General features: G+C 65.2%; 33 protein-coding genes (1 of these 33 only partly in view). 22 read left to right on the plus strand and 11 right to left on the minus strand.

The annotated features are described in order from the left end of the window. From dnaJ to HZB53_11540, 4 genes are all read left to right on the plus strand, one after another. Positions 1-1,106: the 3' portion of a molecular chaperone DnaJ gene (gene dnaJ / locus HZB53_11525; protein MBI5878270.1), read on the plus strand. It extends 16 nt beyond the left edge of the window; 1,106 of the gene's 1,122 nt are visible here — the last part of the coding sequence; its start codon lies beyond the left edge, outside the window; its stop codon occupies positions 1,104-1,106. A 126-nt stretch (positions 1,107-1,232) separates the two neighbouring features. Further along, positions 1,233-2,120 (plus strand): 50S ribosomal protein L11 methyltransferase, encoded by an 888-nt coding sequence (locus HZB53_11530; protein ID MBI5878271.1) that lies wholly within the window; start codon positions 1,233-1,235, stop codon positions 2,118-2,120. 50 nt (positions 2,121-2,170) lie between these two features. Further along, positions 2,171-2,902, plus strand: coding sequence for a 16S rRNA (uracil(1498)-N(3))-methyltransferase (locus HZB53_11535; GenBank protein MBI5878272.1), 732 nt, complete (start codon positions 2,171-2,173; stop codon positions 2,900-2,902). Between the two features lie 35 nt (positions 2,903-2,937). Beyond that, entirely contained in the window at positions 2,938-3,078 is a 141-nt protein-coding gene (locus HZB53_11540) for a hypothetical protein (GenBank protein MBI5878273.1), read from the plus strand. A gap of 526 nt (positions 3,079-3,604) precedes the next feature. Here HZB53_11540 and HZB53_11545 read toward each other — a convergent pair. Genes HZB53_11545 through HZB53_11555 form a run of 3 tightly spaced genes read right to left on the minus strand, consistent with a single transcriptional unit; the run spans position 3,605 to position 7,962 of the window. Beyond that, positions 3,605-4,513: a hypothetical protein gene (locus HZB53_11545; protein ID MBI5878274.1), complete on the minus strand. Its 909-nt coding sequence runs from the start codon at positions 4,511-4,513 to the stop codon at positions 3,605-3,607. Positions 4,514-4,537: 24 nt separating this feature from the next. Next, entirely contained in the window at positions 4,538-5,491 is a 954-nt protein-coding gene (locus tag HZB53_11550; protein ID MBI5878275.1) for a hypothetical protein, read from the minus strand. Further along, positions 5,488-7,962 carry an ATP-dependent Clp protease ATP-binding subunit gene (locus HZB53_11555; GenBank protein ID MBI5878276.1) on the minus strand — a complete coding sequence of 825 codons (2,475 nt, stop codon included), beginning with the start codon at positions 7,960-7,962 and terminating at the stop codon, positions 5,488-5,490. The genes HZB53_11550 and HZB53_11555 overlap by 4 nt, the downstream gene beginning before the upstream one ends. 413 nt (positions 7,963-8,375) lie before the next feature. On the opposite strand from HZB53_11555, the gene HZB53_11560 reads away from it, so the two are divergent. After that, positions 8,376-10,181: an ATP-binding cassette domain-containing protein gene (locus HZB53_11560; protein MBI5878277.1), complete on the plus strand. Its 1,806-nt coding sequence runs from the start codon at positions 8,376-8,378 to the stop codon at positions 10,179-10,181. A gap of 284 nt (positions 10,182-10,465) precedes the next feature. Next, on the plus strand, positions 10,466-11,302 hold the full coding sequence (locus HZB53_11565; GenBank protein ID MBI5878278.1) for an alpha/beta hydrolase: 837 nt from the start codon (positions 10,466-10,468) through the stop codon (positions 11,300-11,302). A gap of 77 nt (positions 11,303-11,379) precedes the next feature. On the opposite strand, the gene HZB53_11570 is transcribed toward HZB53_11565, so the two are convergent. Further along, positions 11,380-12,714, minus strand: coding sequence for an MFS transporter (locus HZB53_11570; protein ID MBI5878279.1), 1,335 nt, complete (start codon positions 12,712-12,714; stop codon positions 11,380-11,382). A gap of 511 nt (positions 12,715-13,225) precedes the next feature. On the opposite strand from HZB53_11570, the gene HZB53_11575 reads away from it, so the two are divergent. Then, positions 13,226-14,821: a hypothetical protein gene (locus HZB53_11575; protein MBI5878280.1), complete on the plus strand. Its 1,596-nt coding sequence runs from the start codon at positions 13,226-13,228 to the stop codon at positions 14,819-14,821. Positions 14,822-14,929: 108 nt separating this feature from the next. Here HZB53_11575 and HZB53_11580 read toward each other — a convergent pair whose 3' ends face one another. Both HZB53_11580 and HZB53_11585 read right to left on the minus strand, forming a co-directional pair. Next, positions 14,930-15,442, minus strand: coding sequence for a chromate transporter (locus HZB53_11580; protein ID MBI5878281.1), 513 nt, complete (start codon positions 15,440-15,442; stop codon positions 14,930-14,932). A gap of 3 nt (positions 15,443-15,445) precedes the next feature. Beyond that, complete coding sequence (locus tag HZB53_11585) at positions 15,446-16,060, minus strand: chromate transporter (GenBank protein MBI5878282.1); 615 nt, start codon at positions 16,058-16,060, stop codon at positions 15,446-15,448. 310 nt (positions 16,061-16,370) lie between these two features. Between HZB53_11585 and HZB53_11590 the strand changes: the two genes are divergently transcribed. The 4 genes from HZB53_11590 (at position 16,371) to HZB53_11605 (ending at position 20,547) form a co-directional block, all read left to right on the plus strand. Further along, the gene (locus HZB53_11590; GenBank protein MBI5878283.1) at positions 16,371-17,135 is read left to right on the plus strand and encodes a hypothetical protein; all 765 of its coding nucleotides are present in this window, start codon (positions 16,371-16,373) and stop codon (positions 17,133-17,135) included. A gap of 13 nt (positions 17,136-17,148) precedes the next feature. Then, on the plus strand, positions 17,149-19,383 hold the full coding sequence (locus HZB53_11595; GenBank protein ID MBI5878284.1) for a CHAT domain-containing protein: 2,235 nt from the start codon (positions 17,149-17,151) through the stop codon (positions 19,381-19,383). 197 nt (positions 19,384-19,580) lie between these two features. Then, entirely contained in the window at positions 19,581-20,042 is a 462-nt protein-coding gene (locus HZB53_11600) for a hypothetical protein (protein ID MBI5878285.1), read from the plus strand. Between the two features lie 10 nt (positions 20,043-20,052). Then, positions 20,053-20,547, plus strand: a complete 495-nt coding sequence (locus tag HZB53_11605; GenBank protein MBI5878286.1) for a hypothetical protein — start codon at positions 20,053-20,055, stop codon at positions 20,545-20,547. A 62-nt stretch (positions 20,548-20,609) separates the two neighbouring features. Here HZB53_11605 and HZB53_11610 read toward each other — a convergent pair whose 3' ends face one another. The 5 genes from HZB53_11610 to HZB53_11630 all read right to left on the minus strand — a co-directional run bounded on the left by HZB53_11610 (position 20,610) and on the right by HZB53_11630 (position 32,222). Beyond that, positions 20,610-21,209 carry a hypothetical protein gene (locus HZB53_11610; GenBank protein MBI5878287.1) on the minus strand — a complete coding sequence of 200 codons (600 nt, stop codon included), beginning with the start codon at positions 21,207-21,209 and terminating at the stop codon, positions 20,610-20,612. 24 nt (positions 21,210-21,233) lie between these two features. Further along, complete coding sequence (locus tag HZB53_11615) at positions 21,234-22,628, minus strand: hypothetical protein (protein ID MBI5878288.1); 1,395 nt, start codon at positions 22,626-22,628, stop codon at positions 21,234-21,236. Between the two features lie 20 nt (positions 22,629-22,648). Beyond that, positions 22,649-26,509, minus strand: coding sequence for a hypothetical protein (locus HZB53_11620; protein ID MBI5878289.1), 3,861 nt, complete (start codon positions 26,507-26,509; stop codon positions 22,649-22,651). Continuing rightward, entirely contained in the window at positions 26,506-28,713 is a 2,208-nt protein-coding gene (locus tag HZB53_11625; GenBank protein ID MBI5878290.1) for a CHAT domain-containing protein, read from the minus strand. The genes HZB53_11620 and HZB53_11625 overlap by 4 nt, the downstream gene beginning before the upstream one ends. A gap of 380 nt (positions 28,714-29,093) precedes the next feature. Continuing rightward, complete coding sequence (locus HZB53_11630; GenBank protein ID MBI5878291.1) at positions 29,094-32,222, minus strand: hypothetical protein; 3,129 nt, start codon at positions 32,220-32,222, stop codon at positions 29,094-29,096. 135 nt (positions 32,223-32,357) lie between these two features. Between HZB53_11630 and HZB53_11635 the strand changes: the two genes are divergently transcribed. The 11 genes from HZB53_11635 to HZB53_11685 all read left to right on the plus strand — a co-directional run bounded on the left by HZB53_11635 (position 32,358) and on the right by HZB53_11685 (position 41,312). After that, on the plus strand, positions 32,358-32,525 hold the full coding sequence (locus tag HZB53_11635; protein ID MBI5878292.1) for a hypothetical protein: 168 nt from the start codon (positions 32,358-32,360) through the stop codon (positions 32,523-32,525). A gap of 190 nt (positions 32,526-32,715) precedes the next feature. Next, complete coding sequence (locus HZB53_11640) at positions 32,716-32,967, plus strand: carboxymuconolactone decarboxylase family protein (protein ID MBI5878293.1); 252 nt, start codon at positions 32,716-32,718, stop codon at positions 32,965-32,967. Positions 32,968-32,973: 6 nt separating this feature from the next. Then, on the plus strand, positions 32,974-33,117 hold the full coding sequence (locus HZB53_11645) for a hypothetical protein (protein ID MBI5878294.1): 144 nt from the start codon (positions 32,974-32,976) through the stop codon (positions 33,115-33,117). 775 nt (positions 33,118-33,892) lie between these two features. Then, positions 33,893-34,729 carry a CPBP family intramembrane metalloprotease gene (locus HZB53_11650; GenBank protein ID MBI5878295.1) on the plus strand — a complete coding sequence of 279 codons (837 nt, stop codon included), beginning with the start codon at positions 33,893-33,895 and terminating at the stop codon, positions 34,727-34,729. Between the two features lie 43 nt (positions 34,730-34,772). Then, positions 34,773-35,291: a flavodoxin domain-containing protein gene (locus HZB53_11655; GenBank protein MBI5878296.1), complete on the plus strand. Its 519-nt coding sequence runs from the start codon at positions 34,773-34,775 to the stop codon at positions 35,289-35,291. Between the two features lie 80 nt (positions 35,292-35,371). Then, positions 35,372-36,202, plus strand: a complete 831-nt coding sequence (locus HZB53_11660) for a c-type cytochrome (GenBank protein MBI5878297.1) — start codon at positions 35,372-35,374, stop codon at positions 36,200-36,202. Positions 36,203-36,407: 205 nt separating this feature from the next. After that, complete coding sequence (locus HZB53_11665; protein MBI5878298.1) at positions 36,408-37,262, plus strand: CPBP family intramembrane metalloprotease; 855 nt, start codon at positions 36,408-36,410, stop codon at positions 37,260-37,262. A 55-nt stretch (positions 37,263-37,317) separates the two neighbouring features. After that, positions 37,318-38,250 carry a hypothetical protein gene (locus HZB53_11670; protein ID MBI5878299.1) on the plus strand — a complete coding sequence of 311 codons (933 nt, stop codon included), beginning with the start codon at positions 37,318-37,320 and terminating at the stop codon, positions 38,248-38,250. 232 nt (positions 38,251-38,482) lie between these two features. After that, positions 38,483-39,943 carry an FAD-dependent oxidoreductase gene (locus HZB53_11675; protein MBI5878300.1) on the plus strand — a complete coding sequence of 487 codons (1,461 nt, stop codon included), beginning with the start codon at positions 38,483-38,485 and terminating at the stop codon, positions 39,941-39,943. Between the two features lie 240 nt (positions 39,944-40,183). Continuing rightward, entirely contained in the window at positions 40,184-40,699 is a 516-nt protein-coding gene (locus HZB53_11680) for a nitroreductase family deazaflavin-dependent oxidoreductase (GenBank protein MBI5878301.1), read from the plus strand. Positions 40,700-40,757: 58 nt separating this feature from the next. Beyond that, positions 40,758-41,312, plus strand: coding sequence for a nitroreductase family protein (locus HZB53_11685; protein MBI5878302.1), 555 nt, complete (start codon positions 40,758-40,760; stop codon positions 41,310-41,312). Positions 41,313-41,582: the final 270 nt, after the last annotated feature.

The raw sequence follows: 41,582 nt of genomic DNA on the forward strand, positions 1-41,582 counted from the left end.
ACTACTACGATGTGCTCGGGGTGCCGCGCAACGCCAGCAGTGAGGAGATCAAGCGCGCCTACCGCAAGCTGGCGATGCAGTATCACCCCGACCGCAACCGCGAAGACGACGCCACGACCAGGTTCAAGGAAATCAACGAGGCGTACGAGGTCCTGCATGACGGCGAGAAGCGGCAGGTCTATGACCGCTACGGCCACGCCGGCGTGCGCGGGAGCGGCGGCCCGCAGGACTTCTCGGGCTTCACCGGCTTCAGTGACATCTTCGAGGAGTTCTTCGGCTTCGGGCGCACAAATGCGTCCAACCGCCGCGCGCCGCGCCGCGGCGCCGATCTGCGCTACGCGCTGGCACTGAACTTCGAGGAAGCGATCTTCGGCTGCGACAAGGAGATCGAAGTCACGCACTCGGACGCCTGTCCGGTCTGCCAGGGCAGCGGCGCCGAGCCGGGCACCTCGCCCAAACGGTGTCCGCAGTGCAACGGCACCGGCGAAGTGCGCCGTATGCAGCAGACGATCCTCGGCTCGCTCGTCAACGTCAGCACCTGCGACCGCTGCAACGGCGAAGGCGAGATCGTCGCGACGCCGTGCCACGAATGCCGCGGCTACAAGCGCGTGCAGCGCGAACACAAGCTGACCGTGCAGATCCCGGCCGGTGTGGACGACGGCACGCAGATCCGGCTGGCGGGACAGGGCGAGCCGGGCGTGTACGGCGGCCCGGCCGGCAACCTGTACGTACAGTTGAAGGTCAAGGAGCACAGGTTCTTCCGGCGGCAGGATAATGACATTCTGCTCGACGTGCGTATCAACATCGCGCAAGCCGCGCTCGGCGACGAGATCACCGTGCCGACGCTCGACGGCGACGTGACGCTCAAGATCCCGGCCGGCACGCAGACCGGCCGCACCTTCTCGCTGGCCGACAAGGGCGTGCCGTTCCTGCGGCGCCAGGGGCGCGGCGACGAACTAGTGACCGTGCGCATCATGACGCCGGAGAGCCTGACCGAGGAGCAGCGCAAGCTGTTCAAGCAGTTGTCCAAGACGCTCGGCAAGGAAGTGATCGAGCAGCCGGGCAAGGGCATTTTCGACAAGGTGAAGGACGCGTTCGGCATGTAACGCGCGTCCCGCGTGCGGAAATGATGATCAACGGGTGACACGGCTCACCCGTTCTTTGTGTGCCCCCGTCTTCTGCTCCCGTTGTCGGGGTTTTGGGAGTTGGCGTTTGGGAGTTGGGAGTTCGGTTTGGATCTACTTGAGATTTCCGTCCGCACGGACGGCGAAGCCGCCGAGGCGATCAGCGAGTTGTTCAACCGGCTGGGGCAGGGCGGCGCGGTGATCGAGGAAGCGCCGTCGCAGGCCTCGCGCGCGGTGCTCGTGCGCACCTACCTGCATGATGACGAGCACCTGGCGGACAAGCGCCGCGAGATCGAGGAGGGGCTCTGGCACCTCTCGCTGCTCTACCCGTTTCCGCCGGCTGAGTTTCGCATCCTGCAGGAAGACGACTGGGCGAACGCGTGGAAGGCGTTCCATCCGGTCCAGCATGTCGGCGGGCGGATCGTGCTGAAGCCGACCTGGCGCGAGCACACGCCGCAGCCCGGCGAGTTGATCATCGAACTCGACCCCGGCATGGCGTTCGGCACCGGCCAGCACCCCTCGACGCGCCTCTGCCTGCTCGCCATCGAGCGATACCTGCGCCCGGGCATGCGCATGATCGACGTCGGCACCGGATCGGGCATTCTGACGATCCTGGCGGCGCGGCTGGGCGCGGCCGAGATGTTCGCGTGCGACATTGACGGCCTGTCGGTCAAGGTCGCCCGCGAGAACTGCGCGCTGAACGGCGTGAGTGCGCATCTGCGCCTGGAAACCGGCTCGCTCGGCGATCTCGACTTCGGGCCTGAACCGTGGGACATGCTCCTGATGAACATTCTCGCGCCGGTCATCATCGAGTTGCTGCCGCTGGCGCGCCCGCGCCTGCGCGATGGCGGTCTGATCGTTCTTGCCGGGCTGATCGAACCGCAGGTGGACGGCGTCAAAGAGCAGATGGACGCAGTCGGCATCACGGAGATTGACCGCATGCAGGACGGCGACTGGGTGATGCTGGTCGGCCGGACGGGCGGCGGTGAACAGTGAACCGTGAACGGTCAACTGTGAGCAGCAGGCGCTGGCCGGTCTGAGCAACCGTGACACTGCATCGTTTCTTTGTGCCGGAGGAGACGCTGGTCGGCGATACGGTTGCGCTGCCGGCAGATTCCGCGCACCAGATCGCGCAGGTGCTGCGCCTGCGGCCCGGCGAACGCATCATTCTGCTGGGCGGCGGCGGGTTGGAGCACGAGGCGCAACTGGAAGCCGTCGCGCGCGCGGCGGTGATCGCCCGCATCGTCGCGACGCGCCCGGCGGTGGGCGAGCCGGCCCTGCGGCTGACGCTCTGCCCCGCGCTGTTGAAAGCCGACAAGTTCGAGGGGGTTATACAGAAGTGCACCGAGTTGGGCGTCGCGGCGTTTCAGCCGGTGATCAGCGCGCGCTGTGTCAGCGAGGCGGCGAGCGCGCAGAAGCTGGCGCGCTGGCGGCATATCGCGCAGGAAGCGGCCGAGCAGAGTGGGCGCGGCTGCGTGCCGCCGGTCGAACCGCCGCGGCCCTTGCCGGATGCGCTGAAGCAAGCGGGCGGCCTCATGTTGATGGCGCACGAAGTGGAGCGCGTGACAAGCCTGCATGCCGCGTTGGCCGGCCAGTCGCTGGCCGAAGGCGTGTGCCTCTTTATCGGTCCCGAGGGCGGCTTCGACGAGCGCGAGGTGGCGCTGGCGCGCGAGGCAGGCGCGTTGCCGGTCTCGCTGGGGCTGCGCATCCTGCGCGCGGAAACGGCCAGCGTGGCGGCGGTGGCCGCCATTATGCACGAGCGCGGCGAGATGGGGTAGCGGGTGTACGACCGCTGAACGCGGCGGGAGAATAGTTGCGGCGCTTCTCGGCCTGGCGCATCATCACGCCTAATATCGCGCACGACCCCGAGGCGCGCGACGCCGACCGGCACAGCACGCTCAACCGCTCGCAGCGCCGCGACGATCTGGACGTCGTGACGAACAACGCGTACTAACAAGCCTTATACTGTTTTGTGATGAGTATGTCCTAATCCACTGTCATTTTGAGATGGTCCATACCGCGTGCGGTATGCGATGCGGCAGAAACTTGGGCGCGGAATTTCCAAGTCGTCATTCCGGCGAAAGCCGGAAGCCAGGCAGACGTAACACAGGCCGCTACGCGCGCCAGATGCCGGCATGACTACCTCGGGCGTCGCAGCCCGTGAACCAGTTGAAGTTTCTGAGCAGCGCGGCGGCCAGACCGATGGAGTGCAACACGCTTCGCGCGCGAAGAATCTGGGATGGTGCATTTCAGATGTTTCGCGCGCGTAACGAGCCAAAGGACATAAGCCCTGCCTTCGCGCTTCATCCTGTGCCCGCCGCGCAGCGGCGGACGGCGGCGCAGCCGCCGTGCACAGGACATACATGACAAACAAGGATATCTATAAATCGAAACAGTATTAACACAGCGACACAGAGGCACAGAGAAAACCTGAAAGGGTTTCACTCTGTGCCTCTGTGTCTTTGCGTTGATCTGTTTTCTTATCTTTTGTCGAAGCGGAAACTGCGCCGTGCGCTCGCGAGCCGCTCGAAGTAGGCGCGCGCGGCATCGCGCATCGCCGTCGCCAGCGCAAACAATTGATCGATCGCCAGATCGCCGAGTGTGTCGGCGTCTTCCGAACTGCCCGGCTCAGACTGCTTGTACATCAGGCGCTTGAGCCGTTCCCATTTCTCGCGCGCCGCCTCTTCTTTGAACACCATGCGCAGCAGGAACGGCACCGGCCGTTTGGGGTCGCCGAGGTACGGCTGCACGGCGGCATAGTAGCCTTTGCGCCCGGCCGGCGGATCCTTGCGGTCGTTCTGCCAGAGGAAGCGCAGCACCGACACCACGAAGTAGTGGAACGACGCCTCCTGCGGCGCGCCGTCCACCAGCGGCTTGAACAGCAGGATGAGCGCCTGGCGCTTGTCGTCGAGCTCGAAGCACGGCGCGACGACGGCGTAGATCGCTTCCGACGGCACAATCTTTTGCCCCATGGCGCCGCCGGTTGAGGTGTCCTGAAAGAAGCCGCGCGCGTTGACGATGCTTTCCAGCAGCGCCACTTCGCCGATGCGGAACTGCGCCGCGCCGCCGCGCGAGTCGCGCGTGTTGACGAGGAAGTGGTCTTCGGCGGCCTCGGCCAGATCCCGCAACTTGAGATAGCTGAACTCGACCGGCTCCAGATCGAGATACGGCACCACGGGCACCAGCAGGTTGCGCGCGCGCTCGTACACGCGCAGGATATCCTGCCCAGCTGGCGAGACCTCGCGCCGGTCTTTTGTCGCCGCGGCGTTGCCGTCGGGTCCCCAGCCGATGAAAATCGGGTCGCCGGCCTTGTTGCGCACGACCGTCGTCAGCTTGTCGACGACGATCTCCGGCGCGGAGCGCGCACTGTTCGGTTCCGGGGATGGCATGGCGTGGTTGACCGTGGCGCGCGGTTAGCGCGTCCGCCCGCGTGCGGGGCCGGGCCTCGGCGGCGGGACGACCGGCGCGGGCGCCGGCGGCGCGTAGAACGTGTTGACGACCGAGACTGCGTGGCCCAGTTGCGCGGCGGCCTTGACGACCGGCTCGATGTGCTGTTCGTAGTCGGACCGGATGAACGCCAGTATCTGGTCGCACTGGGCGATCTGCGCCTGCGCGATCTTGCGCACGCCGTCAATCGCCAGCACGATACGCCGCCGGTCGTAGCCGCGATCTTCGAGCTTCTTCCACGCCTGCTCGCCGGCCAGCTTCCGCGTGCCCACGATCTCCATGATGTCGTGGTCGAAGATCGTGACATTCTCGTCGCGCGGATTGATCAGCGGCGGCGTCAGCCAGCCGGGGGCGGCCTTCGCCGCGGCGCCGGGCGGCGGCGCAGCCGGCTTGTAGATCAGGTTGTGGAAGAACCGGCCGACATCGATGCGCGGCGCTTTCGGCGCGGGGGGCGGCTCGCTGTGCGGGAACTCCTTGTCATCAATGGTGAGCACGCCGATCGCAGTCTGGGCGTTGCTGAGGTACTGCGTTGCGGACTGCCGGTTGCGCTCCTGCTCTTGCTCCTCGGCCTCTTTGCGGCGCGCCACCACGCCGGGGTCGACATACGGCGGCTTGTCGCTGCCCTCCCACGTCGCCGCCACGAACGAGTTCCAGAACGCGGCCATCGCCGCGCCCAGTTGCTGGGTGACCTGCTGGACGGCGGCCAGCAGCATCTCCAGCGTGACCTTGCGCGCGCGCAGGAGGATGCCCGCCGCCGCTTCCGGCGTGTAGCCGTCCTCGCTCTCGGCCAGCAGCGCGGCCGCGAAGACGATCAGCGTCGCTTGCGGATCCAGCGCGGCCAGCCCGGGCGCGCCGAGCGTCTGGTCGCGCAGCGCCTCGGCTTTGAGCGGCGGTAGTTTCGGCTCGGATGCGGCGCTCATTTCGTCAGCACGACCTCGCCATCTTTCAGCGTGGCGCTGAGTTTGTCGCCGGCCTGGAACTCGCGGCGCAGGAACTTCTGCGCGATCGGGAAGCCGAGCTTGCGCTTGATCAGGCGCACGAGCGGGCGTGCGCCGTACTGCGCCGAGTAGCCCTCTTGCGCCAACTGCGCCTTCAACTCGTCGGAAACCGTGACCGACAGGCCGTTTTCGGCGAGCAGCTTGTTCAGCTTCGCCAGCTCGATCTCCGCGATCGGCGGCATGTCGGCCGGCTTGAGCATGTTGAAGACGACGACGTTGCTCTCGCCGTCGTCGGCGTTCTCGTCGCCGATGCGGTTCAGGAACTCCGGCCGGAACGTCTGCCGGATCAGCCCGCGCACCACCTGCTTGACCTGCGCCTCGCTGATCGGCAGGCCGTCGTCGCCGGTCTGCCCGATCAACTGGTACGCCTGCGCGCCGACGTTGCCGGTGAAGATGACGATCGTGTTGCTGAAATCGGCCACCTGCCCCTTGCCGTCGGTCAGCTTGCCTTCCTCCAGCAGTTGCAGCGTCGCGTTCATCACGTCGGGGTGCGACTTCTCGAACTCGTCGAACAGCACCACGCTGTACGGCTTGCGGCGCACCGCCTCGGTCAGCTGCCCGCCTTCCTCGTAGCCGATGTAGCCCGGCGGCGCGCCGATCAGCCGCGCGACCTCGTGTTTCTCCATATATTCCGACATGTCGAAGCGCAGCACGCCGTTGACATCGTTGAACAGGAAGCGCGCCAGCGCGCGCGCCAACTCCGACTTGCCGACGCCGGACGGGCCCATGAAGATGAATGCGCCAATTGGCCGCTTGGGATCCTTGAGCCCGCCCATCGCCGTGATGATCGCCTCGGAGACGACGTGGATTGCCTCGTCCTGCCCGACGATCGCCTTCTTGAGCTCCGCCTCCATGCGCAGGTAGCGGTCGGGATCATCGGGGGTGACGACGATCCCGGTCAGCTTTTCGAGCGCTAGGTCGATGTCGGCCGGATCCACCTGCCGGTCCGGCGTGAACGGCTTCGGCTGCAGTTTGCGCAGCGCCTCCGACTGGCTCATGCGGATGCCGACGACCGCCGTGTTCAGCAGTTCTAGCGGGTCGGCCGGGTACTTCGCGGCCAGCTTGGCCAGTTCGCCGATGGCGGCATCGCTGATGCCGAGCGCCAGGTTGGGCCGGCTGACCTGCTTTTCCAGGTCGGCTTTGCGCTGCAAGAAGATCTGCTTGATCTCGTCGGCCTTCAACGGCGGCGGCACGATGGCGCGCGCGCGCCGGTAGAGCGGCTTGACCTGCTCGGTCTTCCAGTCGGCCTCCGAGAGCCATGCGACGATCTTCGCGCCGTTGCCGGCGGCCGCGCGCTGCACGAGCGCGGCGGCGTTGCTGTCGGCCAGGCACTCCGCCAGGTTCGGGATGAAGACGATGCCGGCCTGCGCCTGGTTGAACGCCGCCATCAGTGTGTTGGCTGGGCTGGCGCTGAGGTCGTTGCGGTCGGGATCGATCAGGCTGCGGTAGTGCAGTATGCCGTCGCCATCGGCGGCCAGCAGCGTGGCGAGGTCGGCCAGCGCGGCATCGCCGTCGTATGCGCGCGGTGTTATCAGCACGACGAACGGGAAATGCTCCAGCGCGGTCACGATCTCTCCGGCCAGCGCGGCGCGTACGAGCGGGCGCGGCTCGGCCAGCGCCTTCGCCTCGGCCAGCCGGTCGCGCAGCATCTGGTGGCTGCCGGCGGGCGCAACAGGTGCGGTAGTCACCGGCGCGCCGATATTGCCTGCGGCGGAGGGCACAGCCAGATCCGGCGCGCGCTGGAAGGTCAGCACCACCGTGCCGGGTTCGAAATCGTCCTGCCGCCGCGTGAAGTCGGAGCCGGCGTAGCCTGGCAGCACGTCACTTGCGATTTCCGCGCCCCACTCGCTCAGAGTCGGCACCAGGATGGAACCCGGCTGGCTGGCGTCGGCGGCGATGGCGTCGCCGGTGTCAATCGGATGCGCCGTGGCGTACTGGCGGCTGACGGCGAGCAGGTCGCGCAGCGGCGCGCTGATCAGCAGTGGCGTTGGCCCGACCGTCAGCGTGCCGCCGACCGGCTCGGTTGCGGGCGCATCGAGCTGCGCTTCGCGCAGTCGCGCCACCAGATCAGCCAGGCTGCGCGGGCTATAGATGCTGCCGTCCGCGCCGCGCGTCATCGTGAGCGCATAGCGCAGGAAGCTGGCGCCGGAGCCTTTGCCCTGTGCGATCGCCAGCAGCAGGTCGGCCTTCGTCAGCAGCGAGCGGTGCGGCGGCAGGCTGCTCGCGGCGGCCGCCAGCGCTTCCTGCATGCGCGTGGAGACGCTGAACATGCCGGGCAGTTCCGGCACGGTCGCCGTGAGACGGCTATTGAAATTTTCGGTGCCTGTTGAGTACATGCCTGCGTCCTTGATGCCGCGCGACGGGCCATCCGTCGCCGTCGCCTGCGCGGCCATCTGACATTCTACCCGCAGTCCCGTATTTTGCAATCGCCGGGAGAGCGCGTTAGAACTCGGGGCGACGGTGCTCTGCCCCGTAGATGCATTATATGGTTGATGGCCGAACAAATCCAACACCAGATCACAAAGGGGGTGTATTTCAGATGGGGGCCGGTCCCATACGGCCCAACAAGACGTCACTCCCGCGAAAGCGGGAGTCCAGGGGCAACACCGCTGGATGCCTACTTTCGCGGGCATGACATAACGCGGCCGTAGCACACGCACGTCTCCATGACGCCGGTGAAATGCAGTCGCGCAACGGAGCGTATGGAGCTATGTTCTGTGCCTCCGTGTCTCTGTGGTTCGCTTGCCTTCTACCGCCAGCTGGCGAGTGCGCTTGACGACCGGGCAGGCCGTGCTACACTACCGAAATGGCTCTGATCTCTCTACGTGAAGTCACCCTCTCATTCGGCGGGCCGCCCCTGCTGGACAACATCAATCTGCAGATCGAGCGCGGCGAGCGCGTCTGCCTGCTCGGCCGCAACGGTACCGGCAAGTCGTCGCTGCTGCGCGTCGTCAACGGCGATCTGCCGCCCGATCGCGGCGCTGTCTGGCGCGCGCAGGACGTGCGCACGGCGTACATGTCCCAGGCTGTCCCGTTCGACCTGCACGGCACGGTGCACGATGTCATCGCGCAGGGACTCTCCGCCGACGACGCCGGTGATGCGTGGCAGCGCGAGCATCAGATCGCTAAAGTCATCTCGCAGACCGGGTTGACGGCAATGGCTGAAAGTGCCACGCTCTCGGCCGGGCTGAAGCGGCGCGTTCTGCTGGCGCAGGGCCTCGTGCGCCAGCCCGACCTGCTGCTGCTCGACGAACCGACCAACCACCTCGATATCGAGTCGATCGCCTGGCTGGAAGACTTCCTGCGCCGCTACGGCGGCACCATGCTCTTCGTCACGCACGACCGCATGTTCCTGCGCCGCCTCGCCACGCGCATCATCGAGCTTGATCGCGGCCAGTTGTCGGACTGGGACTGCGACTACGACACGTTCCTCGTGCGCAAGCAGGCCGCGCTGGAAAACGAAGCGGTCGAGCGCGCGCTGTTCGACAAGAAGCTGGCCAAAGAAGAGGTCTGGATTCGCCAGGGCATCAAGGCCCGGCGTACCCGCAACGAGGGGCGCGTGCGCGAATTGGAGCAGATGCGCCGCGCTCGCAGTGAGCGCCGCGAGCGGGCTGGCACGGTGCGCATGGCCGCGCAGGACAGCGAGCGGTCGGGTCAACTGGTCGTCGAGGCGGAGGACGTCAGCTACGCCTTCGGCGAACGGCCGATCATCCGCGGGCTGACCACCACGATCATGCGCGGCGACAAAGTCGGCCTGATCGGTCCCAACGGCTCCGGCAAGACGACGCTGCTGCGCATCCTGCTCGGCGAGTTGGCGCCACAGTCCGGCACGATCCGGCACGGTTCGCGCCTGAACATCGCGTATTACGATCAACTGCGGACGCAGTTAGACGAGGACCTTTCGGCCTACGAGAATATCGGGCAGGGCCGCGACCACGTCGTCATCAACGGCTCGCCGCGCCACGTGATCAGTTACCTGCAGGAGTTCCTGTTCGAGCCGGAGCGCGCGCGCCTCGCCGTGCGGGTGCTCTCCGGCGGCGAGCGCAATCGCCTGATGCTGGCCTGGCTGTTCACGCGCCCGGCCAACGTGCTGGTGCTCGACGAGCCGACCAACGACCTCGACGTCGAGACGCTCGAACTGCTCGAAGAGTTGTTGCTCGATTACGAAGGCACGCTGCTGCTGGTCAGCCACGACCGCGCGTTCCTGAATAACGTTGTCACGAGCGTGCTGGCGCTGGAAGGCGACGGCCGCGTCGGCGAGTATGCGGGCGGCTACGATGACTGGCTGCGCCAGCGCAAGGCGCAGAGCGCGCCGGTTGAGGCCGTACCAGCGCGCGAGAGCCGCGAGCGCCCGAAGCTGTCCGCCCCGCGACTGACGTACAAAGAGCAGCGCGCCCGCGAGGCGATGCGCGCCGAACTGGACGCCCTGCCGCAGCGGATCGAGACGCTCGAAACGGAGCAGCATGCACTCGCCGGCGCCCTGGCCACGGCCGACTTCTACAAGCAGCCTGCTGCCGACATCGTGCGCCACAACGAGCGGGTCAAAGCGTTGGTGGACGAGATCGCGGCGGCCTACATGCGCTGGGAAGAACTGGAAGCGGCGCTCAAATAGCGCGGCAAATCGCGGCACATCCGGCTCGGTGTCATGCCGGCGAAAGCCGGCATCCAGTGCTGGACTCTGGCTCCCATGAAATAGATCGCATCCTGTGGTAGGGCCAGGTCTTTGACCTGGCCGACCGGACGGGTCAAAGACCCGTCCCTAAATCGGCAGGACTATGTTCATGCGCGAGGTGTGCGCTCGCGGCGCATCACCAACTTTCGCCGGAATGACGGTCTGTGGGTGGGCGCGGCAATCGATGTGGCCGGATGCGACTATCAAATGAAAGGCAGATCACGATGACCGAGCACCTGGAAGGCAAACTGAGCGGCACGGCCGGACAGTTGTACTGGCGCGCCTGGCGGCCGGAGTCGCCGCGCGCGCTGGTTGTGATGATGCACGGTTTCGCCGAGCATATCGGACGCTACGCGCACGTCGCCGAATTCCTGACGGCGCGCGGCTATGCTTTCTACGGGCTGGACCACATCGGCCACGGCCAGTCGCACGGCCAGCGCGGCCACGTGCACGACTTTGGCGATTACTTGAAAGACCTGCACGCCTTCAGCAAGTTGGCGCAGTCGAAGGAGCCGGGCCTGCCGGCCTTCTTGCTCGGCCACAGCCAAGGCGGCCTGATGGCGCTGGCCTATGGCCTGACCGGCCCGTCCGATCTGCGCGGCATCATCGCCAGCGGTGCGGCGTTGCGCCTCTCGATGCCGGTGCCAGCCTGGCAACTGCATGCATCGCGCATCCTCTCGCGGGTCGCTCCGACGTTCAGCATGCCGAGCGGCATCAACAGCGACCACCTGACGCACGACCCAGAGGTCATCGCGCGCTACGCAAAGGGCGGCGACCCGCTGGTGTTCCACGTCGCGTCGGCGCGCTGGGCGATGGAGTTCTTCCGCGCGCAGGCCGAGACGCTGGCGGGCGCGGCCCGCTTCACCGCCCCGCTGCTGATGCTGCACGGCGGCGATGACCGCATCGCCAGCATCGACGCCGCGCGCGAGTTCTTCGCGGCCGCCGCTTCGCGCGACAAGACGATGCACGTCTACGACGGCTTCTACCACGAGATCTTCAACGAGATTGGCAAGGAGCAGGTGCTGGCCGACGTCGCCGCCTGGTTGGACGCGCGCGTGTAGCGGGGCGCGCACGAGCGATTCGGTATGGCAGGCACTGGCGGGCGGCTCAGATGCCTGATGGCCGCTCAGCGCATCGCTCAATGGGCGGCGGCAATCACGCGCGCCACGCGCGGTTTGTCGCGCAGGAAGCGCAGCGTCACGAACAGCGCGCCGAGCGCCATCAGCAGCGACAGCACGAACAGCGGGCGATAGCCGAGGCTTTGCGCAATCGTGCCGCCGATCAGCGGCGCGATAAACGAGATCAAAGCGGTCAACGTGTTGGACAGGCCGACGTAGAGCGGGCGCTCGGCGGGATCGGCGTAGCCCACGATCCAGTTCAGATAGCTGGAGAACCAGGTGCTGGTCGCCGCGCCCGATAGCATGAAGCCGACGTATAACGCCGGCGCCCCGACGCTTCCGGCCAGCAGCGCGCTGGCGGGCACCAGTGCCAGACCGCCGACCGCCAGCCGGATCGCCAACAGGTTACTGCGCGCGCCCAGTCCGGTGTACGCCAGCGCACCGGCCAGACTGCCGACGGTCTGCATCGCCAGCAGCAGCGGCACAGCCACCTCGCTCGCTTGCCCCAACTGCACCGTCGCGTAGCCGACGTAGAACGGGGCCGCCATCATGAACAGGCTGATGAGCAGACGCGTGATGATGAACGCCCGGAACGGCGCGTCATCGCGCAGCGCGCGAACCAGCCCGGACACGAAGGCGCCTGCAGCCGGCGCATCCGCGTGCGGAGCGCCGGCGGAGAGTTCGTGAAGGAAGACGCCCGGCAGAATTGAGAGGACGAGCAACGCCCCCGCCGCGCCGAACAGGATGGTGTAGTTGTCGGGGAACCCCGGCCCTCCATCGCCCAGAACGACCCCGATCAGCGGCGCGATGCCGAGCATCAGCACACTCGTGACGGCGGTCGTCAGGCCGAGCACGCGCGCCCGCCAGCGGTTATCCAGGCTGCTGCCGGACAGTTCGGCCCACGGAACACCGATCAGCCCATCGCCGAAGGCTGCCAGGCCAAAACAGATGAAAAAGGCCGGGAGGATCAACTCCGTGCGCTCCCGGCCGGCCCACAGCATGATTGCCGTGAAGATCAACATCATCGATCGGGCGGGAATATTGGGACCGACCAACCACCACTTCTTGCGCGTCTGGCGAACGATAATGCGAGCGACCAGCAGTTGCGGCAGCGTCTGGCCGATGGCCAGCAGTGTGCCGGATAGCCCGATCACGATCTCCGAGTCGGTGAGGTGGCGCACAAAGTCCGGGATCACGGTCGTCTCGCCGATGATGCCCATGGCGAGGTTGAACAGAATGTTATCGCTGAGGAAAGCGATGAAGTTGCGCCGATAGATGTGTTCGCGTCGCGCCGGCGACAGCGCAAGCGCATTGGGTTCGGTCTGGGCAAGCCTGGTTGTTGGGGGGCGTTCCATACGGTTATCAATTATACGTCAACCGGCTCCCTGAGCCGGTCAATGGGGGCGGCCAACCGGTGGTTGCGCTTCGACGGCGCATCGTGCCGCTCGGCGCCATCTTTGTCGGATTTTCATCACGTACTACGACAATTGAATGGCTCTGCCCCGATCGCCAGCAATTCTCAATTTGGAGTCTGTCCACCCGGTTGCCCCTCATCCCCTTAGAATCTCGCCCCCTCCCAACGAAGTTGGGAGGGGGTCGGGGGGAGGGCAACGCCGTTTTCTTGTCGAGCCAGCTTGCGTGACAAGCACCAGGGGGGCCAGTTCATAGCAAGCCGGCATTGGAAAGTACCCGTCCAAAGCCAAAATGAGAATTGCTGCCGATCGCTCCGCCAATTGACGCGCCATATCGGATGGGGTAACATTAAATTCTGCCGTCGTGTTGGACTTTGGATATTGGGATTCTCCCATCATCCCGTTGGGATTTGGAAATTGGGATTTGGAATTTGATTCACAGGAGTTCACTGCCATGTTCAGCCCCGATGCCGCCGAACTGTCCGCCGAGCCGTATCTGAAGCTGGCGCGCCGCGCCGCCCACCCGCGCCTGTGGGAATTGGTCGGCTACAACGCGCGCAACGAGCTGGAGCTCAACGGCGCCGGTCTCAGTTTCATCGAGGCGGTGCAGCGCTACGGCTCGCCGCTCGAGGTGCGCGACACGACGATCGTCGAGCGCCGCTGCCGCGAGTGGCAGAAGATGGGCCGCGAGGCGGCCTGGGCGGCCGACTACGACCCCGACAAGCTGGCTTACGCGTACGCGACCAAAGCGCGCGAGCGCGCCGAGGTCGTGATGGCCGCCTACCGGTCGGGCTACGCCATCGAGACGTCGGGATCGCAGAACCTTGAGGACATCAAGTGGTTAGCCCAGCACGGCCTGATCAAGCTAAAGGGGCTGCGGCTAATCCATAACGGCTTCAAGCCGGAGCCGCACACCGAATCCGAGGCGCTCGACCTCGACCGCATCGCGCCGCGCAAGTCGCGCATCGACTTCGTCGACGCTCCGCACAAGGTGGAAGCGACGGCTGACGTGCCGTACGCCGACTACATCAACCTGCTGCGCAGCCTGGGCGCCGACTCCGTGACGGTGCTCGATTCCGGCGAGTTGAACATGTTCGCGCAGGTCGGTGAGGTGCCGTCGATGGAAGTCGGCATCCGGCTGAAGTGGGGCAAGTTCGCGACCGACGCCGAGGCCGCCATCTACACCAACCGCTTCGGCATGACGTGGCCCGAGGCCGAGCGCACCGCCGAGACGATTCAGCACATCGGCCACCTGAAGCTGACGATGCTGCATACGATGGTCAGCGCGGCGGAGGATATCCCGGTCGAGAAGTTCACCGCCTCGCTGATGCTGGCGGCGGACAAATACTTCCAGTTGAAGCAGCGGTACCCGTCGATGCGCTACCTGAACATCGGCGGCGGCGTTCCCCCGCTGGCGGACAACTACGATCACCGCGCCTTCCTGGAAGCGCTGTTGAGCGGCGTCAAGGCCAAAGCCGAAACGCTCGCGCTGGAGCCGCCGACGATCGTGTTCGAGAACGGTAGCCTGGTGGCGGCCGACGCCAGCTACCACGTCTTTGAAGTGCGGCAGTGGAAGTCCAACAGCGTCGACGCCAGCGGCCAGCGCGTCAACTGGGCGATCCTGAACGGCAGCATCATGGTGACGCTGCCCGACACCATCGTGCTCGGCAAAGCGTTCGACTTCCTGGCCGCCAACAATGCCGGCAACCCGGCGCTGCCGGTGCTGCTGGGCGGCACGACCTGCGACGGCGACGACCATTACCCGCGCGATTTCAGCAAGCGGGTCTGGCTGCCGTACGCGCAGACCGGCCAGTTCGTCGTGGCGTGCCGGCTCGGCGCGTACCAGAAGCAGATCAGCGGCGAGCGCGGCGGCCACCACAGCGCGCAGAAGGAACCGGCCGAATTGGTGCTGGCCGAGGGCGCAGACGGCCGCATCAAGACGCGGCTGATTCCCCGCCAAACCCGCGAGGATATCCGCGATATCTACGGCTACAGCGAGAGTATGCTGCCGCTGCTGGAGCACCTCAAGGCGGAGAACCGCCGCGACTAGCGGCTGGTCAAAAGATCTAACCACAGAGCCACAGAGAGGAATCCGTTTAGGGTATTCTTTGTGTCTCTGTGTCTTTGTGGTGGAAGGTTTTCTTGTTCTGGATTGTCTTTAGCGCCAGTAGAGCACCAGCCCGGCCAGCGCGGCCAGCAGCAGGATCGCGTTGACCGGCACGCGCCGCGCGATAGCGAGCGCCGCGCTCACGGCGACAATCGCCAGGCGCGCGACGTCGAGGCCGTCGGTGCGCAGCAGGTCGGCCAGAATCACCACGCCGATGCCGCCGATGACGAGCACCACGCCGTCGAGCAGTCCGTGCGTCGCCGGATGGTTGGCGATGCGCGCGTGGCCGCGCTGCACCAGCAGAACGAATAGCGGCGGCAGCAGCATCGCGATAGTCGCCAGCAGCGCGCCGAGGCCGCCCCCCACCAGATAGCTGAGGCTGACGACCCACAGGCCATTGGGGCCGGGGCTGAGTTGGCCGACCGCCAGCGCCTCGGTGAACTGCTTCTCCGTGGCCCAGCCGAGGTCGATCAGGTCGGCGTGCAGGCTGGGCAGCGGCCCGAAGCCGCCGGTCGAGAACAGGTACGCCTTCAGCACCAGCCAAAAGAACAGCAGCCAGTCCATCGGTTATGCGCCCCCCGCGCGCCGCGCGGACCAGGCGTACGCCGCCGCGCCGCACAGGCCGCCCAGCAGATACAGCCAGATGACCGGCGGATTGAACAGCCGGAAGACCGCTGCACTGCCCGCCAGAATGCCGAGCGCGACCAGCAGCATGCCCGGCCCGCGTTTGCGGTTGCCGGCCAGGATCGGCCGGATATTGCGCCAGCTCGTCGCCAGGCTGACGCCAACGATCGCCGCGAAGACCGTGCGCAGCGCCGCCTGCACCGGCGGCAGTTCGCGCACGCTCGAATAGACTGCCGTCATCGCCACCGTGATCGCCGCGCTGGGCAGCACCAGCCCGGCCAGTGAAACCACAATGCCAGGCCAGCCGCCCAGCCGCTTGCCGATCGTGATCGAGATGGCGATCAGCGTGAGGCCGGGGGTGATCTGGCACATCGCCAGGATGCGTGCATACTCCTCGGCGCTCAGCCAGCGATGCTTGTGTATGAAGTTTTCCTGGATCAGATACTGCACGATCGCCCCGCCGCCGTACGATGTGGCGCCGATGCGCAGCCAGGTCAGGAACAGCCGCGCGTGGGTCGGCGCGGGCGCGAGGCTCGGAGAATCATTGGGCGTCGGCATGGGTGGAGGCGGACTGCGGTCAGCCGGTCGAGCGACCGTAGCTGGAAGGGGATCAACCAACTCAGCCGCGCCCATGATAATCCAGTTCCGCGTGGCGCGCAACGCGCGCGGCACCGCCGCGCAGCCCCCGCCCGCGCTCGCCGGTTGACACGCGCGCTCCATTTCTGATACCATCGCCCTATGAGCGCGTGACGATTGATTTCATGCGCAGACGCGCCGTTCAGCAGCACGCCGAGGGCGTGCGACGAGCGGCTGGGAAGGATGCAGAGAAGCCGTCACATAGGCTATGTGGAACCAGGGGAGGAATCGCATGCAAAAAGTGCTCGTTGACATTCACGGCGCCGGCAAGCAGATGAGCAACTTCCACGACGAGGCGCGCGCCGCGCTGTCGAAAATCATGGGCGCGACACCCGTCAGCGTCCCAGCATGGTACGCTGATTTGTCGAACATCGGCTCGCCGGTGTACGGCGACGATGATGCCGGCCTGGCCCCCGGCGCGGTCGAGTTTCGCCGCGAGTTCCGCCAGGCGATCCGCGACCAACGCGCGGCGACCGACGCAGCCCAGCCGGCCGCCGGAGCCGAATACGGTTTTGCCGAAAACGCGCTGTTCGTCGCCGACCTCGTCGCCGATGTGACGCGCTACCTGTACGACGCCGGCCTCCAGCCGAAGGTGCAGCAGCGATTGATCGATGCGCTGGACAAGGCGGCGGCGCTGGGCGACGCGATCGTGCTCGTCAGCCACAGCCTCGGTACGGTCGTGGCCTACGACGTCCTGCGCCAGGGCGCGTCGCGTTGGAAGGTCGCCGAGTTCATCACGATGGGCAGCCCGCTCTGGAAAGTCGTCAAGGCGGGTGGTGCGCGCGCGGCGGATACGGGGCAGATCGCGGTGCCAGCAGTACCGCGCTGGCGCAACTTCTACGACACGAGCGATCCGGTCGCCAACGCCATTGGTCCCGCCTTTCCGGGCTATCGCGTGGAGGACGTCTACTTCGAGATCGCCCGCGAGCCGGTCGCCTCGCACGACTACTGGCACAACGCCGAAGTGTTGACGACGCTCGCCGCGGCCCTGCGCTGATCGCTCCGAGCGCATGGACGACCTGACGCTCCACATCGGCGGCGCAGCCGACCCGCGCTTCGTATCGCTGGCAGACGCGGCCGGACGTGCGCTGGCGGCACGCGCGGTCGCGCTGGATCCAGCAGCCCTGCGGCGCGCGGCCGCCACGGCCGGGTTCGGCGTGTTGTTGAGCGGTGCGCTGTTCGACGACGCCCTGCGCGATGCCCTGGCCGCGCACACGCCGGCGCACGTGCGGCTCGACGTAGCGGCGGAGGCGCGTGACCTTGAATCGCTTCGCTGGGAATGTCTCGTGCGGCGGGCCGGCGCGCTCGACGTGCCGCTGGCGGCGCACCCGGCGACGCCGTTCTCGCGCCTGTTCGACGCCGGCGCGGTCTATGCGCGCGCCCCCCAGGCGGGCTGGCCGCTGCGCGTCGTCGCCGCGATCAGCAACCCCGTCAACCTCGAGGCCGAAGGGCTCGCGCCGCTGGACGCCGAGGCCGAGTGGACCGAATTGCAGCGCGCATTCGCGCCCCTGCGCGGGCTGGCGGTGCTCGAGCGGGTGCCCGCGCCGGTCAGCCTCGATGCCGTGTTGCAGGCGCTGGAGGCGGGGCCGGCGATCCTGCACTTCATCGGGCACGGCCTGTACGATGACGCGCAGGGCCGCGCGATGCTGGCGCTCGAGAACGGCGCAACGCGCGCGCTTGAACTGGTAGACGACGGCGCGTGGCAACGGCGGCTCGCCGCGCTGGCCGTCGCGCCACGGCTGATCGTGCTGGCGGCGTGCGAAAGCGCAGCGCGCGTGCGTGAGGGTGCGCTGACCGGCATGGCGCCCGCGTTCGTACGGGCCGGGGCCGGCGCGGTCGTCGCGATGCACGACCGCATCGGCATGGACGCGGCCCGCGCGCTCGTTTTCCATTTCTACCGCCGCCTCGCCACGCACGGCGAGATCGACCGCGCGCTCAACGAAGCGCGCAGCTATCTGCTCGACACGACCGTGCGCAGCTGGTCCATGCCGACGCTCTATCTGCGTCGCGGGGCCGAACGGGTATTCGCCGCGCCGCCCGAATCGCTGGAGGCGCCGCCCGCCGCCGAAGGCGAAACGCTCATCCTGATCGCAGAGTTCCAGGGCGACGTCAACGCGGCGTTCGAGGTGCGCCTGCGCGACCGGCTGCAGAAGCAGATCGCGGCCAACGCGATCGGTGCGGCGCGCGTCGTCTACCTGCAGCACAACGCATTCGGCCCCGATGCCGACGACCGCGTGGCGCAACTGGCGGCGCGCTATGCCGCGTCGCTGGTCGTGTGGGGCTGGTATGATCTGGGCGGCGGCGGCTTCCAGGCGCGCTTCACCGCGACCGACGCGCTAACCCAGTTCCGCGCCCACGACCTGCAAGCGGTTGCGGCCGGCTCGGCGGTCGGGGGCGATCTGGTCACGCCGCAGGACCTGGCGGTCTTCGTCCAACGTACCCTGCCCGCGCGCGTGGACTTCTTCGTGTTCTTCGCGCTCGGCGTGCTGCGTTACTGGGCGCAGGACTACGACGCCGCCTTCGCTGCGCTGACCAACGCAATCGACGCAGCGGCGAACTTCGTGCCGCCGCCATCCGGCCTCTCCGACGCGTATTTCTATCGGGGCAACATCAACGCGTTCCACCGGCAGGCGCGCGCGGAGGCGATCGCCGACTACACGGCGGCCCTGCGCGCCGGTCAGCCGCCGGTGGTCGTGAAATCTGCCGTGCCGCCGGTGCGCGGCGCGAATGTGGCGCTGGCATCCGCCGCCTTCAATCTCGGGCAGGCCTTTCGCGCGCAGGCGGAACAGCGCCGCCTGACCGGTGACGCGAATGGCGCCGGCGATTCGTACAAGCAGGCGCTCGACGCCTACGGCGATGCGCTGATGCATGACCCGCGCAATGCGCCGACGCTCGAGATGCGCGGACTGACGCATTGGGAACTTGGGAATGCCGCCGCCGCTGGCGCCGACTACCGCGCCGCGCTGGCGCTCGCACCGAGCGCCGAAGTCCACAACAAACTGGCCATCGCCCTGGCGGCGCAAGGCGATATGCCCGGCGCGCAGGCGGCGTTTGACGCGGCGGTGCTCCGCGCGCCCGAGCGCGCCGATTACCGTTACAACCGCGCCCTGCTGGCGCGGCGACAAGGACGAGCGACCACTGAGGCGGGCGATCTGGCGGCATATTTGCGGCTGGCGCACAACCCCGCCGACCGCAGTGCGGTGCGTGCGCGACTGACGGAATTGGGTTGGACGGACGACAGCTAGAGCGGTTTGCGGAATAATCTGATATGGTGCCGCATAGGGCTGCACACCGCAGGTAGGGACAGGCCTTTGGCCTGTCCGGCGGGCCGGCGACGTGTCGCACCCTTTGGGGTGTCAAAGACCTGCCCCCTACGCGGTGAACCGTATGGCGTGCGCGATGTTATTGCACAATGCTCCAGCGACTTCGGGAGGAGGAGACCATGTCGGGTTCAAACCTCGATCAGAGCGGATTTCGGATGGATCGCAGCACCGGCAAGCGCGGCGGGCTTGCCGGGCAAACCGGGATGATCGCGCAGGCGTACGGCGATGCGACGGCGATCCTCGGCCGGCCGTGGCCGGTGCCGCCGCCGAACGTCGAGTTCGTTATCCCGCAGCAAGATGCCGTCGGCGTCGAACTAGCGCACCTCGTGCTGCGGCTGCGCGAGGCAGTCGGCAGTGCGGCCCCCAGCCAGGCGGCGCCGCTGGGGAACGTCGTGGAAGCGCTGGTCCGCGCGCTGCGTGAGGCGGCGCCGATCGGGTCCGCCGCCGTACCGACCGATTCAGGCGCGACGGCACGTCTGCGCGAGTTGCGAGCGGCGGTCGAGCAATTGGCGGACGCCACGCCGGTTCAGCCGGCGCTGGCAGCGATGTGCGCGTTTCCTCCGATTGCCGCCAGATTCTGAAAGGAGAAGTATGCCCGGTTCACATCCTGATCAAGACGACTTCCGCATGGATCGCGGTGCCGGCAAAACGCCCGGCCCCGGGGGGCGCGGCGGTCGCGGTTCCGACATCGACTCCTCGTACGAGGATGCGACGGCGATCCTCGGCCGGCCGTGGCAAGCGCCGCCGCCCTATGTGCAGTACGTCGTCACGATGCAAGACGCCGAGGGCGCCGCACTCGCGCAGAAATTGACGCTCCTGCGGCGGTTGGCGGGCCTCGGCGTCGTCTTCAGCCAGCCATCGCCGCTGGGGGATGCGGTCGAGGCATTCATTCGTGCCTTGCGCGAGACGGCGCCGACCGATCGCGCAATGAACGACCCGCCGACCGCCCCAACGCTGCCCGATCCGGCCGTCGTCGCGCACCTGTGCGACCTGCGCGCGGCGATAGAGCAACTCGCGCCGGAGGCGGCCGTCCGGCAGGCGCTGGATGAGGTCTGCGCGTTTCCGGCGATTGCCGGTCGGATGTGAAACAGGAGATTCGTCAGGTAGCGACGACCTGACGAGTCTTGCTTCGTGCATGCGCCTGCAATCTACGTCGGCGGCTTGTCACCGGCGGGCGCCGGATCTTTCGGCGCTTCCGCGCCGGGGCGTTTGGCCGCTACCGCCACATGCTTGTCGATCAGCGCGCTGAGGTCGGCCACCGCCGCCTTGTTGATCGCCTCCAAATCCGCCTGCATTTTCTCCGCATCGTTCGCATACATCAACCGAGTCCAGTACGTGTTGTAGATCAGGCCGAGCCACGTGATGAACTCAAGGTTCTGCTCGAGCGCGCGCAGCGGCTGGCCGATGAAGAAGGCGAGGAACGTCACCACGCTAATGCCGCCGAAAATCGCCGCGAACTCCCAGCCGCGCCAGACCGACAGCAGCGCGGCGACGACGAAACCGGCCAGGCCGACGATGTAGAGCGTGCGGTACATCCAGACGGTCAGCCAGTAAGGGCGCATGAAGGCGTCGAGCAGTTTTCGAAACATCTCGCTGTTCTGCTGGAAGCCCATCACGGTGTGCTTCTTCCACGCGTCGTACACGTCGGGGTCCACCTTGCCGCGCGGTTTGCCGACCGGCGGCAGGTATTCCTGCTCGCGGTCGGCCGGGCCGGGCAGGGCGTCGCCGGGCGTCAGATTGGTGCTCATCGGGTCAGCTCCCCGCCGTGGATTTCACGGTGTCATGTCATTGACGCGCAGGCGCGCACCCGGGTCGCCGAGCAGGATGTGCGCCCGCGCATCGTTCCGTTCCTGCCACCAGCGCGCGACCTCATCGGGGTCATAGTGCAGGTGCGCACTGACGGCTTGCATGCGCTCGACCAGTTGATGTGATAATTGCACGGCGCGGTCATGGATATCGCGCAATGAATGGCCGACCGGCGCGCCGCCGAGCAGGGTGCCAAGCGCGCGCTCGAAGCCGAGCAGACTCGGCCGATCCCGCAGGTTAAGGTAAGAGTATCCGCGCGCCCGCTCCACGTGTCCGACGAAGGCCAACGCGCCGCGCGCCAGCAACTGCATCGGCAGGCCGGCGACAAACGGCCGCGCGGCGATCACCGGCGCGGCGAGGCCCTGCGCCGGCGCGTAGTCGTCGCGCAGCGGCGTGCCCGCGCTGAAGCACGCGAACGAGAAGACCGCCATGCCGTGCGGGTTGGCGGCCGTCGCGTCCGCGCCGCCAAAGGAGTTGCCGGTTCGGCAGGGCGTGTCGAGTTCCCATTCCTGCGTGACGAGCGCACCTTGCACGGCCTCTTGCCCGTCGTACGGCTGGCGGTAGCCGTAGCCGTGGCCGGCCGTGAAGACCAGTGCGGGTGGGCGAGCCTGCGCAAATTGCGCGGCGAGGTTCGCCTTCAGCGCGTCGGCCGCAAAGAAGCCGCGCGGCTTGAAACCGAGGTCGGGATCGAGGCCGTCGTGCAGCGGCTTCGCCAGCAGATTGCAGCTTAGATACGTCGGGCGGTCGTCTGTATGCGCCGGCGCCCAGAAGGCCGCTTCCTTGCGCGTCGGAACGGCGGCGTCGGTCTCGTAGGCGATCAGGTGATCGACGTACGCATCGTAGTCGGCGGCGCGCGGAAAGCACAGCCGGCCAGTGGCATACTCGCCATCCAGTTCGAACTGCAGGCGGAACGGCACGCGCTCCGGATCGCCGGCAATCAGCAGGTAGTATGGTACCTTCTTCGGCTCGCCCGTGCCCGGCGTAACGTCGTGGTCGGCGAGGAACTCGGCAGCGGTCGTGGTGTCCGTCACTTCGAACATGCCAGGCGCAAAGCCGAGTTGCCGCTCGCGGTGCGCGGCGAGCCGCTCGACCGCTGTGCGGACCGCAGGGTCTTCACCCTTTCCGAGGATGACGCCCCAGCGCGCTTTGCGCATGTCTTCGAGGTTGACACCGAAGCCGAGGTGCCGGCCATCCTTCTGCTCGGCTGCGCTCTTGAGCGCGTCACGCTCATCAGAAGTTAGCGCGGTGTACTCGGCGCGCGCGCGCGCGACGATCACATCGGCGGCGACCGGTTCGCTCAGATAGCGGCCGGTCAGCGCGTCGATTCCCGTATAGTGTACTAATCGGTCGGCGTTGGACATTGACGGTCTATCCGGTCGGGCTACTTGTGGCAGGTGAGGTCCTCGTGCAGGTACTTGACACGCTCGGCGCACGTCAACGCACGCGTGACACGCGCCCGGGCGTACGCGGTCAAATCGTCGAGATTCGCCAGGAAGAAACGCAACGTGCCATCGCTGTTCGCGGTTGCCAGTCGCGCGCCGTCGGGACTATAAGCGATGCCGAGTACGTTGAGCCGGTAGCCGAGTAAATTGCGCTGGGCAGCGCCGGTCGCCGCGTCCCACAGGCGGACCGTGCCGTCGGCGCCGCCGGTCGCAATCTGGCCGCCTTTGGGACTCCAGCCGACGCTGTGCACGTCGTCGTCCATGCGCACTTCATAGCGCACATCACCGGTCGCCACGTCGTACACCCGCGCGGTGCGCCCCTCAGCAGGCACGAGGATCAGACGGCTGTCGGGACTGAAAGCAATCTGGCGCACGTCGGCATTGCCGCCGGCCAATGTGCGCACGAGTTGGCCACTCTGCGCATCCCAGATGCGCACAGTCTTGGACAACATGCCGGCGACGAAACGCCCGTCGCTGCTCCACCCGACAGCCCTAACTGAATCGCCGGCCTTCATGAGCATGAGTTCTTTGCCGGTAGCCGCGTCCAGTATACGCGCGGTTTCGTCGTCGGAGCCGCTGACGATGCGGCGGCCATCCGGACTCCATGCCACCGAATTCACGGGGCGTTCATGCGCCGGACGGGTCCACGTCGTCTGGCGGCTGGCCACGTTCCAGATCGTCACGTCGCCCTGGGTGGTGTCGCCGTAGGTGCCCGAGCCAACCGCCAGCAGTTTTCCATCGGGGCTGAAAGCGGACGCATGCACGGTAGATGCGTGTGACAGTTCGAATTCCGCCACGTTGGTGGCCGCGTTCCAAAACACGACCTTATTGTCGTATGCGACGGCAACGAGGGCGCCATCAGTCCTCCACGATACGGCAGCCGGCGCGCCGTTGAGCGGCACACTGAACCGGGGTGGCCGCTCAACCCGCCAGATGCGCGCGGTCTGATCGGCGCTGCTGGTCAGCAGACTCTGGCCATCGGGACTGAACATGGCGCCGGTGATGGTTGTGGCGTGGCCGGACAAGCCGATGATCTCGCCGCCCGATTCATAATCCCACACGCGCGCTGTCGCGTCGTCTTCAACCGTGGCCAGGCGCGTTCCGTCCGGAGCGAAGGCAATCGCCCTCACCGGGCCCCTGCGCGCGCCGAACTCACGCAGCAGACCGCCTGCCGGCGCGCGCCAGATGCGCACGACGCCCTCCGTGTCGGACGTCGCCAGCACATTGTCCTTGGGATGCCAGGCCAGAGCGCTGATGAATCCGCTTCGGTCTGGTAGGAGGGCGACGGGTGTCTGCGCATCCAGGTTCCAGATGCGGGCCGTGCCGTCATCGCCGCCCGTGGCAATCAAATTGCCGGCAGCATTCCAGGCCACCGTGCGGATAGTATCCGTGTGACCGCTCAAGACACGCACCGAACGACCGCTGGCGGTATCCCAGATATGGAGCAGGCGATCTTCGCCAGCGGTGGCGAGCAGGCGATCGCCCGGACCCCACGCCATGTCCAGCACCGGCGCTTTGTGCGCCAGTTGATAGAGCGCTTCGCCGCCCGTCACGTTCCAGATGCGCACGGCGCCATCGCGGTCGGCGGTGGCGATCCGGCGACCGTCTCGACTCCAGACCACGCGCATGATGTCCACGCGTGACCCGCCGAGCAGGACGAGCGGACGCCCGTTGGCCGCGTCCCAAATGATCGCGGTGTTGTCGGCGCTGGCGGTCGCGATGCGCTCGCCATTTGGCGACCACGCCGCATCCGCGATCTCAAGCTTGTGGCCGGCAAGCTGGAACAGTTCCTTGCCGCTGGCGGCATCCCACACCATCGGGTTCGCCACAACGCCCAGCACGACCACTTGCCGCCCAAACGTCAGGATGCGCTTGCCATCGGGACTGTATAGCGCGCGGTCCACGGGCGCGTCGGGGCGAAGCATCAGCCGCTGGTACGACTGGTTGGCCGCCTGCCATGCGACGCTGTCGGCTTCGGGCGTGTAACTGAGCTTGAGCGACTCCAGCGCCAGCAGGGTGCTCAATTCGGGATCGTTGTCCAGTTGCAGCGACGCGCTGGCCGCCAGTTCGCGCGCGAGCGCCAGGGTGCGCTGGGCCTGCGCTTCGGCGCTGGCTTTCTGTGCGGCATCGCGTTGTGCTTGCGCCTCGGTGTTCGCTTTTTGTGCGGCGTCACGCTGCGTCTGCGCTTCGGCGCTGGCCCGTTGCGCCGCGTCGCGCTGGGCTGCGGCATCGGCCTCCGCCGCCAGCGCGATGTCGCGCTGGCGGCTGGCTTCGGCGCTTTGCTGAAGCGAGTAGCCGAAAGCGGCCAGCGCCAGCAGGGCCAGCACGGCCAGCGCGATGCTCAAGGCGGTTTGCCGCCGGCGGGCGGCGCGCTCGGTTTCGACGATGCGCCGCGTAGTCTCCAGTTCCTGCCGCTCGCGTTCGCGCTGGACATCGGCGGTGCGCGCGTCCTCCGCCTGCCGCGATTCGCGCAGGTACTCGCGATCGAGCGCCGTCAGTTCGCCGGGGTGCGCGGCCGCCCACGACTCGGCGTCGGCCAGGGCCGCGCCCAGCAGCAGCAAGCCGTCGAGGCGCGACTGGCGGTTCCAGACTTCGGCGCCGCGCTGCAGGGGGTGCAGGCGCGTCGCTTTCCACGCACGGTTGTCCTGCCGCACCGGCTCGATTAGCCGGTCGTGCGCCAGCTCGAACCAGGTGACACCGCGCCGCTCCTCGGCGCGTACGAGGTGGGCGTCCACCAGCGCACGGATGACCGCGTTCGGCATGCGCCCGTCCGCCGTGGGCTCATCCGGCTCGAGCAGGACGAGCGCTCGCACGCCCTGCGGGGTGATCAGCCGCTGATCGAACCAGTCGCGGATGGCGCGCTCGCTCGCGCCGAAGCGCGCCACGATCGCCGCCATCTGATCGGCATAGTAACCGGCCAGCGCGGCATCGACTACGCCGTGCCCGGCCGCGGCCGCCGCGACGTCGCCGGGTGAGATGCGGTTCGGGTCGGCGCGCGGCCGTTCCCACAGCCGGTAGCAGACCACCTGCAACTGCGACGGCTCGATGTACGGCCCCGGCCGGGTCGCCACGCTGCCATCCGGTTGCTGCACGCGCACAATGCGCAGGTCTTCGATCAGCGCATCAACCGCGGCGTCCTCGATCACCGTCCCGGCCGGTCGCTGGATCGCCTCACGCGCGGCGGCGACGCCCAGCAGGTCAAGTCGCATCGTCACGGCGAAGCGCGTTGGCACGTAGCGTGCAAACGGCTCGAGCGCGCCGACGAACTCCTCGCGCATGACAAACAACGCCCAGCGGTTCGCGTTCTGCAGGATGGCGCCGATCTGCGCGAAGAACGCCTGCTTCGCATCGAGGTCGGTCGGGTCGGCGGTGAATATCTCCTCGAATTGGTCGAAGATCAGGACGGGGGAGCCGGCCAGCGCACGCTCGCGCGCGGCGAGGCGCGCTTCGAGCGACGGCGCCGCGCCGGAGCCGCCGGTATCCAATGCCGCCATGACGCTGGCGATGTAGCGGTTTGATGCGACGGCCACGTCGGCCGCTTCGGGCGCCAGGTTGACGCGAAGGATGGGCAGATCCGCAAAGCCTTCGGCGCGCAGGCGTGGGATAAGCCCGGCCTGCACCAACGAACTCTTGCCCGCGCCCGACGGCGCGTAGAGCAGGACGATGCGCCGCGCGACCAGCAGATTGAACAGGTCGTCGATCTCCCCGTCGCGTCCGTACAGCGCCTCCCCGGTTTGGAACGCGCGCGGGCCGACGTACGGATTGAGGCGCTCGGGCGCCGAGGTGGGCGGCATGCTCATTGCGGCCCCGGTTCGCGTGGACGTCCTTCTGGCGGCCCGGCCCGTCGCCGGGCGAGCCGCGTGCCGTCAATCGAGACCCACTGGTCGTCCGTCACGATGCGATCGCCCGCCGGCGCCGGCGCCGGCAGTTGCGCGCGCAGCCAGCGGCCGTACAGATCGGCCGTGAAATCCTCGGCGCTGCCCCAGTAGATGGTGATGCTCTCGTGTCCGAAGTACGATTCGAGGTAACGCCGCGCGCGGTCCGGCTCCAGGAGGCGGCTTTCCTCGGGGTCCACCTGCACGGCAACGTGCGGGAAGCGCGCGTGTCGCCCGGCGCCGCCTTCCAGCGCGGCAATGCTGCGGAACAGCACGCGAAAGATCCAGTCGTCGAGCCGGAAGCCGACGAACACGAGGGCCGTGTTGGTCAGCGCGCTCAAGACGCGGTTGGGGATGTCGGCCGCGTGGCGCGTCACGCCAATCAAGTAGTCGAAATAGTCGTCCTCGGTCAGCACCAGCGAGTCGGGCGCCTGCATCTGCCCGAACAGATGATAGACGAGCGGGTGCTCACGGCTCGGCGGGTAGACCAGCGCCTTGGCGAACAGCGGATCCTCGGGGTCGTGCTCGTCGCGCCAGCGGCAACTGCGGACCTGCGGCGCGCGGGCCGGATCGACCTCGCCAAGCGCATCGGCGAGCATGTGGTCGGGGTTGGTCGTCAGGTACACGGGGAATGGCAGCGCGGCCAGCAGCCGGTGCGGCTCGGTTTCGATTTCGCGCCGCCGAAGCGCGCCCACCGCCGTGAGCAGTTCGTCGAGCGACGGCATCGTCGGCGTGGCGGGCAGTCGCGCGCCGAAGCGCGACCACAACTCGGCGCGGATGGTCTCGGATAGCTTGCGCGCCGGAAACTCGGCGTCGCTCTTGCTGGTCGCGAGATACTGCGCGACCTGTGGCAGGTCCTCGCGCGCGTGCGGCTCCAGCGGAAAGTGGTACTGCTCCGCCCAGCGGCGCGCGATGTCGCGCGTCGAGCCGAAGAGCGATTCGTGCAGGCCCGGGCCGAGCAGCGGTGTGCAGCGTCCTTCGCCGATCCGCGCGAGCAGCGCTTCCCAGCGTTCATCCATCGACTGGTTGGCGCCGACGGCCAGACCCGGCACGTACCACAGCCGCCCGCTCTTGAGTCGCATGAACAGCGCGGGCATCCACCAGTCGGCGCGGTCGCGCACGGCGCCGCGCGCGGCGGCCAGCGCGCGGTCAAGCAAGCCGTCGCGCCGCAGTTCGCTGAAAAAGACCGGCATGAACGCGGCCATGCTGTCCATGCTGACATTGCCCTGCATGGCAACCACGGCCGGTACGCCGCTCTCCGCGAGGCGCGGCCCCAGTGCAGCCAGCGCACCCTCGTCGTCGAGCGTCATCTGCGCGCTCTGGCACGACGCCAGCACGACGAGCCGCGGCGGCGTTCCCAGATCCCCGATGCGCCGGACCAGATCGTCGCCCGCGGCAGGCACGGCGTGTCCGCTGGCGTCCGCCAAATAAAGCAGCGATTGCCCGTCCACGAGTGCGCCGTGGCAGACGAGATAGAGGATATCGTAGCCGTTGCGTAGTTCCGCCGTGATCGCGTCGATCGTCGCCGGTCCCGCTAGCGGCGTCACGGCGATCGGATTGGAAGCGGCCGGGCTGTCGGGACCGTCGCCGAGCGCACGCTGCACGCCGGCCAGTTCAGCGGGCGCGTCGATCGCCGGCAAGTCGGCCGGCAAGCCGGCGGGATTGGCGATGACGACCAGGGCGCGCAGATCGGCCAGGGCGCGCGCCTTGACCGGCCGCCAGTCCGCGCTGGCGAGATAGCGCGACAGGAGCGTGCGCTCGCTGGTGGCCAGCGGCGCATCACGGTCGGGGTCGCGCAGGGTCTCCCAGCGGAGGAGGTGCAATTCGGGCGCGCTGGCGTCGACAGCCAGATGTACCCGCAAATCGGCCCCTTGCGCCTCGGCGGCGGCGCGCATCGCCGTGAACGCGCTGTGCACGCGGCCGTCGTCAAACAGCGCTTTGGTCAGCGCGCGTCCATACGCGTCGGGCGCGCGCGCGAGGGCGCGCAAGGCGGGCAGGTCGAACCGCGCCGTGCCGCTGGCCGGGCGGACCTCGGCGTCGCTGTCGGGCAGCGTGAAGCGCAGTTCGACCGTGTGCGCGTCGCCCATGCGGCGCACCGTCAGCTCAAGATCGGCGACCGCTGTGCTCATAGGGGAGATTATAGCATCACGGCGGAAGCGGCTTCAATTCGCAGCACGCATGGGGTGGTTTTCAGATTGGGGGCGAACGGGTATCTATGGCAGAACACGACGTCACTCCCGCGCGTTGCCCGCTGGCTTCGGGCCAGCGGGCGGTAAACGCTCTGCGGCGATGTCCTGTGCAGCGGGCTTCGCCCCGCTCCGCGCCGCAGGCGCGGGCACAGGATGAAGGCCGCAGAGCACCGCGGGAGTCCAGAGGCAGCACCGCTGGATGCCCGCCTTCGCGGGCATGACGAATGGTTGGCCGAATTTCGTACCCAATTCTGCGGCCGGCGACCGGACGTCGTCGCGCCCTGTGTGCTGTTTCGCATCGGCACGCAGCGAATCGAATATTATGTCGCCTGATCCAGAACCTCGCCGAGCACCTGATCGAAACTCTGCCGCTGCGCCCGGGCTTGCGCGGCCTGGATTTGCTGCGGCGTAAACCGCGATGCGAGTCCTGTGCGCAGACGTTCCGCGCGCGATTTGGCTTCGTGCGTGGCAGCCGGATGCAGCAGAACGTAGCTGGCAAGGTTCAGTGCGCCCTCGGCGTTGGCATCTTGCGCCCACAGGACTCCAAGTCCCGCAAGTGCATCCAGCGCAAACGGCGCGTAGCCGCCTTCACGCGCCAGGCGCAAGACGCCAATGAACGCGTCTTGTGCGTCCGCGCTATCGCCCAGCGCAAGCGAGTTGTAGCCCTGGTGACTGAGAACGCGCGATACGTTTCGGAGATCGCCATTCGCTCTGAACACGTCACAACTCGACGCGAACAAGGAGCGTGCTTCAGGCGGATCGGTCAGTTGAGCCAGCAGACCTAATCGATCGAGCGCGTTTCCTATCCCCGAACGATACCCGATCCCCTGCGCAATAACCAGACTCTCGCGCAACAGCTTTTCAGCTTCGGCTGTCTCGCCCAATGCGAGGGTTGTTTGACTCAGATAGCCGAGCACGTGAGAAACCACCATCGGATCGCCTATTGCCCGCGCGCCGGCCAGTGCCTCCGCAAGATGGCGACGCGCCAGATCGTACTCGCCCTGATCGTGCGCCACAATGCCGATGTACTCGACCACCATCGTCTCGTACCATCGCTCGCCGCACGCCCTGGCCATGGCCAGGCTCGCCCGCAAGCTCTCATTGGCCTCTGCAAAGCGGCCCAGTTCCCAGCACACGATACCGAAATACCACAGCGCGTATGTCCCCGCGACCGGATCGGCGCTCGTTCGCAGGTGCGCGGCGCACGGCCGCAGTGCGGCATGCGCGGCGGCGCTCTTGCCCAGGCGAAAGGCGAAGTACGCTGAATGGGCGCGCATCGCATTAACCGCATCGAGCGCATCCGCGCTGCTGTTGGTCTCCGCGCCGTGCGATTGAATGGCTTCCGCGGCGTTGTGGAAAAGCAACTCGCCTTCTGCAAACCAGGTTCGCAATTCGAACAAATAGAGGAGCGCGGGCGATACCTGGTACGCGCGCGCGCTGTCGCCATGCGCAATCGCCCAGTTCCAGGCTGCGCGAATGTTGTCGATTTCGGCAGCCAATTCCGCCGACGTCGCTTTTTGGTGTCGATCCCTCAGGCGCGGCGCGCACCGCTCAAGCCAGTCGACGTAATACCGGCTGTGCCGCTCCGCCGCGCTCGACGCCGGATCCCCGGCGGCAGGTTTTGCCGCGGCATACTGGCGAACGAGCTCATGCAAATCGTAGTGCCCCGTATCCGTGCGGCGTATCAATGACTTGGCCACCAGCCCCGACAGCGTCGCCAGCGATGCGCCGGCCACCTGCTCCGCCGCGTGGCGTTGAAAGCGACCGTGAAAAGCCGACAGGTCGCGCAGTACGCGCCGCTCCTCCATCGTGAGCATCTCCCAGGAATGATCGAACACCACGCGCATACTGCGATGCCGTTCAGGCAGATCGCGGATCGAGACGCTCAAAAAGTCCAGATCGCGCTCGATTTCCTGGGCGATCTCGGGTACCGCCAGCGTGCGCACCCAGGTCGCCGCGAGTTCGAGGGCGAGCGGCGTCCCGCCAACCAGGCGGCATAACCGCGCCACGGCGGGGTGATCCTCCGGGCGCAGGGCAAAGCCGACCCGCGCGCGTTGCGCGCGCTGCAGAAATAACGCGGCCGCCGCCGATGATTCGATGGCCGCGACGCCGTCGTCCTCGGGAAGTTCCAGACCCGCAATGTCAAACACCCATTCACCTTGCACGCTGAGTGGCTGGCGCGAAGTCAACAGCAACTTGATATGTGTTGCATGCTGCAGCATTTCGACAAACAGCTCGGCCGCGCTGCCTTGTGCGGGCACAGCGGCCAACAACTGTTCGACGTTGTCCAGTACCAACAGCATCTCCCGCTCGCGCAAATAATCCAGCAGTTGGACGCGCGGACTGGTGGGACAGCAAAATGAAAAGCCCAGCGCTTCGGCGATCGCGGGAACAATCGCATCAACTGAATCCGTGTTGACGAGCGGCACAAACGCGACGCCCTGAGCGAATGCGTTGCGATGATGCGCGGCGGCTTGCAACGCGAGGCGCGTCTTGCCCATCCCGCCAGGCCCGGCGAGCGTAATGCAGCGGCAGGCGGGATCGGCGATCAGCCGTCCGAGCTCGGTCAACTCGCGCTGGCGTCCGATGAAGGGGGTCAGCGATACGGGTAACGAGGAGGGACGAGAGATGACGTTCGAGGTCGTGGGTGGAGCATCCGTCACCTTCGCGTCAGCGGCCCTAATCCGTTCGCATAATTCGCGCGTCTCACTCGACGGTTCGACGCCCAATTCCTCCGCCAGCACACGCCGGCACGTTTCGTACTGCGCGATGGCCGCAGCGCGCTGGCCTTCGCGCGCGAGCACACGCATCATCTGGCGGTGGGCTGACTCGCGCCAGGGATCGAGCTCGAGTTGCCGCACTGCAGAGCGGCGCGCCGCACCCCAATCGCCGCGCTGTTCATGATAGTCCGCCAGGCTGCCGAGCGCGTCGAGCGCCTGCTGGCGCAGCGCTTCGCGCCGGGTCAACGCCCACGCTTCAAACTCCGCGCTGTCCGCCAGGAAGAACTCCTGCAAGAATGCGCCGCGATAGAGATCAACCGCCTGCTGCAAGCGCGCCGCGCAGACGGCGCACGTATCCAGGCGCGCATGCGCGTGGCTGGCGCACGCGGCCAGGTGCGCGCTGAACGCCGCCACGTCGAGCCGATGATCGCTTGCGGCATTGAATTGGATCGCATCGCGGCTGATGTGCAGGTAAGGCGGATGCGCGGACGCGTCGCCAATTGTTTGACGGAGACTAAAGAGGGCTTGACGCAAATTGTGGCGTGCGGCCTGCTCCGGTTCATCGGGCCAGAGGATCCCGACAAGCGCATCGCGCCGGTGCGGGCGGTCAGTCTCGACGGCAAGATAGACGAGGAGCGCGCGTGCCTTGTCCGACTCAAACCGGGCAGGCAACCGATCGGCCAACGTGACCTGTAAAGCGCCAAACACGCCCAACGTCAGGTGTGTCATCCGTTCTCCTTGGCGCACATCATAGCATCGTCAGGAAAAACAGGCCAATCCCTGACGATGGATTGATGCCGGGCTGACGACGGCATGGAATAATGGGGTCAAATGCCTAACGCGACAGCCGGTGACTCCGCCGGCATGACCTATCGATCGTACTTGTTGCGCCTGTGGCGCGCAGAAACCCTTGGGCAGGGTTGGCGCGCATCGCTGGAAGACCCGCGCACGGGCGAACGAATCGGGTTTGCGAGTTTGGAGCAGCTATTTGCCTATTTGATGGAATTGGCCGAACGCGACGGGCAAGAATAGGGAGGATAGGTCCGCCGGCATTTTCCGATTATCGAAGGGATCGCAACCGTGCCGGCCATGCAGTCGCTGCGCGTGGCAGGATCGCACAGTTCATCCAGCTTGCCGTCCCCGAGATCTGGTAACGGGCACAGGGTCTGGCTTTCCGCGCGGCGACGCTTCGCCATCCGGGACGAAGAAAGGAAAAACGGCGATGGCATCCATCAAGATGATTCCCGAAGCCGAGGCTACGGGTAACGTCAAAGCGATCTACGATGAAATCAAGTCCAAGCTTGGCATTGATTTTGTCCCCAATCTCTACAAGGTCATGGCCGCAAAACCCGGATACCTGGAAGCCAATTGGAACAAGGTCAAAGCGGTCATGGTTGAGCCGGGCATACTCGACCACCTGACGAAAGAGATAATCGCCGTGGCCGTGTCGGCGGTGATGGGCTGCGAATACTGACTCGGCGTGCATACTTCTGCGGTGCAGAAGCTGGGACTTGATGATGAAGCGGTGCTTGAACTAATGGCCGTGGTGGACCTGTTCAGCGGTTTCAACAAGCTGATGGACGGCTTGCGCGTTGATCCGGACGAAAAGCCCTGGTACGGTTGAGGTTCCGCCATTTGAATGCCGTGCGCATTAGTCGGGTTGCCCCAAGCGAACGTCACGAAGCGACAGGTCGCGGCAGGCGCGCCCTGCCACGAGGCAATACTCATGGTCAAACGGATCATCCCCGGCTACGGTGAAACGCTCTTTCAGCATGAGGGCCTGAAGCCGGAAATCGCCGCATGGGAAGACGGCCTGCGCGCCGATACCGGGCCGGGCAGCTTCGAATGGTGATATTTCGATGCCCACTGAGCTGGACTTTGTCCATTCGCCAGATAGCAGAATTACGAAAAATGGGCCTGGAGCATTTTTCGGAATGGACTGATACGGTACCTATGAGCGTCATTGCGAGAACATCATGGTGGGGCCGCCATGTTGTGGCCCCAAAAACTTGGGCGCGGCTGGCGGCCAAGCCGTCATGCCGGCGAAAGTTGGTGATGCGCCGGGGGCGCACACCCCGCGCATGAGAATAGTCATGCCAATGTAGGGACGGGTCTTTGACCCGTCCAGTCGGCCAGGTCAAAGACCTGGCCCTACCACAGGATGCGCTCCATTTTCATGGGAGCCGGCATCCAGGGGTGTTGACTCTGGGCCCCGGCTTTCGCTGGGGCGACAACCTGGGCTCCTTGCCGTTGGTCGCAGCGAAGTTTCTGAGCAGCCCCCACAGGGGGAAAGCAATCCCGGCTTTCGGCTTGTCGAGATTGCTTCGTCTAAGTCCAGGCGTCGGCAGTTCGCTGCGGGCACGCGGCAAATCACAACACATGGAGATGGAGTGTCCGGCATGGACAGGCATCCGTTAGCCAGTTTCTTTCTCATCACCTTTCTCGCAACCTGGGGGATCGCGGGGCTCTTTTTTCTGTTCCCCGATCAGATTGTCGCGCTGACCAGAAAGCAGGTGGATGCCTATCACCCGTTGTTTAGAATCGCCGCCAGCGCGCCGACATTCTCGGCTTTTCTGGTTATTCTGCGCGTGCGGGGGAAACCGGGCTTGCTTGCCTTTTTGGCAAGCTATTTGGATTTCGCGATCCGGCGTCGCTGGTATGCTTATGTCTTTGGAGGAATGGTTGGGTTCGGATTGGTCCTGCGCTTCGTCGAAACATCATGGGGGCTGGCTGTGCCCATTCTCCCGTTTTCATGGACTTCGTTCATCCCGTTTGCGCTCTACTGGCCGCTTTTCGATCCCGGCCCGCTGGGAGAAGAGGCTGGGTGGCGCGGATTTGCATTACCGCTGCTGCAGCGCCGCTTCCCGCCGTTTTGGGCAAGCGCGGTGCTTGGCACGATTTGGAGCATCTGGCATCTACCGGCGTTCTACGTTTCCACGTTAAACCAGAGTACGCTGTCATTCCTGCTGTTCTTGACGAGCAATATCATGCTGGTCATGTTCATGACATCTGCCTACAATGCCACGCGGGGTAATCTCCCGCTAATGATCGTCATTCACTGGGCATACAACTTGACGGGTGTCTTCGTCTCAATGGATGTATTTTACTTTGCGGCGTATGGGGCGCTGTTTCTGGCGGCGACACTGCTGATGTCGCGGCTGCGCCCGGCAACGCCGATGCGTGAGCCGATTCCAGGATGGTCGCGGAACAATGCCAGTGTGGTTGCCCAGAGTTGAATGGCAACCGTGTGAGAAGAACAGACAAAGGAGATGCAAGATCATGAACGCCAAATCCATTCTGTTAGCGTACGCAACACGCTACGGCTCGACGCAGGAAGTTGCCGAGGCGATCGCCGCCTCGTTGCGCGACGCCGGGCTGAGGGTCGATATTCAGCCCATGCTGGAGGTCCAGCGGCTCGATAGCTATGATGCGGTCGTGCTGGGGGCCGCGATCTACAATGCCCGATGGCACCCCGACGCGCACCAATTCCTGGTTCAACATCAGGGAATTCTCCGGCAACTACCCGTGGCGATTTTCGCGCTCGGTCCGTTGAGTACCAGCAAGGCGGCGATGCAAAACTCGCGCCGCCAACTGGATAGCGAACTGGCGAAACATTCCTGGTTGAAACCGGCGGCGCTGGAAATGTTTGCCGGGAAGTACGACCCATCGAAACCGGGATTGGGCTTTTTCGAAAGATTTGTGCCTGCCAGCGACCATCGAAACTGGGAGGCGATCCGCGCCTGGGCAAACGCATTGCCTGCGCAGTTACAGCCTGATGCGGTGTTGCGTCCAGCCTGATATTGCGCCACCCGCCACACAATTGGCGGTGGACGGCTGACGGGGATTCGCCGCTCGCGTCTCAAACAAGGGGGGTCGATATGAAAAACATGATGAAATGGGCTGCGATTGTGCTCGGCGTACTGTTCGGTTTGGCTTTGCTGGCGGGCCTGGCGTTATATCCGATCGGCATGGAAAAACTCACCCGGCTTTATCCGGACATCCCGGTCGAGGCGGCCAAGATTCCCGGCGACCCCGATGCCGTCGCCCGCGGCAGGCACGTGGCCACGATCTGGGCGTGTACCACGTGCCACGGCGCAAATATGAACGGCATGGTGCTCGTTGACGATCCGATCGAGGGCACGATTGTGGCCTCCAACCTGACTTCCGGCAAAGGGGGTGTTGCCGGGTCATACACCAACACCGACTGGGTGCGCGCCATTCGCCATGGCGTCAAGCCAAACGCCCGGGCCGAAGTCTTGATGTATGACTACTCCACCATGAGCGAACAGGATCTGGGTGACCTGATTGCCTACATGAAACAACTCTCGCCGGTCGATTCGGACCATCCGGCGACGCGTGTTGGACCGATAGCTGCCATCGCGCCGGTGGTTGGACTGTCTACCGTAACGGCAGAAACGATCGATCATCGCGCGCCGCGTCCGGCGGACCCGGCGCCGGGCGCCACGAAAGAATATGGCCGGTATCTCGCCGCAATTTGCGTCGCATGCCATGGCTCGTACGCCGCCCGCAAACTGGACGGTTGGAAACAGGACGATTTCATCCGCGCATTCCGCACCGGCGTTGCACCGAACGGGAAACGACTCGGACCCACGATGTCGTCGAAGACCTTCAGCGAGATGACTGACATGGAGCTGTCCGCGCTCTGGTTGTACTTGCGGGGTGTGCCGCCGTTGACATTGCAGAAATAGCCGGGCCGCCGGTCGAGCGCTCGAACGGCGCCTGAAGGCGTCAAGCCTACCCTGCGCGGCGAGCCCCATCCCTTCGTCGGTCTGGATACGCGCTACGCTATCAATAGCGTAAGCCACTGACAAAACATATCCACGAAATTATGGCAATGGTGGTCAAGGCCGTTCAATCTGCATAATGCGCCGTTGTCCCAAAGGAGCAACCATCATGAACACAACCATGTTGAAGAACCGATCTCTACGGAACTTTATTCTGTTGCTGTTTGCTCTATCCATTCCGCTTTGGATATTCGGTTCGATCTTTGAGGTGCAGATCTTTCCAGGGTTCAATTTGTATCAGCTCCCGCTTGCGATGCCGGCGGTCGCAGCGCTGATTCTCATTTATCGCGAAAACGGGGAAACGGGCGTCATTGCGCTCTTGAAAAGAACGTACGACTTCCGCAACATCAAATCCAAGATCTGGCTTCTCCCCATCCTGCTCACATATCCCAGCATTGGCTTTCTTGATTACGTGATACAGCGAATGTCTGGAATCTCCCTGCCATCGCCACAGTTCTCGTTACTCATATTGCTCGGTTACAGCACCGTATTTCTTCTGACCTTTGGCGAAGAACTGGGCCTGACGGGTTATGCGCTTGACCCGATGCAACAGCGCCATAGTGCGCTTATGTCTGGCCTGCTCCTTGGATTGGTATGGGCAGGCTATCATATTCCAAGTTTCATCATCAGCGGATTTTACTCATTCGAGTGGATGTTCTGGCATGCCGTCTACACCATAGCGGGCCGGGTTTTGTTCGTCTGGGTCTATAACAACGCGGGAAAGAGCTTGTTTTCCATGGCTTTGTTCCATTCGACCTTTGGCCTGTTTTGGGTTCTTTGGCCACAAACAGGCAATTTGCAGAAAGCCACGCCCGTTTATGACCCGCGCATCGCAGCAATCATTGCCATATCCTATGTCGTGATAGTGACGCTGCTGTGGGGCTCGCAGACATTGGCGCAATACCGGTTTGCCCGATCAGGCGGCCGCATGGCAAGCGAAGAGCAACCGCGGGCGACAGGCTGAAGAGCGGCGCCCAGTTATACCGCAAGTCACGTTCTTGATAACGTAGGAGGGACTTATGAACACAACATTCGACCCTCGGACGCTGGCGGCTGACCTGTCCGAAGTGCATCGCATTTACGCCGGCTTTTTCGCCGGCCTGGATGCGACCCGTTGGGACAAACCGGTCAAGGGCAGTGCGACCGAGTGGCCCTTGCACGAAACGATTGCCCACCTGTGCGCTCTGAATGGGGACGGACTTGCGAGTATCAAGCATGCCTTACGCGGAGCCGTTTACAAATTCCCTGGCTTGGACAACCGCTACGAATTCAATACCTTCAACCGCAAGGGAATTGACGACCATCTGGGCATTTCGCTGGAAGCGCTGTGTGCAAGGCTTTTGGACATCCTTGATGAGACCACCAGCATCGCCCGCAATCTGCAACCCGACCAGGCTGAACTGACCGTGCACATGCCAATCTACAACCGCCCGGTCTGGATCGTTGAAGTGCTCGGTATCATCCACATCCATATGGGTTTGTTTCACTCCGCGCAGGTGGCTGAGCCAACGGGCTTGCCGCCACTGTGGATGCAATTCTCACCCGAGCTCCGCCATCGGGTGATCGAGCGGACGATGCGCGCCTTCAGTCTGTTGTACCGCCAAGATATCGGCGGTTCGCTGCGCACAACGCTTGCGTTCCGCGTCGATGGTCCCGGCGGGGGCGAATGGTACGTGGAACTATCGCCGGATGCGCCTACGTCGGGCGAGGGCACCGTCGATCACCCTGGGCTGGTGATCCATCTGCGCGACACGGCCGTTTTCTGCCGGATGCTGACCGCCCGGTTGAATGTGCCGCTCGCCTTGATCAGCGGCGCCATGAAACTGCGCGGCGACTTGCGCCTGTTTCTGCGCATGGACAGCCTGTTCAGCGTGGATGCCCGGCCGCCAATGGCCGCACCGACCAGAACCTCATCCGCGCTCCAACGCTTAACGCGGAGACTATCCAAGTAATTCGCGAAGGGAGTGGCTTATGGCACAATCACAGGATGGACGCCAGGCAAAAACATCAGAGCGTTTTTCGGAATGATCTGATACGGCGCCTATGAGCGTCATTGCGAGTCCCCGCAGGGGGCGAAGCAATCGCAGCGTTCGGCTTGTCGAGATTGCTTCGTCGGCTTCGCCTCCTCGCAATGGCAATTTGCGTATCGGTTGTTTCTGGAAACCGCTCTAGAGAGGAGTTTTCGTGAGCAAGGTTAATACGGTGGCCATCATCGGCGCAGGCGTAGCAGGACTGACGGCAGGCGGCTTGCTCTCTCGCAACGGCTTGAAGGTGAAGCTTTTTGAAGCCAATGGCAAACTGGGCGGGAGCTGTGCCAACACCAACGTCGGCGGGTACACCTTTCATGACGGCGCGATGTATTTGGCATTTTCCGGGGTATTGGATCATGTGTTTGAGCAGCTCGGTCTTGACCGCCCGGCGCTCCTGCCGTTGAGAAAGATAACCGCCAACCAGCAGACGACTTTGCCGGATGGCACCGTGGTGACGATCGGCGACGGACGTGACGTGACGGTCAGTGGAAGGTCCGGAGGAGCGAGGACGGCCCAACTACAAAAAGAGCTTGACTGGATGCTCAAGAAATGGGAGCCGGTGTTCCATCTCTTTGCGGATGATATCATGCTTCACCCGCTCTCATTGTCGCGGCTCATGGCCAGGGGCTGGCGTCAGCTGCCCAAGTTGCGCGGGACCGTTGCGTCGGAGATCAGTCGCCTCTTCAGCGATGAAGCCGTCCGTGCCGCCATGTCCGGTGCATTGCTCTATGCCGGGACGCCGCCACAAAAAGCCCCGGTCCAGGCGATCCTGGGGTTGGTGGCCATGCTCACCGAGGGGTTCTATCTGCCCGAGGGCGGCATGGGTAGAATTCCCGAGGCACTGAGCCATGCGCTAAAGAACAATGGCGGTGAAATATTCCTGAATTCAAAGGTCAGCAATATCCTCGTAAAGAACGGCCGCGTTCATGGGGTGGAAGTTGAGGGACAGGGTTTGGTCGAGGCTGATGCCGTCGTTTCGACCGTCAGCGGTATGCTGACCTTCGGCTCGCTTCTGAATCACGCGGATGTACCGGATCGTATGAGACGCAAGGTACAGACGGCTCCGTTGTCGCACAAGGCGCTGGTCATCCAGTTTGGGCTGGCCAACCCGGTAGACGTGCGCAGCCACTCCAACGCCATACTGCCCATGCTGGATGAACAATACAAAGTGTTCCTGCCAAACGAGATGGATGTGCCATGGCCCATCTACTCGGTGCCCACGGTTACGATGCCAGAGCTGGCGCCGAGCGGCGGGAGCATCATCGAAATGTTTCCTCCCATAAAACAGAACATGCCTGCGGAAGATTGGGATGACCAGCGGAAAGAGCGCGTGGCTGAATTGGCGATGCAGGCGCTTTCTCGCATGCACGATATCAACGTTGTCGTAAGACGCGTGCTTAGCCCAAAGGATTTTCAGGATACGCTGCACCTGTACAAGGGGGCGATCTACGGATTGTCACCGAACGCCGCCCTCAGCGCACAGTTCCCGCACGACTCTTCAATCCGCGGATTGGTTCAGGCCGGGCAGACCACATATCCCGGCTTTGGCGTTAGTTCGGCGGCCATGTCGGGTGTGCTTGCTGCAGAAACACTGATGAGGGCGGCGAGGTTGTAGTTATTGATATATGCCGCCAAACACAGCGTGCAGCGGACGGCTGGGATTTTAGACCGAAATCCGATTCAGTGTATTGCCCCCTCCCAGCAAAGCGGCGTAGACGCGTGCACAGAGGGTGGTCGGGGGATGGGCAATACCGGCCCGCACACGCAAGTAACCGCATGTACACAGGAACGAGCCAAAACAGAATTGCGAATCTGCGCCAGCGCCTCAAGCGGGGTCCGCTGTAAGGAGAACGTCATGCAAAAGTTGCCTGTCACGAAACATGAAGGGGCCGCAAAAGATTATGAGACTATCACTCGTCGATGGTTGTACCGCGGGCAGCGGCCCAACTGGATTGCGAGAGTACTGAATCGGGCGTGGGCGGCCGTCGTCTCGACGGGCGTCGCCGCTGCCAATGATGTGACGCTAGAAGTGATTGGACGGAAGTCGGGCCGGACCGTCTCGTTTCCGTTGGTCATGGCGACCGTCGATGGACAGCGTTACCTGGTGTCGATGCTCGGGGATAATGCCCAGTGGGTCCGTAACCTGCGGTCCTCCGGCGGGAAAGCCGTACTCCGGCACGGCGAACGCGAAGAGGTTCAACTCGCCGAGGTTCCCGTTGAGCAGCGCGCGCCGATCTTGAAAGCCTATCTTCAAGTGGCGCCGGGAGCGCGACCGCACATACCCGTAAACAAGGACGCGCCGCTCGCGGAATTCGAAAAGATCGCACCGGCGTTCCCGGTCTTCCGCCTGGCGTCCAGCCAGACGGCATAGCCGTCGTGTGAATTCAAGCCCGGCCACTGCCGCGCCGCTGGAGGAGAGCAAGCCCACCATGGATACCTATACCGCCATCAAGACGCTGCGTTCGGTTCGCCAGTATCGCGATGCGCCGGTTGACGATGCGGTCATCACCCGCATCATCGACGCCGGGCGCTGGGCGGGCAGCGGGAAAAACACGCAGCCATGGCGCTATATCCTCATCAAGCGCCGCGATACGCTGGCCGAACTCTCCACTTATGGGAGCTACGCGAGTCATCTCCGCGACGCCGTGTTTGCCATCGTCGTGGTGACTCCGCTGGCCGCCCGCGCGGAATTCGATGCGGGCCGCACGATCCAGAACATGCTGCTCGCCGCCTGGGCGGACGGCGTTGGCTCCTGTATTGTATCGCTCACCCAGGAGGCGGCGGTGAAGCGCCGGCTTGGCATCCCAGACCATTACAAAGTCCAGCAGGCGATCGCGTTTGGGTACCCGGCGCATGATGTGGCTCCAACCGTTGAGGGCAAACCCTTGAAAGATGTGCTCGCGTCACTGGGGCGCAAACCGATCAGCGAACTCGTACACGAGGAAACATGGGGCGGGCAACCAGCCAACCACGCCGATCAATAACCTGGCGCAGCGGGTGGCTGCATCGTTGAGCCGTGCGTTGGGCGCGGCGCACGCGATCTCCACCGCACGAAACGACTAAGGCGGCTTGTCAAAATAGGTCGCCAACATCTTGCATCCGTGACTTCAAGTGCAGCAATTCTCATTTTGGAGTCGGCTGCCAATATGCCCCCTCATCCCCTGCCCCTTCTCCCCCGCGCGCGCGGGGGAGAAGGGGAAAAGCTAACGGGGAGGTGCGCGGCGGCGCAGCCGCCGCGCACCTCCCCTAAGAAT

It is taken from the genome of Chloroflexota bacterium (genome assembly GCA_016235055.1).
Classification (GTDB): Bacteria; Chloroflexota; Anaerolineae; order JACRMK01; family JACRMK01; genus JACRMK01.

Bases quoted from the DNA above. Each gene is read 5' to 3' on its own strand.
- HZB53_11545 (MBI5878274.1), bottom strand. From the start codon at position 4,513: ATGCCATCCCCGGAACCGAACAGTGCGCGCTCCGCGCCGGAGATCGTC.
- HZB53_11550 (MBI5878275.1), bottom strand. From the start codon at position 5,491: ATGAGCGCCGCATCCGAGCCGAAACTACCGCCGCTCAAAGCCGAGGCG.
- HZB53_11555 (MBI5878276.1), bottom strand. From the start codon at position 7,962: ATGGCCGCGCAGGCGACGGCGACGGATGGCCCGTCGCGCGGCATCAAG.
- HZB53_11560 (MBI5878277.1), top strand. From the start codon at position 8,376: ATGGCTCTGATCTCTCTACGTGAAGTCACCCTCTCATTCGGCGGGCCG.
- HZB53_11565 (MBI5878278.1), top strand. From the start codon at position 10,466: ATGACCGAGCACCTGGAAGGCAAACTGAGCGGCACGGCCGGACAGTTG.
- HZB53_11570 (MBI5878279.1), bottom strand. From the start codon at position 12,714: ATGGAACGCCCCCCAACAACCAGGCTTGCCCAGACCGAACCCAATGCG.
- HZB53_11575 (MBI5878280.1), top strand. From the start codon at position 13,226: ATGTTCAGCCCCGATGCCGCCGAACTGTCCGCCGAGCCGTATCTGAAG.
- HZB53_11580 (MBI5878281.1), bottom strand. From the start codon at position 15,442: ATGGACTGGCTGCTGTTCTTTTGGCTGGTGCTGAAGGCGTACCTGTTC.
- HZB53_11585 (MBI5878282.1), bottom strand. From the start codon at position 16,060: ATGCCGACGCCCAATGATTCTCCGAGCCTCGCGCCCGCGCCGACCCAC.
- HZB53_11590 (MBI5878283.1), top strand. From the start codon at position 16,371: ATGCAAAAAGTGCTCGTTGACATTCACGGCGCCGGCAAGCAGATGAGC.
- HZB53_11595 (MBI5878284.1), top strand. From the start codon at position 17,149: ATGGACGACCTGACGCTCCACATCGGCGGCGCAGCCGACCCGCGCTTC.
- HZB53_11600 (MBI5878285.1), top strand. From the start codon at position 19,581: ATGTCGGGTTCAAACCTCGATCAGAGCGGATTTCGGATGGATCGCAGC.
- HZB53_11605 (MBI5878286.1), top strand. From the start codon at position 20,053: ATGCCCGGTTCACATCCTGATCAAGACGACTTCCGCATGGATCGCGGT.
- HZB53_11610 (MBI5878287.1), bottom strand. From the start codon at position 21,209: ATGAGCACCAATCTGACGCCCGGCGACGCCCTGCCCGGCCCGGCCGAC.
- HZB53_11615 (MBI5878288.1), bottom strand. From the start codon at position 22,628: ATGTCCAACGCCGACCGATTAGTACACTATACGGGAATCGACGCGCTG.
- HZB53_11620 (MBI5878289.1), bottom strand. From the start codon at position 26,509: ATGAGCATGCCGCCCACCTCGGCGCCCGAGCGCCTCAATCCGTACGTC.
- HZB53_11625 (MBI5878290.1), bottom strand. From the start codon at position 28,713: ATGAGCACAGCGGTCGCCGATCTTGAGCTGACGGTGCGCCGCATGGGC.
- HZB53_11630 (MBI5878291.1), bottom strand. From the start codon at position 32,222: ATGACACACCTGACGTTGGGCGTGTTTGGCGCTTTACAGGTCACGTTG.
- HZB53_11635 (MBI5878292.1), top strand. From the start codon at position 32,358: ATGACCTATCGATCGTACTTGTTGCGCCTGTGGCGCGCAGAAACCCTT.
- HZB53_11640 (MBI5878293.1), top strand. From the start codon at position 32,716: ATGGCATCCATCAAGATGATTCCCGAAGCCGAGGCTACGGGTAACGTC.
- HZB53_11650 (MBI5878295.1), top strand. From the start codon at position 33,893: ATGGACAGGCATCCGTTAGCCAGTTTCTTTCTCATCACCTTTCTCGCA.
- HZB53_11655 (MBI5878296.1), top strand. From the start codon at position 34,773: ATGAACGCCAAATCCATTCTGTTAGCGTACGCAACACGCTACGGCTCG.
- HZB53_11660 (MBI5878297.1), top strand. From the start codon at position 35,372: ATGAAAAACATGATGAAATGGGCTGCGATTGTGCTCGGCGTACTGTTC.
- HZB53_11665 (MBI5878298.1), top strand. From the start codon at position 36,408: ATGAACACAACCATGTTGAAGAACCGATCTCTACGGAACTTTATTCTG.
- HZB53_11670 (MBI5878299.1), top strand. From the start codon at position 37,318: ATGAACACAACATTCGACCCTCGGACGCTGGCGGCTGACCTGTCCGAA.
- HZB53_11680 (MBI5878301.1), top strand. From the start codon at position 40,184: ATGCAAAAGTTGCCTGTCACGAAACATGAAGGGGCCGCAAAAGATTAT.
- HZB53_11685 (MBI5878302.1), top strand. From the start codon at position 40,758: ATGGATACCTATACCGCCATCAAGACGCTGCGTTCGGTTCGCCAGTAT.